At 46.9% G+C, this 57,671-nt stretch carries 54 protein-coding genes and 1 tRNA gene (1 of these 55 running past the window's edge); 51 read left to right on the plus strand and 4 right to left on the minus strand.

Annotated elements, in window-relative coordinates; translation table 11 throughout:
- Nucleotides 1-654 precede the first annotated feature (654 nt).
- From recA to ABIN22_RS17675, 6 genes are all read left to right on the plus strand, one after another.
- Nucleotides 655-1,797 (plus strand): recombinase RecA, encoded by a 1,143-nt coding sequence (gene recA, locus ABIN22_RS17650; RefSeq protein WP_346910263.1) that lies wholly within the window; start codon nucleotides 655-657, stop codon nucleotides 1,795-1,797.
- Between the two features lie 54 nt (nucleotides 1,798-1,851).
- Entirely contained in the window at nucleotides 1,852-2,466 is a 615-nt protein-coding gene (locus ABIN22_RS17655; protein ID WP_109729130.1) for a regulatory protein RecX, read from the plus strand.
- Between the two features lie 91 nt (nucleotides 2,467-2,557).
- A complete protein-coding gene (gene rny / locus ABIN22_RS17660) occupies nucleotides 2,558-4,102 on the plus strand; it encodes a ribonuclease Y (protein WP_346910435.1) in 1,545 nt (514 codons plus the stop codon).
- A 359-nt stretch (nucleotides 4,103-4,461) separates the two neighbouring features.
- Nucleotides 4,462-5,658: a pyridoxal phosphate-dependent aminotransferase gene (locus tag ABIN22_RS17665; protein ID WP_346910265.1), complete on the plus strand. Its 1,197-nt coding sequence runs from the start codon at nucleotides 4,462-4,464 to the stop codon at nucleotides 5,656-5,658.
- A gap of 20 nt (nucleotides 5,659-5,678) precedes the next feature.
- Nucleotides 5,679-6,221 carry an NUDIX hydrolase gene (locus ABIN22_RS17670; protein ID WP_109729133.1) on the plus strand — a complete coding sequence of 181 codons (543 nt, stop codon included), beginning with the start codon at nucleotides 5,679-5,681 and terminating at the stop codon, nucleotides 6,219-6,221.
- Nucleotides 6,222-6,319: 98 nt separating this feature from the next.
- A complete protein-coding gene (locus ABIN22_RS17675) occupies nucleotides 6,320-6,859 on the plus strand; it encodes a stage II sporulation protein M (protein WP_118621316.1) in 540 nt (179 codons plus the stop codon).
- Nucleotides 6,860-6,932: 73 nt separating this feature from the next.
- Here the strand turns inward: ABIN22_RS17675 and ABIN22_RS17680 are convergent, their stop codons facing one another.
- Nucleotides 6,933-8,258 carry a polysaccharide biosynthesis protein gene (locus tag ABIN22_RS17680; protein WP_346910267.1) on the minus strand — a complete coding sequence of 442 codons (1,326 nt, stop codon included), beginning with the start codon at nucleotides 8,256-8,258 and terminating at the stop codon, nucleotides 6,933-6,935.
- Between the two features lie 178 nt (nucleotides 8,259-8,436).
- Here ABIN22_RS17680 and ABIN22_RS17685 point away from each other — a divergent pair, with 178 nt between their 5' ends.
- From ABIN22_RS17685 to ABIN22_RS17750, 14 genes are all read left to right on the plus strand, one after another.
- Nucleotides 8,437-8,895: an RrF2 family transcriptional regulator gene (locus ABIN22_RS17685; RefSeq protein ID WP_109729136.1), complete on the plus strand. Its 459-nt coding sequence runs from the start codon at nucleotides 8,437-8,439 to the stop codon at nucleotides 8,893-8,895.
- 25 nt (nucleotides 8,896-8,920) lie between these two features.
- Nucleotides 8,921-10,120: a cysteine desulfurase NifS gene (nifS, locus tag ABIN22_RS17690; RefSeq protein ID WP_109729137.1), complete on the plus strand. Its 1,200-nt coding sequence runs from the start codon at nucleotides 8,921-8,923 to the stop codon at nucleotides 10,118-10,120.
- Nucleotides 10,121-10,564 (plus strand): Fe-S cluster assembly scaffold protein NifU, encoded by a 444-nt coding sequence (gene nifU / locus ABIN22_RS17695; RefSeq protein WP_109729138.1) that lies wholly within the window; start codon nucleotides 10,121-10,123, stop codon nucleotides 10,562-10,564. It abuts the gene before it with no gap.
- Entirely contained in the window at nucleotides 10,564-11,634 is a 1,071-nt protein-coding gene (gene mnmA / locus ABIN22_RS17700) for a tRNA 2-thiouridine(34) synthase MnmA (protein ID WP_346910269.1), read from the plus strand. The genes nifU and mnmA overlap by 1 nt, the downstream gene beginning before the upstream one ends.
- A complete protein-coding gene (locus ABIN22_RS17705) occupies nucleotides 11,631-12,449 on the plus strand; it encodes a histidinol-phosphatase HisJ family protein (RefSeq protein ID WP_346910271.1) in 819 nt (272 codons plus the stop codon). The genes mnmA and ABIN22_RS17705 overlap by 4 nt, the downstream gene beginning before the upstream one ends.
- Nucleotides 12,450-12,601: 152 nt before the next feature.
- Nucleotides 12,602-13,615, plus strand: a complete 1,014-nt coding sequence (gene gap / locus ABIN22_RS17710; RefSeq protein ID WP_109729141.1) for a type I glyceraldehyde-3-phosphate dehydrogenase — start codon at nucleotides 12,602-12,604, stop codon at nucleotides 13,613-13,615.
- A 169-nt stretch (nucleotides 13,616-13,784) separates the two neighbouring features.
- Complete coding sequence (locus ABIN22_RS17715) at nucleotides 13,785-14,978, plus strand: phosphoglycerate kinase (RefSeq protein WP_346910274.1); 1,194 nt, start codon at nucleotides 13,785-13,787, stop codon at nucleotides 14,976-14,978.
- A gap of 17 nt (nucleotides 14,979-14,995) precedes the next feature.
- On the plus strand, nucleotides 14,996-15,745 hold the full coding sequence (gene tpiA, locus ABIN22_RS17720) for a triose-phosphate isomerase (protein ID WP_109729143.1): 750 nt from the start codon (nucleotides 14,996-14,998) through the stop codon (nucleotides 15,743-15,745).
- A 164-nt stretch (nucleotides 15,746-15,909) separates the two neighbouring features.
- Complete coding sequence (locus tag ABIN22_RS17725) at nucleotides 15,910-16,791, plus strand: alpha/beta hydrolase (RefSeq protein WP_346910277.1); 882 nt, start codon at nucleotides 15,910-15,912, stop codon at nucleotides 16,789-16,791.
- Nucleotides 16,792-16,865: 74 nt separating this feature from the next.
- Nucleotides 16,866-18,404: a 2,3-bisphosphoglycerate-independent phosphoglycerate mutase gene (gpmI, locus tag ABIN22_RS17730; protein ID WP_118621309.1), complete on the plus strand. Its 1,539-nt coding sequence runs from the start codon at nucleotides 16,866-16,868 to the stop codon at nucleotides 18,402-18,404.
- A 167-nt stretch (nucleotides 18,405-18,571) separates the two neighbouring features.
- Nucleotides 18,572-19,075: a GreA/GreB family elongation factor gene (locus ABIN22_RS17735; RefSeq protein WP_109729146.1), complete on the plus strand. Its 504-nt coding sequence runs from the start codon at nucleotides 18,572-18,574 to the stop codon at nucleotides 19,073-19,075.
- Nucleotide 19,076: 1 nt separating this feature from the next.
- Complete coding sequence (locus ABIN22_RS17740; protein WP_118621308.1) at nucleotides 19,077-19,724, plus strand: HAD family hydrolase; 648 nt, start codon at nucleotides 19,077-19,079, stop codon at nucleotides 19,722-19,724.
- A gap of 115 nt (nucleotides 19,725-19,839) precedes the next feature.
- Entirely contained in the window at nucleotides 19,840-20,097 is a 258-nt protein-coding gene (locus tag ABIN22_RS17745; RefSeq protein ID WP_118621307.1) for a hypothetical protein, read from the plus strand.
- A gap of 16 nt (nucleotides 20,098-20,113) precedes the next feature.
- The gene (locus ABIN22_RS17750) at nucleotides 20,114-20,533 is read left to right on the plus strand and encodes a GtrA family protein (protein ID WP_109729149.1); all 420 of its coding nucleotides are present in this window, start codon (nucleotides 20,114-20,116) and stop codon (nucleotides 20,531-20,533) included.
- A gap of 57 nt (nucleotides 20,534-20,590) precedes the next feature.
- Here the strand turns inward: ABIN22_RS17750 and ABIN22_RS17755 are convergent, their stop codons facing one another.
- Nucleotides 20,591-24,910, minus strand: coding sequence for a 2-hydroxyacyl-CoA dehydratase (locus tag ABIN22_RS17755; protein ID WP_242995910.1), 4,320 nt, complete (start codon nucleotides 24,908-24,910; stop codon nucleotides 20,591-20,593).
- Between the two features lie 289 nt (nucleotides 24,911-25,199).
- Between ABIN22_RS17755 and ABIN22_RS17760 the strand changes: the two genes are divergently transcribed.
- The 15 genes from ABIN22_RS17760 to trpA all read left to right on the plus strand — a co-directional run bounded on the left by ABIN22_RS17760 (nucleotide 25,200) and on the right by trpA (nucleotide 38,559).
- On the plus strand, nucleotides 25,200-26,027 hold the full coding sequence (locus tag ABIN22_RS17760) for a DUF1751 domain-containing protein (RefSeq protein WP_109729150.1): 828 nt from the start codon (nucleotides 25,200-25,202) through the stop codon (nucleotides 26,025-26,027).
- A gap of 168 nt (nucleotides 26,028-26,195) precedes the next feature.
- Nucleotides 26,196-27,632, plus strand: a complete 1,437-nt coding sequence (gene pyk, locus ABIN22_RS17765; protein ID WP_346910281.1) for a pyruvate kinase — start codon at nucleotides 26,196-26,198, stop codon at nucleotides 27,630-27,632.
- Nucleotides 27,633-27,890: 258 nt separating this feature from the next.
- On the plus strand, nucleotides 27,891-28,604 hold the full coding sequence (locus tag ABIN22_RS17770; protein WP_346910283.1) for a TrmB family transcriptional regulator: 714 nt from the start codon (nucleotides 27,891-27,893) through the stop codon (nucleotides 28,602-28,604).
- On the plus strand, nucleotides 28,601-29,875 hold the full coding sequence (locus ABIN22_RS17775; protein ID WP_346910285.1) for a diaminopimelate decarboxylase family protein: 1,275 nt from the start codon (nucleotides 28,601-28,603) through the stop codon (nucleotides 29,873-29,875). Before ABIN22_RS17770 ends, ABIN22_RS17775 begins: the two co-directional genes overlap by 4 nt.
- Before the next feature lie 101 nt (nucleotides 29,876-29,976).
- Nucleotides 29,977-30,059, plus strand: a tRNA-Leu gene (locus ABIN22_RS17780).
- Between the two features lie 117 nt (nucleotides 30,060-30,176).
- Complete coding sequence (locus ABIN22_RS17785) at nucleotides 30,177-30,455, plus strand: DUF1905 domain-containing protein (RefSeq protein ID WP_109729154.1); 279 nt, start codon at nucleotides 30,177-30,179, stop codon at nucleotides 30,453-30,455.
- Between the two features lie 99 nt (nucleotides 30,456-30,554).
- A complete protein-coding gene (locus ABIN22_RS17790) occupies nucleotides 30,555-30,821 on the plus strand; it encodes an autorepressor SdpR family transcription factor (RefSeq protein WP_146203241.1) in 267 nt (88 codons plus the stop codon).
- Between the two features lies 1 nt (nucleotide 30,822).
- Nucleotides 30,823-31,452, plus strand: a complete 630-nt coding sequence (locus ABIN22_RS17795; RefSeq protein WP_109729156.1) for an SdpI family protein — start codon at nucleotides 30,823-30,825, stop codon at nucleotides 31,450-31,452.
- Nucleotides 31,453-32,024: 572 nt separating this feature from the next.
- Nucleotides 32,025-33,503: an anthranilate synthase component I gene (gene trpE, locus ABIN22_RS17800; RefSeq protein ID WP_346910287.1), complete on the plus strand. Its 1,479-nt coding sequence runs from the start codon at nucleotides 32,025-32,027 to the stop codon at nucleotides 33,501-33,503.
- The gene (locus ABIN22_RS17805) at nucleotides 33,500-34,102 is read left to right on the plus strand and encodes an anthranilate synthase component II (protein WP_109729158.1); all 603 of its coding nucleotides are present in this window, start codon (nucleotides 33,500-33,502) and stop codon (nucleotides 34,100-34,102) included. The genes trpE and ABIN22_RS17805 overlap by 4 nt, the downstream gene beginning before the upstream one ends.
- Complete coding sequence (gene trpD, locus ABIN22_RS17810; protein ID WP_109729812.1) at nucleotides 34,095-35,111, plus strand: anthranilate phosphoribosyltransferase; 1,017 nt, start codon at nucleotides 34,095-34,097, stop codon at nucleotides 35,109-35,111. Before ABIN22_RS17805 ends, trpD begins: the two co-directional genes overlap by 8 nt.
- An 11-nt stretch (nucleotides 35,112-35,122) precedes the next feature.
- Complete coding sequence (gene trpC, locus ABIN22_RS17815) at nucleotides 35,123-35,923, plus strand: indole-3-glycerol phosphate synthase TrpC (protein WP_346910289.1); 801 nt, start codon at nucleotides 35,123-35,125, stop codon at nucleotides 35,921-35,923.
- A gap of 78 nt (nucleotides 35,924-36,001) precedes the next feature.
- On the plus strand, nucleotides 36,002-36,625 hold the full coding sequence (locus tag ABIN22_RS17820) for a phosphoribosylanthranilate isomerase (RefSeq protein WP_109729159.1): 624 nt from the start codon (nucleotides 36,002-36,004) through the stop codon (nucleotides 36,623-36,625).
- Complete coding sequence (gene trpB / locus ABIN22_RS17825) at nucleotides 36,603-37,787, plus strand: tryptophan synthase subunit beta (RefSeq protein WP_346910291.1); 1,185 nt, start codon at nucleotides 36,603-36,605, stop codon at nucleotides 37,785-37,787. Before ABIN22_RS17820 ends, trpB begins: the two co-directional genes overlap by 23 nt.
- Entirely contained in the window at nucleotides 37,780-38,559 is a 780-nt protein-coding gene (gene trpA / locus ABIN22_RS17830) for a tryptophan synthase subunit alpha (RefSeq protein WP_346910293.1), read from the plus strand. The genes trpB and trpA overlap by 8 nt, the downstream gene beginning before the upstream one ends.
- Before the next feature lie 117 nt (nucleotides 38,560-38,676).
- On the opposite strand, the gene ABIN22_RS17835 is transcribed toward trpA, so the two are convergent.
- Nucleotides 38,677-39,294 carry an HAD family hydrolase gene (locus ABIN22_RS17835; protein WP_346910295.1) on the minus strand — a complete coding sequence of 206 codons (618 nt, stop codon included), beginning with the start codon at nucleotides 39,292-39,294 and terminating at the stop codon, nucleotides 38,677-38,679.
- A gap of 340 nt (nucleotides 39,295-39,634) precedes the next feature.
- Between ABIN22_RS17835 and polA the strand changes: the two genes are divergently transcribed.
- Genes polA through ABIN22_RS17865 form a run of 6 tightly spaced genes read left to right on the plus strand, consistent with a single transcriptional unit; the run spans nucleotide 39,635 to nucleotide 46,243 of the window.
- Nucleotides 39,635-42,250: a DNA polymerase I gene (gene polA, locus ABIN22_RS17840; protein WP_346910297.1), complete on the plus strand. Its 2,616-nt coding sequence runs from the start codon at nucleotides 39,635-39,637 to the stop codon at nucleotides 42,248-42,250.
- 39 nt (nucleotides 42,251-42,289) lie between these two features.
- A complete protein-coding gene (gene coaE / locus ABIN22_RS17845; RefSeq protein WP_346910299.1) occupies nucleotides 42,290-42,871 on the plus strand; it encodes a dephospho-CoA kinase in 582 nt (193 codons plus the stop codon).
- Nucleotides 42,868-43,665, plus strand: coding sequence for an MBL fold metallo-hydrolase (locus ABIN22_RS17850; RefSeq protein WP_109729165.1), 798 nt, complete (start codon nucleotides 42,868-42,870; stop codon nucleotides 43,663-43,665). Before coaE ends, ABIN22_RS17850 begins: the two co-directional genes overlap by 4 nt.
- A gap of 20 nt (nucleotides 43,666-43,685) precedes the next feature.
- The gene (locus tag ABIN22_RS17855; RefSeq protein ID WP_109729166.1) at nucleotides 43,686-43,958 is read left to right on the plus strand and encodes an ACT domain-containing protein; all 273 of its coding nucleotides are present in this window, start codon (nucleotides 43,686-43,688) and stop codon (nucleotides 43,956-43,958) included.
- A gap of 42 nt (nucleotides 43,959-44,000) precedes the next feature.
- Nucleotides 44,001-45,365, plus strand: coding sequence for a PFL family protein (locus ABIN22_RS17860; protein WP_109729167.1), 1,365 nt, complete (start codon nucleotides 44,001-44,003; stop codon nucleotides 45,363-45,365).
- A 20-nt stretch (nucleotides 45,366-45,385) separates the two neighbouring features.
- Nucleotides 45,386-46,243 carry a DegV family protein gene (locus ABIN22_RS17865; RefSeq protein ID WP_109729168.1) on the plus strand — a complete coding sequence of 286 codons (858 nt, stop codon included), beginning with the start codon at nucleotides 45,386-45,388 and terminating at the stop codon, nucleotides 46,241-46,243.
- A 138-nt stretch (nucleotides 46,244-46,381) separates the two neighbouring features.
- Here ABIN22_RS17865 and ABIN22_RS17870 read toward each other — a convergent pair whose 3' ends face one another.
- Complete coding sequence (locus ABIN22_RS17870; protein ID WP_118618549.1) at nucleotides 46,382-47,668, minus strand: nucleotidyltransferase; 1,287 nt, start codon at nucleotides 47,666-47,668, stop codon at nucleotides 46,382-46,384.
- A gap of 139 nt (nucleotides 47,669-47,807) precedes the next feature.
- On the opposite strand from ABIN22_RS17870, the gene mgtE reads away from it, so the two are divergent.
- The 10 genes from mgtE to ABIN22_RS17920 form a co-directional block, all read left to right on the plus strand.
- Entirely contained in the window at nucleotides 47,808-49,142 is a 1,335-nt protein-coding gene (mgtE, locus tag ABIN22_RS17875; RefSeq protein ID WP_109729170.1) for a magnesium transporter, read from the plus strand.
- A gap of 132 nt (nucleotides 49,143-49,274) precedes the next feature.
- A complete protein-coding gene (pta, locus tag ABIN22_RS17880; protein WP_109729171.1) occupies nucleotides 49,275-50,270 on the plus strand; it encodes a phosphate acetyltransferase in 996 nt (331 codons plus the stop codon).
- A gap of 107 nt (nucleotides 50,271-50,377) precedes the next feature.
- Entirely contained in the window at nucleotides 50,378-51,571 is a 1,194-nt protein-coding gene (locus ABIN22_RS17885) for an acetate/propionate family kinase (protein WP_109729172.1), read from the plus strand.
- A 203-nt stretch (nucleotides 51,572-51,774) separates the two neighbouring features.
- Nucleotides 51,775-52,302 carry a YceD family protein gene (locus tag ABIN22_RS17890; RefSeq protein WP_109729173.1) on the plus strand — a complete coding sequence of 176 codons (528 nt, stop codon included), beginning with the start codon at nucleotides 51,775-51,777 and terminating at the stop codon, nucleotides 52,300-52,302.
- Nucleotides 52,303-52,305: 3 nt separating this feature from the next.
- Complete coding sequence (rpmF, locus tag ABIN22_RS17895; protein WP_004068723.1) at nucleotides 52,306-52,485, plus strand: 50S ribosomal protein L32; 180 nt, start codon at nucleotides 52,306-52,308, stop codon at nucleotides 52,483-52,485.
- A gap of 320 nt (nucleotides 52,486-52,805) precedes the next feature.
- Entirely contained in the window at nucleotides 52,806-53,789 is a 984-nt protein-coding gene (locus tag ABIN22_RS17900) for a sugar ABC transporter substrate-binding protein (protein WP_109729174.1), read from the plus strand.
- Between the two features lie 236 nt (nucleotides 53,790-54,025).
- The gene (locus ABIN22_RS17905; RefSeq protein ID WP_346910305.1) at nucleotides 54,026-55,543 is read left to right on the plus strand and encodes a sugar ABC transporter ATP-binding protein; all 1,518 of its coding nucleotides are present in this window, start codon (nucleotides 54,026-54,028) and stop codon (nucleotides 55,541-55,543) included.
- A complete protein-coding gene (locus ABIN22_RS17910; protein WP_109729176.1) occupies nucleotides 55,533-56,489 on the plus strand; it encodes an ABC transporter permease in 957 nt (318 codons plus the stop codon). The genes ABIN22_RS17905 and ABIN22_RS17910 overlap by 11 nt, the downstream gene beginning before the upstream one ends.
- A 16-nt stretch (nucleotides 56,490-56,505) precedes the next feature.
- Nucleotides 56,506-56,880: a sensory rhodopsin transducer gene (locus ABIN22_RS17915; protein ID WP_109729177.1), complete on the plus strand. Its 375-nt coding sequence runs from the start codon at nucleotides 56,506-56,508 to the stop codon at nucleotides 56,878-56,880.
- An 81-nt stretch (nucleotides 56,881-56,961) separates the two neighbouring features.
- A protein-coding gene (locus ABIN22_RS17920) for an SDR family NAD(P)-dependent oxidoreductase (RefSeq protein WP_346910308.1) crosses the window boundary here: on the plus strand, nucleotides 56,962-57,671 show its 5' portion. The gene runs 85 nt beyond the window's last position; only the first 710 of its 795 coding nucleotides appear in the window; it begins with the start codon at nucleotides 56,962-56,964; the stop codon falls past the right edge of the window.

The raw sequence follows: 57,671 nt of genomic DNA on the forward strand, positions 1-57,671 counted from the left end.
CCCCCCCCCCCCCCCCCCCCCCCCCCCCCCCCCCCCCCCCCCCACCCCCCCCCCGCCCCCCCCCCCCCCCCCCCCCCCCCCCCCCCCCAAATGCGGGCCGTTTGCTTACGGATTCTAAGAACAGGAAGGCGGAAACGCACTTTCAGCACTTGCCCCCCGCATAAGGAACCCCCGCATCCCCGCGGCCGGTTTCAATTGACGCTGGGTGCATCCGCCGGAGGATATATGCCATACTTTTTAGGTGTACATAGTAATCAGTAATTAAAAAATATTTCTCTGGAAAATAGCGTGCTTATATGTTATACTACCTTCATCAACAAAGCAATTCAAAGAAATTCTGGTTTTCTGATGGTTCAGGCGTATCGCCGAGGGAATTCAAGTTGATTAATATGGATATGGAATGGATGTGATGCCTATGGGTGGAGTGTCTTTATAAGTTTGATTTTTGTGTTTGGCCGATGGCCGGGGATGAATGATTTGTTTTAAAATTATTTCTGGAAATAACTAAAAATAGAGATGAGTCCTGATTATTGGACATGTAATGTTGTATAATAAATTTATAAAATTGTTGTTGACAATTGACAACAAGTATAATAGTATATTAATAGAAAAGCGAACAATTGTTCGAGAGACGAGAAGGAGAAGTTTAAGACTATGGCGAATAATGGTAATGAAGATAAGAAGAAAGCGTTGGAAGCGGCGATTGCAAAGTTAGAGAAGGATTTTGGAAAAGGAACGGTTATGAAGCTCGGGGAACCGGGAGCGCATGTGGCTGTGGAGACTGTACCGACCGGCTGTCTGAGCCTGGATCTGGCGCTGGGACTTGGCGGTGTCCCGAAGGGACGTGTAATTGAGGTTTACGGGCCTGAGTCCAGTGGTAAGACGACGGTTGCCTTACATATGATCGCAGAGGTCCAGAAGAGGGGCGGGATTGCAGGGTTTGTCGATGCCGAGCATGCTCTGGACCCTGTATATGCGAAGAGCATCGGGGTTGATATTGATGAATTGTATATCTCACAGCCGGACAGTGGTGACCAGGCACTTGAGATTACAGAGACGATGGTGCGTTCGGGTGCGATCGATATTATTGTTATCGACTCTGTAGCAGCCCTGGTTCCGAGACAGGAGATTGAAGGGGATATGGGAGACAGCCATGTGGGCCTTCAGGCAAGGCTGATGTCCCAGGCATTGAGGAAGCTGACACCGGTTATCAGCAAGTCTAACTGTGTCGTTATCTTTATCAACCAGCTGCGTGAGAAGGTTGGTGTTATGTTCGGTAATCCGGAGACCACGACAGGAGGGCGTGCGCTGAAGTTCTATGCATCTGTCAGAATGGACGTCAGAAGAATTGAGACTCTCAAGCAGAGCGGGGAAATGGTCGGTAACCGGACACGTATTAAGATTGTAAAGAACAAGATTGCGCCTCCGTTCAAGGAAGCTGAATTCGATATCATGTTCGGGAAAGGTATTTCCAGAGAAGGGGATTTGCTAGATCTGGCGGCCGGTATAGACGTGATCAATAAGAGTGGTGCATGGTATGCATACAAAGGAGAAAAGATCGGACAGGGACGCGAGAATGCCAAAGCATATCTTTCGGAGCATCCAGAGCTGATGGAAGAACTGGACCATCAGGTGCGTTCTTATTATAAGCTCAACGGAGAAGACAGCGAAGCGGATGAAACAGACGAACTTAAGCTGACAAAGAAAGTAAAAGAGCCGGCAAAAGCAGAGGCTGCGGGGAAGGCAAAGGCGGCAGATAAGACTGCTCCTGCTGCTGAAGCGGCTAAGACAGAGTAGAAGAAGTCTTCGAGATAAAAGATAAGAATAGAGGAACAGGAGTGTGCACTTACTATGACAGTTACAAAGCTGGAACCTGTAACGAAGACAAAGTATAAAGTATTCCTGGATGAGGAGTTCGCCTTTGTATTATACAAAGGCGAACTCTCACGTTACGGCATCCGGGAAGGGGAACAAATTGACGATGAAGTGCGTCGGCGGGTGATGGACGAGGTGGTACTGAAGCGTGCGAAGCTCAGGGCCATGCACCTTCTGGAAGACATGGACAGGACCGAGGCGGGACTTTTAGAAAAACTGAGGCAGGGGCTGTATCCCGAAGAGGCGATAGAGGCAGCACTCAAATATGTGAAGACTTTTGGTTACATAGATGATTATCGATATGCAAAGCGGTTCATTGAAAGCAGGCAGCAGACAAAGAGCAGAAGGGAGATTTACGCCCAGCTGTTAAGCAAAGGAGTATCGTCCGGTCAGATTGACCTTGCCTTCGAAGAGTGCTCCGGCCCAGACTCTGAGCGGGATGCAATCCTCCAGATATTCCGTAAAAAAAGGGTCGATCCGGCTCATGCCACGGAGGAAGAATTACATAAAATTTATGGATATTTATCGCGAAAAGGCTTCCGTTATGACGACATCCGTCAAGTGATACAAAATTATAATGAGAATGCTTGACATAGTTGTGAAAACAGTATAAAATTTAACTGTTGTATTTAGAGCAATATGTACAATGAAAATTAAATAAGGAGGTGCTCCTGTGCCAACAATGATTAGTATTGTTATTGCCGTAGCCCTCGCGTTGATAGTTGGTATTATTACTCACTTTGTGACGGTTTCCAATCTGAAGAACAATGCAGCGTCCAAGATCGGGAATGCAGAAGCAAAGGCAAGAGAGATAATTGATGATGCCGTAAAGACTGCTGAGACAACGAAAAAAGAAGCTCTCTTAGAGGTGAAGGAAGAGTCTATCAAGACTAAGAATGAACTGGAAAAAGAGACAAAGGAAAGAAGAGCCGAGTTACAGCGCTATGAGAAAAGGGTGCTAAGTAAGGAAGAGGCCGTGGACAAACGGTCAGAGGCGATTGAACAGCGGGAAGTTAAATTTACAGCAAAAGAAGAACAACTAAAGCAGCGTGAAGCGAAAGTAGAAGATCTCAGTCAGAAGAGAGTACAGGAACTAGAAAGAATCTCAGGACTTACCTCCGAACAAGCAAAAGAATATCTGTTGAAAACTGTTGAAGAAGATGTGAAACATGACACAGCCAAGATGGTCAGAGAGCTGGAAGCACAGGCGAAAGGAGATGCGGATAAGAAGGCGAAGGAATATGTCGTCAACGCAATCCAGAGATGTGCGGCAGATCATGTGGCTGAAACTACGATTTCTGTAGTGCAGCTTCCAAGTGATGAAATGAAAGGAAGAATTATCGGACGAGAGGGACGTAATATCAGAACTCTTGAGACTTTGACCGGCGTCGAACTGATTATCGACGATACACCGGAAGCAGTCGTATTATCCGGGTTTGACCCGATCCGAAGAGAAGTTGCCAGAATTGCACTTGAAAGATTGATTGTGGATGGTCGTATCCATCCGGCGAGAATCGAGGAGATGGTAGAGAAGGCACAAAAAGAAGTGGACACAATGATCAGGGAAGAAGGAGAGGCAGCCGCGTTAGAAGTTGGCGTGCCGGGAATTCATCCGGAACTGATTCGTCTGTTGGGACGTATGAAGTTCAGAACAAGTTATGGTCAGAATGCATTAAAGCACTCTATTGAAGTTGCCCAGTTATCCGGGCTCCTTGCCGGCGAGATCGATCTGGACGTCAGGATGGCAAAGCGTGCAGGGCTGCTGCATGATATCGGCAAGTCGATTGACCACGACGTGGAAGGTTCACATATTCAGATTGGTTCTGACCTTTGCAGAAAGTATAAAGAGTCTGCGACAGTAATCAATGCAGTGGAATCTCATCATGGTGATGTAGAGCCCCAGACATTGATTGCATGTGTAGTACAGGCTGCCGATACGATTTCTGCGGCAAGACCAGGTGCAAGAAGAGAAACAATAGAAACATACACAAACAGATTGAAACAATTAGAAGAAATATCAAACCAGTTTAAAGGTGTTGAGAAGTCTTTTGCTATTCAGGCAGGTAGAGAGATTCGAGTTATGGTAGTTCCGGAACAAGTATCTGATGATGACATGGTACTTATGGCCAGAGAGATTGCAAAGCAGATTGAATTTGAATTGGAATATCCAGGCCAGATTAAAGTAAATGTAATCCGTGAATCACGAGTTACAGATTATGCGAAATAATCCATATCAGATAGGAATTGAAATTACAGCCCTTGTCATATGACGGGGGCTTTTTCTTTTGTCCTTAAATATGCATAGGCAATTATTAAACATGCTCCAGAGAGGTTCGTTCAGTTATCCTCAATAGAAAATTTCGAATGGAAAAAGGCATAGTTTTTAAGTGTGGGAATACAAATGCAGGAAATGACAATGTAAATTGCAGAAAAACATATAATACTGCTTAAAAAGTGTGATTATCCAGTAAATAAGAATAAAACAAAAATAGAACTTGCAATATATGGAAACGTATACTATAATATTAAATCAGAACGCATACTATATAATGAAACGAATACTGGTATGAAGTGGAGGATGGAAAAATGGGATTAACATTATCACGAAAAGCGGCGGGGGTAAAACCGTCATCAACGCTGGCAATTACAGCGAAGGCAAAGGCAATGAAGGCAGAAGGAATCGACGTTGTAGGGTTCGGCGCCGGGGAACCGGATTTTAATACACCGGATAATATCAATGAAGCGGCAATCAAAGCGATTAAAGAAGGATTTACAAAATATACGCCAGCCTCAGGAACGGCAGAATTGAAGAAAGCAGTCTGTGAAAAGTTTGAGAGCTTTAACGGCCTGCATTACGAGCCAAACCAGATTGTAATCAGTAACGGCGGAAAACATTCTCTCACAAATATTTTCGAGGCAATCTTAAATCCGGGAGACGAAGTCATCATACCTGCACCATACTGGCTGACCTATCCTGAGATTGTAAAACTCAGCGACGGAATACCGGTGTATGTCTACGGATCAAAGGAAAACGGCTATAAAGTAACGGCACAGCAGATCCGCAATGCGGTGTCAGAGAATACAAAGGCGCTGATTCTGAATACACCGTCTAATCCGACGGGAATGGTTTATTCCGAGGAAGAGCTTCGTGCAATTGCTGAAGTTGCAGTGGAAAAGGATTTCTACGTTGTAGCTGATGAGATGTATGAATATCTGATCTACGGAGAGAAGAAGCATGTGAGTATCGCCTCACTTGGGGATGAGATTTATAAAAGAACAATCACCTGCAGCGGTGTTTCAAAAAGCTATGCAATGACAGGATGGAGAATCGGTTATACCGGTTCCAGCGTGGAGATCGCTAAACTGATGGGAAGTGTACAGAGCCACCAGACATCCAATCCGAACTCGATTGCACAGAAGGCTGCTTTCGAGGCACTCTCAGGAGACCAGTCAGCGTTAGAGTCTATGAAGGTGGAATTCGATAAAAGAAGAAAGCACATGTATGAAAGGATTTCCAGGATGCCGCTTCTTAATCTGCTGGAGCCGGAAGGAGCTTTCTATGTGTTTATTGATTTCACGGATGTACTGGAAAAGTCCTATAAAGGGCAGAAGATCGGGACAACGGCAAGAGTGGCAGAGATCCTGCTTGAAGATTACAAGGTAGCCGTCGTGCCATGTGCAGATTTCGGATTTGACAATTTTATCCGTTTGTCATATGCTATTTCTTTAGAGGCGATTGATAAAGGTCTCGACAGAATAGAAAAATTTGTTTCCTCTCTGTAGGGAAACGAAAAGGAGCAGATATGAGCGGACAGATTAAAAGAATTAACCGGGAACTGAAGTTTAAAGGGAAGATTATCGATTTTTACCAGGATACGATGGAGATTGACGGTGACCATACCGTAGTGTGGGATTTCATCAGGCACAAAGGTGCTGCCGCGGTAGTGCCGGTTACGGACGATGGAAAGATATTGATGGTGAGACAGTACAGGAATGCACTGGACCGCTATACACTGGAGATTCCGGCAGGCGCCCTCGATGCGGAGGACGAACCCGGCATCTTATGTGCAGGCCGTGAACTGGAAGAAGAGACTGGCTACCGGAGTGAGGATCTGGAATGGCTGATAACCCTTCGCACAACAGTCGCATTCTGTAATGAAAGGATTGAAGTTTATGTTGCCCGGAACCTGATTCCGTCAAAGCAGCATCTGGATGAAGACGAATTCATCGATCTGAAGGCTTATACGATAGAAGAATTAAAGGAGAAGATTTTCTCCGGTGAAATAGAGGATGGAAAAACAATCTCCTCGCTTCTGGCATACGATGCAAAGTACGTCAGGAAATAAGTAAGAAACCCTTTCATATGCTCTGGCGGTGAAACGAACAGGCATAAATCATAAACCCCGGCATATAATGAAATATCTGAACAATAGGAGGAGAGCCTGTGAAGATACTTCATACGAGGAAGCAGCTGTTTGCTTTCTTTATGCCGGGATTTTTATTTGGAATTTTATATGTAAACTTAATCATGAAGAAATATACCGCCGAACCCGGAATCTTCAGTGATTACTTTCTGAACCAGTACCAGACCGCAGAAATTGCGGCACAGGAATACATCTGGTATCTGGTCCGGGTCCGTGCAGTCCCCTTTTTCGTATTACTGGGCCTGGCGTTCACGAAAATAAGAAAACCGGCTTCCATAGCATTTATTGTATGGACGGGCTTTTCAAGCGGGATGCTGTTATCTATGGGGGTCCTCGGGATGGGGATAAAGGGCAGCATCCTTTGTATTGTTGGTATCCTGCCCCAGTTTCTTCTGTATATACCTGCGTATATGGTAGTTATCTGGTACAGCTATACATACCCGCAGAATAAGTGGAATGCACAAAAGAGCATCTTTATCGGGCTGGCAATGGTTATGGGCATCATCCTTGAGGCCTATGTAAACCCGATCCTGATGCAGGCATTCCTGAAAACCCTGTAAAGAGAGCCGGGTGGAATAAAACAGAGCCGGATTTTACGGAACATTCGTAAAATCCGGCTCCTCTTTTTGGAACTTATCTTCCTGTTTTCAGACTCGGATAGAGAACGGCTGCCGCGCAAAGCGTTACAATGAGCTGGCTTAGCAGCATTCCCCAGAGGTACCCCTGAATTCCAAACAACGGGATTGCAATGAATACGCTGGCAATCCGGATCACGAGGCCGAAGGAATTTATGAGGAATGTACTTGTTGTCTTTCCAAGGCCGTTTATCACACTCAGCAGGGCAGAGTTGGTGTATAGGAAGGGGCAGATCCATGCCAGGGTTATGATGAACTTACCGGCGGAGGCGCTGCCGAACAGTACGTTTCCCATCCAGGAACCGAGGATGAGAAAGATGAAACAACAGCCGAGACCGAGTATGAAACAGGAGCCGGCAACTTTTTTTATAATATCCAGCATTTCATGACGGTTGTCTGTCGTTTGTATTTCTGCAACGGTGGGCATAAGCATGATGGAGATGGAACTGGTGATGGCGGACGGAAACAGGATGCAGGGAAGTGCCATCCCGGTCAGGACCCCATAAATACTGAGCGCCTCGGAGGTGCTGTGGTTGTGCATCTGCAGTCGGGCGGGAATGGAGATGGCTTCTATGCTCTGCAGCAGGTTGATTAGCATGCGGTTGGCGGTCAGGGGCAGGGAGAGCGGGACCAGTTCCTTGAAACGAGAACAGAATTCTTTATATGTAACATTCAGTCCGGATATAGTATGAGTGCTCCGTGTCAGTGATTTGGCGGCATAAAGTGCGGAAGTCACTTCTCCGACGACCAGCCCGAGTACTGCAATGGTGATCGGTGCATCGTCCCCCTTTTTTATTAAAATCATATAAAACACATAGACAGCAAGAATCCTTGTTACCTGTTCGACCAGCTGGGATACGGCCGGAATCTTCGTTTCCTTCATTCCGTAACAGTAGCCGCATATGCAGCTGTGGATCGCGGCAAACGGCAGTGCATAGGACAAAGGAATCAGCAGTGGTTCGCAGCGGGTGTCCCCCAGAAATTTTTCGGAAATGTATGCCGCATTTCCCTGAAGGACAAAAAGGCAGATTAAAGATAGCAGTATGGAAATAAAAAGCCCCAGCAGAAGGATTTCGCGGGCTTCTTTTTTTCTCCCGAGGGAGATTTTCTGGGCAACGGTTCTGGATATGGCGGTTTCGAGTCCTGCCGCGGTCAGCGCAAAGCAGAGTGAGTATACGGGGAAGATCAGCTGATACAGGCCGACACCTTCCTCCCCGAAAGTATGGCTTAAAAACATCCGGTAGAAAAAGCCCATGAACCTGCATAAAAAGCCGGTAGCTGTTAAGATAAAGGTCCCCCGTATGATGGTTTGTTTTCTGGACACTTGTTATGTATCTCCTAAAAAACATATTTTTACAACATATTCCTGCTTACGGCTTGACAGAACCAGAACCGAGTGGTATTCTACAAAAGAAAAGAAATCCTAGCAAATTGCTAGGGATTAAAACACTAGGATATGGAATACTAGGAATTGTTATACTAGGGATTAAGAAGGTGATAGATTGAAATTATCGACAAAAGGAAGATATGGCTTAAGGGCCCTGATTGATCTTGCGAAGTACAGTGGGCAGGAGCCGGTTTCAATTACAAGCATCTCTGACAGACAGGGAATTTCAGAACGGTATCTGGAGCAGCTGATGGCAATGCTGAAGAAGGCCGGGCTTGTGAAGAGCATCCGGGGTGCCGGCGGCGGTTATGTGCTGGCGAAGGAACTGGAGGAAATTTCCGTTGGCGATGTCCTGCGTGCCCTGGAAGGCAGTCTGGAGCCGGTAGAATGTTCGGGACTGAATCCGGAAGAAGGATGTAAGGCGGCGGACAGCTGTGTGACCAAGTATGTGTGGCAGCGGATTAATGAAAGCATCAACCATACGGTGGATGAGATGAAGCTGGACCAGCTGGTGGAAGAAAGCCGGAAGATGGGATGTCAGGATTTTCCCGGACAGACAGGCTGTAAGAATTAGAGAAACAATACAGGAGGAAATATAGATGAATAAACTAATTTATTTAGACAATGCGGCTACAACAAAAACAGCGCCGGAGGTTGTGGAGGCGATGCTTCCTTATTTTACAGAGAATTACGGGAATCCTTCCAGCGTATACTCATTTGCATCGGGCAACAAAGATGTGATTACCCGCCAGAGAGAGATTATCGCAGATACGCTGGGGGCGAATGGAAATGAGATTTATTTCACGGCAGGCGGCTCCGAATCGGATAACTGGGCCCTGAAAGCGACGGCCGAGGCTTATGGAAATAAAGGAAAACATATCATTACGACGAAGATTGAGCACCACGCAGTCCTGCATACATGCGAGTATCTGGAAAAGCAGGGATACGAGGTGACTTATCTGGACGTAGATGAGAATGGGATCGTGAAGCTCGATGATTTAAAGGCGGCCATCAGGCCGGATACGATTCTGATCTCGGTCATGTATGCGAATAATGAGATCGGTACGATACAGCCGATTCAGGAGATCGGAGAGATTGCCCATGAGAAGGGGATTCTTTTCCACACAGATGCGGTACAGGCTTTCTGCCAGGTGCCGATCGATGTAGATGCCTGTCATATCGATATGCTCAGCGCAAGCGCTCACAAGCTGAACGGGCCGAAAGGCATTGGTTTTCTGTATATCAGGAAGGGCGTGAAGATCCGTTCTTTCGTACATGGAGGTGCGCAGGAGAGGAAACGCCGCGCAGGGACTGAGAATGTTCCCGGTATCGTTGGTTTCGGAAAGGCTGTTGAGCGTGCGGCAGCGTCCCTGAAGGAGAGAACAGAGAAGGAAATCGAACTGCGGGATTATCTGATCGGGAGGATCGGGGCTGAGATTCCTTACAGCAGGCTGAACGGCGACCGGGTAAAGCGTCTTCCGAATAATGTGAACTTCAGTTTCCGGTTTATTGAAGGGGAATCTCTTCTGATTAAGCTGGACATGAAAGGAATCTGTGCATCCAGCGGTTCTGCCTGTACTTCAGGTTCCTTAGACCCGTCACATGTACTGCTTGCAATCGGCCTGCCCCATGAGATCGCCCACGGTTCACTGCGTATGACCCTGAGCGAGGAGACGACGAAGGAAGACCTTGATTTTGTTGTTGATTCCTTAAAAGAAATCGTGCAGCATTTGAGAAATATGTCACCTTTATACGAGGATTTTATAAAAAAACAAAGCAAACGACAGGAGGAAAAATAAATGTATACAGAAAAGGTAATGGATCACTTCGAACACCCTAGAAATGTAGGGGAAATAGAAAACGCCAGCGGCGTTGGAACGGTAGGAAATGCAAAGTGCGGAGATATCATGCGGATTTATCTGGATATTGATGAAAACCAGATTATCCGTGATGTGAAATTCAAGACATTTGGCTGCGGGGCTGCCGTGGCTACAAGCAGTATGGCAACAGAGCTGGTAAAGGGAAAGAATATCAATGAAGCGATGCAGATAACGAACAAGGCGGTAATGGAGGCTTTGGACGGACTTCCACCAGTCAAGGTGCACTGTTCCCTGTTAGCGGAGGAGGCCATTCATGCCGCGCTCTGGGATTATGCCGAAAAACATGACATTAAGATCGAAGGGCTCACGAAGCCAAAGTCAGATATCCATGAGGGCGAGGAAGAAGAGGAAGAGGAATATTAATGAGCAAAGTAGTAGTCGGAATGTCCGGGGGTGTAGATTCTTCCGTGGCGGCATATCTTTTGAAGGAGCAGGGATATGAGGTCATCGGGGTGACGATGCAGATCTGGCAGGATGAAGATCTGGCCGTACAGCAGGAAAACGGAGGCTGCTGCGGACTGAGCGCCGTAGATGACGCCAGAAGGGTCGCGGCAGACCTCGGGATTCCATATTATGTGATGAACTTTAAACAGGAATTTAAAGAACATGTCATCGACTATTTTATAGACGAGTATCTGCATGGGAGAACACCGAACCCATGCATTGCCTGCAACAGATATGTAAAATGGGAGTCTTTGCTTACAAGGAGCATGGCGATCGGTGCGGATTATATCGCGACCGGCCACTATGCGAGAGTCGTGGAACTTCCCAATGGGCGCCGCACGCTGCGCTGTTCTGCAACGATTGAGAAGGACCAGACCTATGCACTTTATAATCTGACACAGGAACAGCTGAAGCGGACGCTGATGCCGGTCGGGGAGTATTCGAAAGACGAGGTGCGCCGCATTGCGGAGAAGATCCATCTTCAGGTTGCGAATAAGCCGGACAGCCAGGACATCTGTTTTGTCCCGGACAAAGACTATGCTTCTTATATAGAAGAGAATACAGAAGTCAGGATCCCTGAGGGGAATTTCGTGACCAGTGACGGCACTGTTCTGGGAACTCATAAGGGAATTACACATTATACAGTCGGCCAGCGTAAAGGACTTGGACTTGCACTGGGATATCCGGCCTTTGTGCTGGAAATCCGTCCGGAGACGAACGAGGTGGTGATCGGGACCAAGGAAGAATCCATGACACATGTGCTGCGTGCAGACCGCCTGAATTTTATGTCCGTTGAAGATTTGACAGAACCTTTACGTGTTTTTACAAAGATACGCTATAACCATAAAGGTGCATGGTGTACAATAGAAAAAACGGGCACGGACGAAGTTACCTGTACATTTGAAGAACCTCAGAGGGCAGTCACTCCGGGACAGGCAGTGGTATTTTACGATGGGGAATATGTGCTCGGCGGAGGAACAATATTATGATAACAAGCGATTTTCACATGCACACAGATTTCTCATCGGACTGTGAGGCACCGGCGAGAGACATGATAGAGGGTGCGGTATCAAAAGGACTGAAGACAATCTGTATCACCGACCACAATGATAAAGATTATCCCTTTCACGAAGATATCGGACCCAAAGCGTTTGTTTTTGACATAGACCACTACTTTGAAGTGCTCAGAGGGCTGAAAGAAGAGTATGCGGATAAAATAGATGTCCGCATCGGTATAGAGATTGGGCTCCAGCCACATCTTGGTGCATATTATAAAGAATTGGTGAATAAATATCCATTCGATTTTGTCATAGGGTCGGTTCATGTCGTACATGGCAGCGATCCTTACTATCGGGAAATGTTTCAGGGCAGAAGCGATGAGGAGGCGTACAGGGAGACCTTTCAGGCGACACTGGAAGACCTCGATGCCGTGGATGATTTTGACGTTCTGGGGCATATTGATTATGTGGTCCGTTACGGGAACAATCAGGCGCAGGAGTATTCCTACCGGAAGTATGCGGACCAGCTTGATGAAATCCTGAAAAAGGTGATTGCCAAAGGCAAAGGGATCGAGATGAATATGGCCGGATTCAAATACGGGCTCGGTTTCTGCCATCCGCATCCGGACATCATCAGGCGTTACCGGGAGCTTGGCGGCGAGATTATTACGATCGGTGCCGACGGGCACAGACCCGAACACATCGCCTACGATTTTGAGAAGACAGCAGGCATTCTGAAAGACTGTGGATTTAAATACTACACAGAATTTTCAGGGAGAAAGCCGAAATTTGAACAACTTCCATAAAAATGCATTTTGCACTTGAATTTTTGTTCTTGATTTAGTACAATAAACCATAGTTGATGAATCTTTAACAAACAGGCTGTTTGGCTGGAGATTCCACAATATAGCGACTGTGTAACAGTTGACACTTTTTAAAACTTTAGGAGGAATTAATCATGGCAGTAAAAGTAGCGATTAATGGATTTGGACGTATTGGACGTCTTGCATTCAGACAGATGTTCGGAGCAGAGGGATATGAAGTAGTTGCAATTAACGACTTAACATCACCGACAATGCTGGCTCACTTATTAAAATATGACTCAACACAGGGAAGATATGCATTATGCGACAAAGTAGTAGCAGGTGAAGATTCCATCACAGTTGACGGAAAAGAAATTAAAATCTACGCAAAAGCTAACGCTGAAGAACTTCCTTGGGGAGAGATCGGTGTAGATGTTGTTCTGGAGTGTACAGGCTTCTATACATCCAAAGCAAAAGCAGAAGCTCATATCAAAGCAGGCGCTAAGAAAGTCGTTATTTCTGCACCGGCAGGAAATGACCTTCCTACAATCGTTTACAATGTAAACCACGAAGAGCTTACAAAAGAGGACAACATCATCTCAGCTGCTTCCTGTACAACTAACTGCTTAGCTCCAATGGCAAAAGCACTGAACGATTTAGCACCGATCAAATCAGGTATCATGTGCACAATCCACGCTTACACAGGCGATCAGATGACACTTGACGGACCACAGAGAAAAGGTGATTTAAGAAGATCACGTGCAGCTGCTGTAAATATCGTTCCTAACAGCACAGGTGCAGCGAAAGCAATCGGTCTTGTTATCCCGGAACTGAACGGAAAATTAATCGGATCTGCACAGAGAGTTCCAACCCCGACAGGTTCTACAACTATCTTAACAGCAGTTGTTGAAGGAACAGTAACAGTTGACCAGATCAACGAAGCAATGAAAGCAGCTTCCAACGAATCTTTCGGATACAACACAGATGAGATCGTATCCAGCGATATCGTAGGAATGAAATACGGTTCATTATTCGATGCTACACAGACAATGGTACTTCCACTTGACAACGGAACAACAGAAGTACAGGTAATTTCATGGTATGATAATGAGAATTCTTACACAAGCCAGATGGTAAGAACAATCAAATACTTCGGAACATTACTGTAAGATTTGGTAACTGTTCATGGTCCTGAACAGTTACAAGATTTGAATAAATAAATAGAATAGACTCAAAAAAGGGTCCGGTCTTTGTATAGGACCGGATTCTTTTTATGTAAAAATCAAGTATCTGCTCATGGTTTTGCGCAGGTAAAAATAAAAAACAGGAGGCAATACTATGCTCAACAAAAAGTCAGTAGATGATATTAATGTAAAGGGTAAAAAGGTCCTTGTAAGATGCGACTTCAATGTACCGCTGATCGATGGAAAGATTACAGATGAGAACCGCCTTGTGGCTGCCCTGCCTACTATTAAGAAGCTGGTTGCAGACGGAGGAAAGATCATCCTCTGCTCACATCTCGGAAAGCCGAAGGGACAGCCTGTTCCTGAGTTATCACTCGCACCTGTCGCTGTAAGATTATCTGAACTGCTTGGACAGGAAGTAAAATTTGCGGCTGATCCTGAAGTGGTAGGACCTAACGCAAAGGCAGCAGTAGAAGCAATGAATGATGGAGATATCATCCTTCTTGAGAATACCCGTTACAGGGCAGAAGAGACAAAGAACGGGGAAGCGTTCAGCAAAGACCTTGCATCCCTCTGCGATGTTTTCGTAAATGATGCGTTCGGGACAGCACATAGAGCGCACTGCTCCAATGTTGGTGTGACACAGTTTGTGGACACGGCAGTTGTAGGATACTTAATGCAGAAAGAAATCGACTTCCTTGGCAATGCAGTAGAAAATCCTGAGAGACCATTCGTAGCAATCCTTGGCGGAGCAAAAGTATCCAGCAAGATTTCCGTAATAGAGAACCTGCTGGACAAGGTTGACACCCTGATTATCGGAGGCGGAATGTCTTACACATTCAGCAAGGCCCAGGGCGGAAGCGTTGGTAATTCCCTTCTTGAAGAAGATTACTGCCAGTATGCCCTTGATATGATCAAAAAAGCAGAAGACAAGGGCGTAAAGCTGCTTCTTCCTGTAGACAACGTAATTGCAGATGACTTCTCCAACGATGCACACACAAAAGTTGTAGGACGCGGAGAAATCCCGGACGGCTGGGAAGGCCTGGATATCGGACCTGAGACAGCTAAGATATTCTCAGACGCAGTAAGATCAGCTAAGACAGTAGTATGGAACGGACCAATGGGATGCTTCGAGATGCCAAACTTTGCAGCAGGAACAGAAGCAGTCGCAAAAGCACTGTCCGAGACAGAAGCAGTAACAATCATCGGCGGTGGAGATTCAGCAGCAGCCGTTAACCAGTTAGGATACGGCGACAAAATGACCCACATCTCAACAGGCGGCGGAGCCTCCCTCGAATTCCTCGAAGGAAAAGAATTACCAGGCGTAGCAGCAGCAAACAATAAGTAAAAAAAGGAGACCATATCATGGCAAGAAGAAAAATTATCGCAGGAAACTGGAAGATGAATAAAACTCCAAGTGAGGCAGTAGCATTAGTAGAAGAGTTAAAACCATTAGTAGCGAACGAAGAAGTTGACGTTGTATTCTGTGTTCCGGCAATCGATATCGTACCTGTAGTGGAAGCTGCAAAGGGTTCAAACATCCAGGTTGGCGCTGAGAATATGTATTTTGAAGAGAGCGGAGCATACACAGGAGAGATTTCTCCGGCTATGCTTGTAGATGCAGGTGTAAAATATGTAGTTTTAGGGCACTCTGAGAGAAGAGAATACTTCGGAGAGACAAACGAAGATGTCAACAAAAAAGTCCTGAAAGCATTTGAACATAACATTACACCGATCATGTGCTGTGGAGAGACTTTGGAGCAGAGAGAGCAGGGAGTTACGATGGACTTCATCCGCCAGCAGGTGAAAGTTGGATTCCAGAACGTGACAGCAGACCAGGCTAAGACAGCTGTTATTGCTTACGAGCCTATCTGGGCTATCGGAACAGGAAAGACAGCTACAACAGAGCAGGCTCAGGAAGTTTGTGCAGGAATCCGTGCATGCATCGCTGAAGTTTATGATGAAGCAACAGCAGAAGCAATCCGTATCCAGTACGGCGGATCTGTAAATGCTGCAACAGCACCTGAATTATTTGCACAGGCAGACATTGACGGAGGACTTGTAGGCGGGGCTTCCCTGAAAGCTGATTTTGGAAAGATTGTAAATTACAAATAAGAATCACAGGAATACCGGTCCGGCGGGATATATCCCGCCGGAGTCTGTAAGGAAGGGAATCGTGGGGAGTAAGCGAAACAGCATATGCTCACTGCGATTTTTTCTTGTTATACGAGAAATCCGTAGGCATCAGGGGTAAAAATGCTTTTTGCCCCCAACATCATATGATATCAGAGAAGGAGAAAAATATGCAGTACGAGGTGATCTCTATCCATACAGAGCAGTCCGCACCGAATACGAAGTTTTATGCGTATATACTGGACAGCTCCAAAGAATTCCAGCCGGACCTGATACGCCCGATGATTATTCTCTGTCCGGGCGGCGGCTACGAAAAGACAAGTGACAGAGAGGCGGAACCGGTTGCAATGCGTCTGCTGGCAATGGGTTACCATGTAGGGATTTTAAGGTATTCCGTTGCACCGGCCAGATTCCCGACGGCACTCTTAGAACTGGCGGAGGTTATGAAGCTGGTGCATGAGAATCATGAAAAATGGCATGTGGACTGGAACCAGATTTATGTGCAGGGATCTTCTGCGGGCGGCCATCTGGCAGCAAGTCTGGGAGTTTTCTGGAATAAGCCGTTTCTGTATAAAGCAGCGGGAACGACGCCTGATATCTTAAAACCGGCAGGCCTGATCCTGAATTACCCGGTCATAACATCCAAGAAGAAGTATTCTCATGAGGGCAGCTTCAGAAATCTGCTGGGCAGCGAATATAAGGAAAAGAAAAAGGAAGTTTCACTGGAGAAGCTGGTCACTTCAGATATGCCTCCCTGTTTCATCTGGCATACCTTTACCGATACAACCGTTCCTGTGGAAAATTCACTGCTGCTTGCGGCGGCTTTAAGAGGGGCCGGGGTTTCTACAGAACTCCATGTCTATCCTACAGGGGAACACGGCCTTTCACTCGCTGATGAGTCTACATCGAGGGCGGACGGAAGTTCAGTCTGCCCGCCTGTCCAGTCATGGATTGACCTGCTGGAGGTGTGGCTTGCCACAAGGACTGAAAAAGATATTTGCAAAAAGCGGGAAAAACATGTACAATAAGTACCGGATGAGTAACTGTCCGAGTGTTCTGGACAGTTACCCGGATGAAATAAAAGGAGTAAAGGAGAATAGATATGAGTAAAAAACCAACCGTATTGATGATCTTAGATGGTTATGGATTAAATGACAGTACCACCGGGAATGCCGTTTATGAAGGCAGGACCCCGGTTATGGATAAATTGATGGCAGAATGCCCGTTCGTGAAGGGGAATGCCAGTGGAATGGCAGTAGGACTTCCTGACGGACAGATGGGGAACTCAGAGGTAGGGCACCTGAACATGGGCGCGGGCCGCATTGTTTATCAGGACCTTACAAAGATTACAAAAGCAATCAAAGACGGGGATTTCTTTGAAAACAAGGCACTTCTTGCGGCTTGTGAAAATGTAAAGAAAAATGATTCTGCACTGCATATGTTCGGACTCGTGTCTGATGGTGGTGTACACAGCCACATTGAACACATTTTCGGACTCCTTGAGCTGGCTAAGAGACAGGGGATTGAAAAAGTGTATATCCACTGTTTCCTTGACGGACGTGATACCCCTCCGGCATCAGGAAAAGAATATGTAGAGCAGCTGGAAGCTAAAATGAAAGAACTCGGCGTAGGACAGGTTGCAAGCGTAATGGGACGTTATTATGCAATGGACAGGGATAACCGCTGGGACCGCGTGGAAAAGGCTTACAATGCCCTTGTTAAGGGGATTGGAGAGACTGCAGAGTCAGGCCCGGCAGGGATTCAGGCATCTTATGATGCGGATGCAACAGATGAATTTGTTCTTCCGACCGTAGTTGTAAAGGATGGGGCACCGGTTGCCACGATCAAAGACAATGATTCCGTCATCTTCTTTAATTTCCGTCCTGACAGGGCAAGAGAAATCAGCAGGACATTCTGTGATGAACAATTTGAAGGCTTTGACAGGGGAGCACGTATTCAGACAACGTTTGTGTGCTTTACAGACTATGATGTGACAATCCCGAATAAGCTTGTTGCATTTACAAAGGATGAGATTACAAATACATTCGGAGAATTTCTGGCAGCTCATAATATGACGCAGGCACGTATCGCCGAGACAGAGAAGTATGCCCATGTAACATTCTTCTTCAACGGCGGTGTAGAAGAACCGAACAAGGGAGAGGACAGAATCCTCGTGAAGTCCCCGAAGGTGGCTACCTATGATCTGAAACCGGAGATGAGTGCATTTGAAGTATGTGATAAACTGGTAGATGCAATCAAATCTGATAAGTATGACGTCATCATCATTAATTTTGCAAATCCGGATATGGTAGGCCATACCGGGGTTGAAGAGGCTGCGGTCAAGGCGATCGAGGCAGTTGACGAGTGTGTCGGAAGAGCCGTAGATGCAGTGAAAGAAGTGAACGGACAGATGTTTATCTGTGCAGACCACGGAAATGCAGAACAGCTGATTGACCCGGAATCCGGGGAACCATTCACGGCCCATACAACGAATCCGGTACCATTTGTGCTTGTTAATGCAGACCCGGCGTATAAGCTGAGAGAAGGCGGATGCCTGGCAGATATTGCCCCGACCCTGATCGAGCTCATGGGAATGGAGCAGCCCAAAGAAATGACAGGAAAATCCCTGCTTGTAAAATAAAGCAGAGAATGCCCTGTGATGAGTTGAACGGCCTCACCCTGATGCGGGACCGCGCGGACGGCAGGATTATGCCCTGCAGACGGCACGGCCCGGTGAAGGGTGTTTTTTGGCATATGAAAGTTATGGCAGATCCGGCGCATAATACGAGATAAGGAATTGGTATATTTATGTATGATAAATTAACTAAAAGCGATGTGGAAAAGATACAGGAAGAGATTGAACACCGGAAAATCGTGGTTCGCAGGGAATTGATCGAGTCCGTAAAAGAGGCGCGTGCGCATGGGGACCTGAGTGAAAACTTTGAATACCATGCCGCAAAGAAAGAAAAAAACCGGAATGAGAGCCGGATACGCTATCTGGAGAGGATGCTGAAAACCGCAGTCATTGTGGATGATTCTTCTAAGGATGACGAAGTTGGGATCAATAATACGGTAGAGCTCTATTTTGAAGAGGATGCCGAGGTTGAGACCTACCGTCTTGTTACATCGGTAAGGGGCAGTTCAATTAATGGCCTGATCAGTATAGAATCTCCGATCGGAAAGGCTATTTTAGGGCACAAGGTGAATGACAGGGTATTTGTGAAGGTAAATGAGAACGTAGGATATTTTGTTGTTATCCGTAAAATTGTGAATACACACAATGATGAAGATGACAAGATCAGGAGTTTTTAAGATGAAGATAAAAACAGTTTTATTTGATTTGGACGGGACACTGACGGATTCAGGTCCGGGAATTATAAACGGGGTACAGTATGCACTGAAGAAGTACGGGATGGAGGTCGATGACCTTTCCAGGCTCAGATGCTTTATCGGGCCCCCTCTGCATAAGCAGTTTGAAGAATTCTGCGGTTTTTCAGAGGAAGAGGGGAAGCGTGCCGTTGCGTATTACCGTGAATATTATAGTGTAACAGGTCTTTTTGAAAATGAAGTGTATGAAGGGATCCCTGAACTTCTGCAGACATTGAGGGAGGCAGGGATTCAGACTGCTATGGCGACCTCAAAGCCGGAGAAGTATGCATTGATGATTGCCGATCATTTTAACCTTACAAAGTATTTTGATTTTATCGGCGGAAGCATGATGGACGGGAACCGGACCAAAAAGGCCGAAGTAATCGAATATGTTCTTGAGGCGTGTGGAGTGGAAGACAGAGATACCGTTCTGATGGTCGGGGACAGAGAACATGATATCATAGGTGCGAAAGAAGCAGGCGTGCATTCGGCAGGTGTGCTTTATGGCTATGGTACACTGGAAGAACTAGAGAAGGCAGATGCCGGATGTATCATAAAGACACCGGCTGAATTGCTGGATGTAATCGGGTAAATGGTAAAACGGGAGAAATTTAACAAAGCTTTATCTCAACCTTCCGTATAAAGTTTACACAGATTCCTTACAATAAATACAATAAAAATTGTATTTCAGATTGTGAGGGATGTTTATGTATCATACATTATGGAACTTGATAAATAAAATATCAGATAAGGAATCTGCAGCAGGCATCTATCTGGCGGTTAATATCGTATGCTGGACGGCACTGACAGTTCTGCTTGGAATAGCGGGCGCGGTACTGATACGCATCGATCTTGCAAAAGCGGTGTCAAATATCCTGTGTGCAGGAACCTATGCAGGAATCATTTTCGGGCTGGTCGGGGGAATACTCTACCTTCAGAGAAGGACCGGGGAGGATGACCTGTAATTAAAGGTGAACAAATATGAAATTGAAACTCATCGATAAAACTACGGTGAAGTTTATCATCGTAGGGATAATCAATACGATTGTAGGGACAGGCGTTATGTTCATTCTCTACAATGTATTTCGGGCAAGTTACTGGTTCTCGTCGGCAATGAATTATATTGTGGGCAGTATCGTCAGCTATTTTTTGAACAAGTATTATACATTCCAGTATAAAGAAAGTTCTTTTAAGCAGATATTGAAATTTATCCTCAATATCAGTATTTGTTACTTCATCGCTTATGGTACGGCGAAACCGCTTGTTTATAAGGTTTTGCAGGGCTTTGATGCAGTCATAAGAGATAATGTGGCTATGCTGGTGGGAATGGGGATTTTTGTTGTATTAAACTATATAGGGCAGAGATTTTTTGTCTTTAAGAAAAAAGAAGAAAAGGTATAGACAGCCGGATGAGAATAAAATCAGATGGCAGTCTGTACCTTTTCTCTATATGGTTTACTAAATGCTGCTTACAGCAGCTTCTGTGCGCTTTGCCGTGCTCTTTTCCTGTGTCGGATTTATGTGTCTGTCCTGCATCTCTGCTTCCAGATTTTTATTCGCGGTTGAAAGCATCAGTTTGATGCGGTTCAGCTGGTTTACCTCGCTTGCACCGGGGTCGAAATCGATTGCAACTACATTGGACTGCGGGTATCTGCGGCGGAGTTCTTTGATGACCCCTTTTCCGACAACATGGTTCGGCAGACATGCGAATGGCTGTGTGCAGACGATATTGCCGGCACCGCTGTGGATTAATTCCAGCATTTCCCCGGTTAGGAACCAGCCTTCCCCAGTCTGGTTGCCGATGGAAACGATCTCGGATGCCATTTTAGCAAGATCCTCGATGTGTGCCGGAGGATCAAAATGTTCACTTCTCTTAAACTCGTTGGTTGCCGGTGAACGGAACCATTCCAGTGCCTTGATTCCGAGGTTGCCCATCGTGGCCTTGGATTTCTTAAACCCTAAGTGTGATACTTTGAAGTTCTGGTTATAGAAGCAGTAGAGCAGGAAGTCCAGCAGGTCGGGTACAACTGCCTCGGCTCCTTCGCTCTCCAGGAGTTCCACCAGATGGTTGTTGGCTGCCGGGAGGAATTTTACAAGGATCTCCCCGACAACGCCGACACGCGGTTTTCTGACGTTCAATGTTTCTATTGTATCAAAATCGTGTATGATATCCCGGCACAGTTTTTTGAACCTCCGTCTGGACGGATATCCGCTGGAAACGAATTCCTTGCAGACTTCCACCCATTTCCTGTGGATGGCATCCGTCGTGCCCGGTACTTTTTCATATGGGCGCATCCGGTAGACACACTTCATGAAAATATCACCGATCGCTGCCGCATAGACCCCACGCAGTGCCAGTGCAGGTGTAATCTTGAATCCCGGGTTGCCCTCCAGACCGCTTAAGTTGATGGAGATAACCGGGATATGGGAGTATCCGGCCTTTTTCAGCGCACGGCGGATGAATCCGATATAATTGGAAGCACGGCAACCGCCCCCGGTCTGGCTGATGATCACGGCCAGTTTATCGGTATCATATTTCCCGGATAAGATAGCCTCCATGATCTGCCCGACCACCATCAGGGACGGATAGCAGGCATCGTTGTTGACATACTTCAGACCAACATCTACGGCCTGCTTGTTGTCATTCGGAAGCACCTCCACTTTGTAGCCGGACGCCTGGAATGCGGGTTCCAGAAGTTCGAAATGCATCGGGGACATCTGCGGGCAGAGGATCGTATAAGTACTGCGCATCTCTTTTGTAAACGGCACTTTTTCGATAGAAGACGGATGGATTTCCCTCTTTGTCTGCCGCTGCTCCCTGACACGGATTGCTGCAAGCAGGGAACGGACACGGATACGGGCTGCCCCTAAATTGTTTACTTCGTCTATTTTCAGGGAAGTATATATTTTATCTGAGCGGGTCAGTATTTCTGCAACCTGGTCGGTGGTTACGGCATCCAGGCCGCAGCCGAAGGAGTTGAGCTGGATCAGGTCCAGATTCTCCTTTGTTTTCACATAATTAGCCGCTGCATAGAGTCTGGAATGGTACATCCACTGGTCCATGACATTCAGCGGGCGTTCTACTTCGTGCAGATGGGACACAGAGTCCTCTGTCAGCACGGCAATGTTATAAGAATTAATCAGCTCCGGCAGTCCATGATTGACTTCCGGGTCGATATGGTACGGGCGTCCTGCCAGTACGATACCGCGGTTTCCTGTTTCATCCAGAAACTTGATGGTTTCCTCACCCTTGCGGCGCATATCCTCACGGCAGGCGATAAGCTCGGTCCACGCCTCATGGACGGCGGCACTGATGTCACCGGCAGGGATAGAGAACTTTGCGGAAAGCTCTTCTGTCAGCCTGCTGGAAAGTGTTTCCTCGTTTTTGAAGGAAAGGAACGGGTGGATAAAATCTACATCCCCGTTTACGATCGGGTCCATATTATTCTTTATGTTTTCAGGATAAGACGTTACGATCGGGCAGTTGTAGTGGTTGTTGGCATCCTCAAATTCATTCCGCTCATAAGGGACGGACGGATAGAAGATATGCCCGACACCCTGGTTAATCAGCCACTGTACGTGTCCGTGGGCAAGTTTTGCCGGATAACACTCGGACTCACTCGGGATGGATTCGATGCCCAGCTCATAAATCTTCCTTGTTGAAGCCGGTGACAGTACGACGCGGAATCCTAATTTGTTGAAAAATGTGAACCAGAACGGATAATTCTCGTACATGTTCAGTACACGCGGGATTCCGATTGTGCCACGGGCAGCCTCGGCTTCCTCAAGAGGCTTATAACCGAAGTAACGTTCTTCCTTATACTCGAACAGGTTCGGCAGCTTGTTGAGTGATTTTTCCTTGCCAAGTCCGCGTTCGCATCGGTTTCCGGTAATGAATCTGCGGCCTCCGCTGAAATGGTTAATCGTCAGTCGGCAGTTGTTTGTACAGCCTTTACATTTTGTCATGGTCGTGCTGTATTCCAGAGCTTCGATTTCGTCTATCGGAAGCATCGTAGTTCCTTCACACTCCACATAACGTTCCCTGGCGATCAGGGCTGCGCCAAAGGCACCCATGATCCCGGCAATATCCGGGCGGATGGCCTCGCAGTCTGCGATTTTCTCGAAACTGCGCAGAACGGCATTGTTGTAGAAGGTTCCTCCCTGTACAACAATATGGTTTCCAAGTTCAGATGCATCGGATACTTTGATTACCTTAAACAATGCGTTTTTAATGACAGAATAAGCAAGGCCGGCAGAGATGTCGGCAACTTCAGCGCCTTCTTTCTGTGCCTGCTTTACTTTTGAATTCATAAATACGGTACAGCGGGTGCCCAGATCGATCGGGTTCTTTGCATACAGGGCCTCCTGCGCAAAGTCTTCCACAGAATAGTTCAGCGACTTGGCAAAGGTCTCGATGAAGGAACCACAGCCTGAGGAGCAGGCCTCATTGAGCTGTACACTGTCTACGGTGTGATTTTTAATCTTGATACACTTCATGTCCTGTCCGCCGATATCCAGAATGCAGTCTACATCCGGTTCGAAGAAGGATGCCGCGTAGTAGTGGGAGACGGTCTCAACCTCGCCTTCGTCGAGAAGGAGGGCGGACTTGATCAGTGCCTCACCGTAACCGGTTGAGCAGGAATGGACGATATCCACCTCTTCGGGAAGCTGGCTGTAGATGTCTTTGATTGCACGGATCGTCGTGCCGAGAGGGTCCCCCTCATTGTTATTGTAAAAGGAGTATAGAAGGGTTCCGTCCTCACCGACCAGTGCTGCTTTTGTCGTAGTGGAACCGGCGTCGATCCCGAGGAATGCTTTCCCGCGGTAAGTAGCCAGATCCTTGACCGGCACCTGGTGCTTTGCATGGCGGCTGATAAAGGACTCGTATTCCGCAGTAGTCGCAAACAGCGGATCCATACGGTCTACTTCGAATTCCATCTTAATCTTGCCGGCCAGACGCTCCTGAATCTCCTGCAGTGCGACATTTACGTCTTTTTTTGAATTCAGTGCGGAACCGATTGCTGCAAACAGGTGGGAATGGTGCGGGGCGATGATATGCTCATCGTCCAGGTTTAAAGTACGGATAAATGCTGTGCGCAGTTCAGAGAGGAAATGGAGCGGCCCTCCTAAAAACGCTACATGCCCGCGGATTGGTTTCCCGCATGCCAGACCACTGATGGTCTGATTGACAACCGCCTGAAAAATAGAGGCAGCCAGGTCTTCTTTAGCAGCACCCTCGTTGATCAGGGGCTGGATGTCAGATTTCGCAAATACACCACATCGTGCGGCGATTGAATAGAGTGCTTTATAATTTTTTGCATAATCATTCAGACCGGCTGCATCTGTCTGTAAAAGAGATGCCATCTGGTCAATAAAGGAACCGGTGCCTCCGGCACAAACGCCGTTCATACGCTGTTCGACACTGCCTCCTTCAAAGTAAATGATCTTGGCATCTTCTCCGCCAAGCTCGATGGCAACGTCTGTCTGCGGTGCATAGTCCTGCAGCGCGGTTGATACGGCGATTACTTCCTGTACAAACGGCACTCCTAAATGTTTTGCCAGAGTCAGCCCGCCGGACCCTGTGATAACCGGTGAGACACGGATCGGTCCCAGTTTGTAGATCGCTCTTCCAAGCAGGTCGGACAATGTTTCCTGTATATTGGCAAAATGCCGTTCATAGTCGGAAAAAAGTACTTCGTTATCACCGTTGAGAATTGCAATTTTGACAGTGGTAGAGCCAATGTCAATTCCTAAGGTATGTAATTCATGTAAGCTCATAATATTTTCCTCATCCTCCAGAGCATGCGTGATGCAGGCTCTTTACTAGTATATGTCTGTTACTTCTTATTAAATGTAGTTCATGTTTTTACAACAATTTACATTATACGACATGAAAGGGAAAAACACAATTGGCATTATTATGCAGGATGGCAGTTTATTTCGACAAAGTTTATAAAATTTAACAAAATGATAACAGAAAAAAGCCAACATATATTTGACAAACAAAGAGGCGGACTGTACAATTACTTCATGAATGAGAAAATAAATTATAAGGAGAACGATGTCATTGAACTGGTTGAATAAGTTAGAAAAAAAATTCGGACGCCATGCGATTCATAATCTGACGATGTACCTGATTGGCGGCTATGTGATCGGGTATGGAATCTATTTAATGATGCCAAGTCTATTGAACTGGCTCACACTGGAACCGGCTTTTATTTTACGGGGACAGGTATGGCGGATTGTGTCATGGGTGCTGATGCCGCCAAGCGGCAACCTTTTTACGATCATAATTATGATGATGCTTTATTACTCATTAGGGAATGCCCTGGAACGTACATGGGGGGCGTTCAGGTATAATGTATATATTTTTTCAGGCATTTTGTTTACGGTCATCGGTGCATTCATTCTGTATTTTGTGTCAGGAGGCGGCATAGGTGTGGGAGGGTTTTTCAGCACATATTATATCAATATGTCTATTTTCCTTGCATTCGCGGCCAGCTATCCGGATATGGAACTTATGCTGTATTTTATACTGCCGATCAAGATCAAATGGATGGCGCTTGTCTATGCAGTCATGATCCTGTATTCGATGGTGAGGGGAAATGCAGCCGTCCGGGTTGCGATACTGGCATCTCTGCTGAACTTTGTAATTTTCTTTTTCTCAAGCAGGAATATGAAGCCGTATTCTCCAAAGGAACAGGCTAGGAAGAAGCAGTTTAAGCAGCAGTCAAGGCCCCACATGACCTATCCGGGAGGAGCACGACACAGGTGTGCGGTATGCGGGCGTACGGAACTGGATGACCCGACTCTGGAATTCCGATTCTGTTCCAAATGTAAAGGAAACTATGAGTACTGTCAGGACCATCTGTTTACGCATCAGCATGTGAAGTAGTCCGGGCAGATATTATGATACGCCGCGGCGTATTAGAAAGTCAAAGACCTCGCAGCAGTCTGCGGGGAATTTGATCTTCGTGGCAGCCAGGCAAGGCTAACTTGGCTTTGGTTCGCTGTTCGCGGTAATTAAGAAAAAAGCAGCAGGGTAAGAAGGAGACATGAAAGAATGAAGAAAACAAAAGTAGTTTGTACAATGGGACCGAATACAAATGACAGGGAACTGATGAGAAAACTGATTCAGAACGGCATGGATGTGGCCCGTTTTAATTTTTCACATGGTGACCACGAGGAGCATAAAGGCAGAATGGATATGCTGAAGCAGTTGAGGGAGGAGGAACATGCCAACACTGCAATACTTCTGGATACAAAGGGACCGGAGATTCGTACAGGACTCCTGAAAGAGGGGAAAAAGGTGACACTTAACACAGGTGCTGCTTTTACACTGACGATCGATGAGATAGACGGAGACGATAAGAAGGTTTCCATCACATATGACGGACTGGTGGACGATGTTGATAAAGGCAAGACAATCCTGATTGATGACGGGCTGATCGGGCTGGAAGTGGTGAGCAAGACAGACAGAGAGATCAACTGTATCGTAGTCAACGGCGGTGAGTTAGGTGAGCGCAAGGGCGTCAATGTACCGAACGTACCGGTCAGGCTTCCGGCGATCACAGATAAAGACAAGGAAGATATCAAGTTTGGCGTAGAGCAGGATGTGGACTTTATTGCGGCCTCCTTTGTAAGAAATGCAGAGTGTGTACTGGAGATTAAAGCTTATTTAAAGGAACTGAAGGCACCTTATATCCCGATTATCGCAAAGATCGAGAATGCAGAGGGAATCCAGAATATTGATGAGATCATCCGTGCAGCGGACGGTATCATGGTAGCCCGTGGAGACCTGGGCGTAGAGATACCGGCCGAGGAGGTTCCGTATCTGCAGAAAATGATGATCCAGAAGGCAAACAATAACTTTAAGACCGTAATCACGGCAACCCAGATGCTGGATTCCATGATCCGCAACCCGCGCCCGACAAGGGCCGAGGTGACGGATGTTGCCAATGCGGTTTATGACGGGACAGACGCAGTAATGCTTTCCGGTGAGACTGCACAGGGAAAATATCCGGTTGAGGCACTCCAGATGATGGTTCATATTATCGAGAACACAGAGCAGCATCTTGACTATGATATTATCCTCGAAAAGGCAGGGGCACATTTAAAAACTGGCGTATCCAGCGCAATCGGATATTCCTCCGTCCTCGCGGCAGCTAATCTGAACGCGAAGTGTATTATCACTCCATCCGTGTCAGGTGCCACTGCAAGAGTTGTTTCCAATCTGAAGCCGAAACAGGAAGTGCTTGGAGTGACCCCGAATGAGAGGACACTGCGCAGGATGTCCATTTACTGGGGAGTCAGACCGCTGAAGTCATTGGAATTTAATACGACTGAAGACATCTGCAGCGGTGCGATTGAACTTGCACTTGTGAAGCAGTATATCGAGGTTGGCGATGTTGTAGTACTGACTGCGGGAATTCCTTCACCGAGCGTCAGAAAGGAAAAAAGCGGGGTCAGCAATATGATGAGAATTGCAACAATCGAGTAAGAACTCGTGATAATCAAGGACAGCCACAGGGTTGTCCTTTTTCATTCCATCGGGGGACGTCCCATGAAATAAAAAAGGCCTCCCGGCGGGATGCGCACTACGGCGTATACGGCAGATGTCGCGATGTGGCCGTCGAAGGCGCTAGTTACGCAAGCGAGACTCTTTTCTTGTATTGACATCACAGACACAATCGTGTATAGTGTTCCTATACAGTACTACTAGAAAATGCAAAGATAAGTGTTGACTGGAGGGGATGAAATGGATGAGCAGTTGTTTGCCGGGTATTTGCTTCATTTCGGACTGACCAGACAGGAGGCACTGGTTTACCAGAAGCTTTTGCTTAAGGGAAAGCAGACGGGATATGAGGTGGCTAAGGAGGCCGGAATCTCCCGGTCTAATGCTTACAGTTCTCTGGCCGGGCTCGTGGAAAAGGGTGCGGCGTATCTGGTGGAGGAATCCGCGAAGAGATACATACCTGTCAGGCTGGAGGAGTTTTGTGAGAACTGCATCAGACGGATGAAGGCTGAGGAAGAATGGATGGTCCGCAATCTTCCAGAAGGTCAGGTAGATGAGGAAGGGTATATTACGATTGAGGGAGAGGCAAATATCAGGGATAAGGTTAAGAATCTGATCGTCTCCGCGAAGGAACGGGTGTATCTGTCCTGTGCCGTGCAGGTTCTGGGAGAGTTTCAGAACGAATTAAAGCAGCTGGCCAGTGAGGAAAAGAAGGTCGTAATCATTACAGACGGCCCCTTTGGGATGGATGGTGCAAGGGTCTACCTGACAGAGGATAAGGGAAAGCAGATCGGACTGATTACGGATTCGAAGTATGTGCTGTCGGGAGAATACGGAAAGGGAAGTATGAACACATGCCTGTATTCGGGACAGAATAATTTTGTGCTGGTATTCAAAACGGCTTTGGCCAATGAGATTAAATTAATAGAAATATGCAGAGGAGAAGAAGGAAGATGAAAAAAGAGCCATTTGTAACAAAAGAGCAGCTTGAAGAGATTGTGAAAGAGTTTCCGACGCCTTTTCATCTCTATGATGAGAAAGGAATCCGGGAAAATGTAAAAGCTTTGAAGGAAGCGTTCTCCTGGAACCCGGGATATAAAGAGTATTTTGCGGTAAAAGCGACGCCCAACCCGTTTTTGATTGACATTTTAAAGGAATATGGCTGCGGCTGTGACTGTTCTTCTTATACGGAACTGATGCTTTCCGATGCCATAGGGGTGCGCGGGGAGGATATCATGTTTTCATCTAATGATACGCCTGCGGAGGAATTCGCTATGGCTGACAGGCTTGGAGCAATCATTAATCTGGATGATATCACGCATATTGATTTTCTTGAGGAGACGATCGGGCATATTCCTGAGACGATCAGCTGCCGTTACAATCCGGGCGGATTGTTTAAGATCAGCAATGATATCATGGATAATCCGGGGGATTCCAAGTATGGTATGACGACAGAGCAGATTGTAGAGGCATTTAAGATTCTGAAGAGTAAAGGTGCGAAGGAATTTGGGATTCATGCTTTCCTGGCAAGCAATACTGTAACGAATGATTATTACCCGATGCTTGCAAAGGTGTTGTTTGAACAGGCGGTGCGCCTCCAGAAAGAGACAGGGGTGCATATTAAGTTTATCAATCTCTCTGGCGGAATTGGTATTCCGTACACACCGGATCAGGAACCGAACGATATCCGTATCATCGGAGACGGTGTGCGCAGAGTCTATGAGGAAGTCCTCGTGCCGGCAGGAATGGGGGATGTGGCGATATATACTGAACTTGGACGCTATATGATGGGACCGTACGGGTGCCTTGTAACAAAAGCGATCCATGAAAAGCATACACATAAGGATTATATTGGTGTTGACGCCTGCGCTGTGAACCTGATGCGCCCTGCAATGTATGGTGCCTATCACCACATTACGGTGATGGGGAAGGAAGAATGCCCGTATGACCACAAGTATGATGTGACCGGATCACTGTGTGAGAATAACGATAAGTTTGCAATAGACAGGATGCTTCCGGAGATCGAGATGGGAGACTATCTGGTGATTCATGACACGGGGGCCCACGGATTTTCTATGGGATATAATTATAATGGCAAGTTAAGGTCGGCAGAGGTGCTGTTAAAGGAAGACGGGACAGCAGAGCTGATCCGCCGTGCGGAGACGCCGGCTGATTATTTTGCTACTTTTGACTGTTTTAAAATCGGGGAAAAACTAATTGAGAAATAGGAAAGAGTAATAAAAAAGGTATTGCAAAAAATTGTCGGATATGATAAGATAAAATTCGGTTTGAAGAGCAGAAGGATTTCTGCTTCTTACAGACCGGGTAAGCGGCTGTGGCGGAATGGCAGACGCACAAGACTCAAAATCTTGCGGGGGTGACTTCGTGTGGGTTCAAGTCCCACCAGCCGCATAAGAGCGTGAAACTGAGTGAATCAGGTTTCACGCTTTTTGTGATTTTATACAGTTTATATTTTGAAGCGGATGGGGAAGATAAGATATCATGGCAGCAGAATAGGAGAGACGGATGATGAATGAAAAAGTATATGAATTCGATGCAATATTAAAGAAAGTGCCTGATATCGACGGCGCATATATTGATTTTCCTTATGATGTCAAAGAAGAATTCGGCAGGGGCAGGGTTAAGGTCCGGGCTACTTTTGACGGAGTGCCATATGATGGAAGTTTAGTCAGAATGAAGACGCCGAACCACATCATAGGTGTAAGGAAAGATATTAGACAAAAAATAGGGAAACAGCCGGGAGATATGGTACATGTAACGATATGTGAACGGATAACAAGTATTTAGAAAAACATCTAAATACTTGTTGATTTTTTGTGCCTGTTATGATATAAAGTAATTAGAAAGATTTCTAAATAGATTTTCTGAGAAAAAGGAGGGATGCAGATGAGCTTTGCGGAAACATTTAAGGCACTCTCTGATCCTGTCCGGCGGGAGATTCTGGTACTGCTTAAGGACGGAACCATGCCGGCAGGAGAGATCGCAAGTCATTTTGAGATGACGGGAGCAACAATTTCTTACCACCTCAGTGTGCTGAAAAAGGCGGATCTTGTAAGTGAGACAAAGATAAAGAACTATATTTATTATGAATTAAATACGTCTGTTGTGGAGGAAATTATGCTTTGGCTGTCGGAACTGAAAGGAGAGAATTGACATGAAGGAATACAAAAAACAAATCATAATAACAAGCGTGATTACGATTCTCCCGATGCTGGCCGGGATACTGCTCTGGGGCAGGATGCCTGATAAGGTTGCTGTCCACTGGGGGATGGATAATGTGGCGAATGGATGGGCAGGCAAGGCAACGGCGGTATTTGGAATGCCGGTGTTCCTGCTGGCTGTACAGCTGATCTGCGTTTTTGTGACATTAAACGATCCAAAGAAACAGAATGTCGGCCCTAAATTACTGAAATTGATCTTTTGGTTTATACCGATTATATCCTGGGTATGCTGCGGAACAATTTACATGACCGCTGTCGGTATAAAAGTGAATGTAGGATTGTGGGCGAATCTGCTCATCGGAATCTTTTTTGCTGCACTCGGAAATTATATGCCAAAAGGAAAACAGAGCTACACGGTGGGGATGAAACTTCCCTGGACACTTAACAGTGCTGAAAACTGGAACCGTACATCCAGATTCACTGGTAAGCTCTGGATAGCAGGTGGCATCTGTTTCCTGCTGAATGCCTTCTTACAGATAGGAAAACTAATTTTCCCCCTGCTTATACTTCTGGTGCTGATTCCTGCCATTTATTCCTATACACTTTATAAAAAAGGAATATAGAAAAAATTAAAAAATTTGGTTGACATTTTCAAATAACCTGTATATAATAAAGCATAATTTAATAAGCTAAACCGTTGAAGCGGAGATAAAAACATATCGTGCATTCACAGAGAGCCTGAGGTGGTGGGATTCAGGTAAACGCAGTTTGTTAAATGGACCGCTGAGGGCATGGGGGAAAGGCATAACTGCCGAGTATAGCATGACGTATGGGCGTACGTAAGTCGCCGGAGATATGATAGTATCTTGCTAAGTGCACAGAATTAGTCTGTGAATCAAGGTGGCACCGCGAATTGATGATTCAATCCGTCCTTGACATTACACGAATTGCGTAATGTCATGGGCGGATTTTTTGTTATTAAAAAAATACTCTTAAAATTCTACTATGTTCAAAAAACAGAGGGCCTTAAACACTGAATGACGATACGATAAGATTGCTTATTAAATAAAAAGGAATCTCTGACAAGTGTAAGATACGTTTAGGTACAGGGCAATCTTCACTTAGGTACAGGGCAAAACTTAATTAGGGACGTAGTAAACCTAAGAAATATTACGTCCCCAGAAAGGAGAACTATATGACTTATCCAGATTTGAAACAGGCAATTGAGTTAGCGGCAGCAGGGGATTTTCGCACGATGCCGGTCAGTATGGAGATGTTTTCTGATATGTATACTCCCATCAGTGTTTTGAGGAAGTTGAAGAATGTCAGTGAACACTGTTATATGCTGGAGAGCGCGGAGGATGCGAAGCGATGGGGGCGTTATAGTTTTCTGGGCTTTGAACCAAGGCTGGAAATCAGCTGCCGGAACGGGAGGCTCTGTATTAAGAATGGCGATGTTACAGAGGTTGAGACCGCCAGGCCGGGAGAATATATCCGAAAGGTGATCCGGGACCACAGGGCGCCGAAGGTGGAAGGGCTTCCTTCTTTTACAGGAGGTCTTGTAGGATATTTTTCTTATGATTATATCAAGTATGTGGAACCAACACTGAAGCTGGATGCGAAGGATGAGGCGCATTTCAGGGATGTGGATCTGATGCTGTTTGATCAGGTAATTGCGTTTGACCACCTTAGGCAGAAAATTGTTTTTGTTGTGAATATGCCTTTGAATGGAAATCTTGAAAACGAGTATGAGAAAGCATGCGAAAGACTGGAGAGACTGAAAGAAATCGTGCAGGCTGGGGAAATGAAAGAGCATGTTCCGCTGCATCTGAAAAGTGGTTTTCAGCCGCATTTTACGAAAGAAAAATACTGCGGTATGGTTGAAACTGCGAAGCAGTATATCTATGAGGGGGATATTTTTCAGGTTGTTCTGTCGAACCGGCTGGAGGCGGAGATGGAAGGCAGTATTCTGGATGTCTACAGAGTGTTAAGAAGCACGAATCCGTCCCCGTATATGTTCTATTTTTCCAGTAATGATATTGAAATTGCAGGTGCATCGCCGGAGACGCTTGTGAAATTGGAGGATAAAACGCTCCATACGTTTCCTCTGGCTGGGACACGAAAGAGAGGAGAGACGATTTTGGAGGACATCAGGCTGGAAAAAGAACTGCTGGCGGATGAAAAGGAACTGGCGGAGCACAATATGCTGGTGGATTTAGGGAGAAACGACATCGGGAAGATCAGCAGGATTGGCACGGTGCAGCTTGAAAAATACCAGAGCATTGAACGCTTTTCCCATGTGATGCACATCGGCTCTACGGTCAGCGGAGAAATCAGGGATGATAAAGATTTCATGGATACGGTCGATGCAATTCTCCCGGCCGGGACTTTGTCGGGCGCTCCAAAAATCAGGGCATGTGAGATTATTAATGAGTTGGAGGATCTGAAACGTGGAATTTACGGAGGTGCAGTCGGGTACATTGACTTCACCGGAAATCTGGATACCTGTATAGCGATCCGCATGGCCTATGCAAAGGGCAGCAAGGTATATGTGTGTTCCGGCGCCGGAATCGTGGCAGACAGTGAGCCGGAGATGGAATATCAGGAGTGCATCAATAAGGCAAAAGCGGTGACAAACGCGATCGAAAGAGCGGGAGAGGGGATGGAAGAATGATATTACTGATAGATAACTATGACAGTTTTTCTTTTAACCTGTACCAGCTTCTTGGGGCGGAATGCAAAGATATACAGGTGATCCGTAACGATGAAAAGACGGTAGGGGAAATACGGGAGATGAACCCGGATTATATCGTGCTTTCCCCGGGGCCGGGAAGACCGGAAGACGCAGGAGTCTGTGTGGAAGTGGTGAAGCAGTTATACAGGGAAATCCCTGTTTTGGGTGTATGTCTTGGACACCAGTCCATCTGCCAGGCATTCGGGGCAGAAGTGACATACGCGAAGGAACTGATGCACGGAAAGACATCAAAGGTATGTTTAAACAGAGAGAGCAGATTGTTCAGAGGAATGAAGGAGCAGATTCCTGTTGCCAGATACCATTCCCTTGCAGTCAGTGAAGAAGGGTTTCCATGCATGCTGAAAGTGACTGCAAGGACAACGGACGGGGAAATTATGGCAGTTGAACATAAAGAATATCCGGTATACGGACTCCAGTTCCACCCAGAGTCCATTCTGACGCCGGACGGTTCTGAAATCATACACAACTTTTTAAATATAGAAAAGAAAAGCGGAAAGGAAGTAAGACATGATGATTAAAGAGGCAATTTTAAAGCTGGCAAAAAGAGAAAACCTGACCTATGGGGAGGCATATCAGGTGATGGATGAGATCATGAGCGGGGAGGCGAGCGATGTACAGATGAGTTCCTACCTGACAGCCATGAGCTTAAAGGGGGAGACAATTGATGAAATCACAGCATCCGCCGCTGATATGCGTGAACACTGTGTGAAACTGCTCCATAACGTGGATGCACTGGAAATCGTCGGCACCGGGGGAGACGGAGCCAATTCCTTTAACATTTCCACGACATCCGCACTTGTCATTGCAGCGGCAGGTGTGCCTGTAGCAAAACACGGAAACAGGGCGGCATCCAGTAAATGTGGTGCGGCAGATGTTCTGGAAGAGTTAGGGGTAAAGATCAACATTCCACCGGAAAAGAGTGCGAAGCTTCTGGAAAAAATCGGAATTTGCTTCTTGTTTGCCCAGAATTATCATATAGCAATGAAATATGTGGCCCCTGTCAGAAAGGAACTGGGAATCAGAACCATTTTTAATATCCTCGGACCACTTGCCAATCCGGCAGGCGCTAATATGGAAGTCATGGGTGTATATGAAGAGGCACTTGTAGAGCCGCTGGCAAGGGTATTATCCAAACTGGGGGTAAAAAATGCGATGGTTGTATACGGTCAGGACCAGCTGGATGAAATCTCCATGAGTGCCCCCACAACCGTTTGCGAGATCAAGGACGGGGAGTTCCATTCATACACCATCACCCCGGAAGAGTTTGGCTTCCGTCGCAGTGATAAAAACGAACTGTTGGGTGGAACACCAAAGATGAATGCAGAAATCACAAGGGCGATTCTGAATGGAAAAGAAACCGGTGCAAAACGAAGCGCCGTGTTGCTGAATGCCGGAGCGGCCCTGTATGTGGCCGGAAAGGCAGATACGCTCAAAGATGGCGTCAGACTTGCCGGAGAAACTATCGACAGCGGGAAGGCACTTCAGAAACTGGAAGAGTTCATTCGCTGTTCCAATGAAGAAGACTAGAGGTGGCTGATATGATACTGGACGAAATAGCAGAAAAAACGAGGGAAAGAATCCAAAAAAAGAGGCAGCAGGTTTCCGAAGAAGAATTGAAGGAAAAGGCATACCTGCTGGCCGGGACAGAGAAGGAAAGAAACGGGGGGATATTTCCCTTCCCGTTCGAGAAGGCACTGGCCCGGGAAGGTATCTCTTTTATATGCGAAGTAAAAAAGGCGTCACCCTCCAAAGGTGTAATTGCAGAAGAATTTCCTTACAGGGAGATAGCGAGAGAATACGAGCAGGCAGGCGCATCTGCACTCTCCGTGCTGACAGAACCGTTTTATTTCCAGGGAAGCGACGATTATCTGAAAGAGATAGAGCGTGTGGTTAATATTCCAATCCTGAGAAAAGATTTTACAGTAGATGCGTATATGCTGTATGAGGCAAAGTGTATCGGGGCATCCGCAGTCCTGCTGATCTGCGCCATATTAGATGACAGGCAGCTTATGACATATATGGAAATAGCACAGGAACTGGGACTGTCCGCTCTGGTAGAGGCGCATACAGAGGAAGAAGTAAGAAGGGCACTGGCATGCGGGGCCAGAATTATCGGTGTCAACAACCGGGACCTGAAGACATTCCAGGTTGATATCCATACGAGTGAGCGTCTCAGAAGACTGGTGCCCAAAGACGTACTGTATGTATCCGAAAGCGGAATCAAATCGCCGGAAGATGTCAGACGCCTGAAGGAAAACGGAACAGATGCCGTGCTGATCGGAGAAACACTGATGCGGTCAGACAATAAGAAAAAAATGCTGGGTGAATTTCGTGGATAATGGAAGAACCGCAAAGGGGTCAGACCCCTTTGCGGTCCATATTCAGAATATTCTGATTTTAGTAGTCAGGGAGGCTTTATGAAGATTAAGATTTGCGGCTTGAGCCGCCCGGAAGATATTGATGCGGTGAATGGAAACCGCCCGGATATGATTGGATTTGTTTTTGCCCCGAAAAGCCGGAGGTATGTCTCTCCCCAGACGGCCCTTGAGTTAAAAAATCGGCTGGATCAGGGTATTCGCGCGGCGGGCGTGTTTGTGGATGAGACACTGGAGAATATTGTGGATCTGGTGCAGAAGCAGGTGATCGATCTTGTACAGCTCCACGGCTCAGAGAGTGTGGCGTTCATGGAGAAGTTAAAGTACCGCTGTGATGTCCCTGTGGTGAAGGCAGTTTCTATGACAGGGGACCGCTTTTCGCAGGAACTCCGTATGTGGGATGCAAGCCGGGTTGATTTTCTGCTATTGGACAGCGGGGCAGGAGGGACTGGGCAGCAGTTTGATTACGGCAGGATTACACGGGTTGAAAAGCCTTTCTTCCTTGCAGGAGGGCTGACCCCGGAAAACGTGGCCGAAGCGGCTCTCAAGGTGCATCCTTATGGTGTGGATATGAGCAGCGGGGTAGAGACAGATGGGAAAAAGGATAGGAAAAAAATAGAAGAAGCAGTCAGGAGGATTCGAAATGTCGAAAGGAAGATACGGTGAATTCGGAGGGCAGTACATCTCCGAAACATTAATGAATGAATTGATTCATCTGGAGGAACAGTACGAGTATTACAAAAAGGACCCACAGTTCAAACAAGAACTGAAAAAATTACTGAATGAGTATGCAGGACGCCCGTCTCTCTTGTATTATGCGGAGAAGATGACGAAGGATCTGGGCGGGGCGAAAATCTACCTGAAACGGGAGGATTTAAACCACACTGGCTCCCATAAAATCAATAATGTGCTCGGTCAGGTGCTTCTCGCGAAAAAGATGGGTAAGACCCGCGTGATTGCTGAGACCGGTGCAGGACAGCACGGGGTAGCCACGGCGACGGCTGCAGCGCTTCTTGGGATGGAATGTGAAGTGTTCATGGGAAAAGAGGATACAGACCGTCAGGCGCTGAATGTATACAGGATGGAACTCTTAGGGGCAAAAGTCCATGCAGTGACCAGCGGCACCCAGACACTGAAAGATGCAGTCAATGAGACGATGCGTGAGTGGACGAACCGGGTATCCGATACACATTATGTGTTAGGTTCCGTTATGGGGCCGCACCCTTTCCCAATGATCGTCAGAGACTTACAGAGCGTCATCAGTCAGGAGGCAAGGGCCCAGATTTTATCTGCGGAAGGAAAACTCCCGGCGGCAGTGCTTGCCTGTGTTGGAGGCGGCAGTAATGCGATGGGAATGTTCTATAACTTTATCAGGGATGAGAGTGTGAGGCTGATCGGCTGTGAGGCGGCCGGAAAGGGAATCGACACAGACCAGCATGCGGCTACGATGGCAAAAGGAACACTGGGTGTATTCCACGGGATGAAATCTTATTTCTGTCAGGATGAGTACGGGCAGATTGCCCCGGTATACTCCATTTCCGCTGGTCTGGACTATCCGGGGATCGGACCGGAACATGCCTACTTAAGAGATTCCGGCCGTGCCGAGTATGTGCCGGTGACGGATGACGAGGCAGTCGAATCATTCGAGTATCTGGCAAGAACAGAGGGCATCATCTGTGCGATTGAGAGTGCACATGCAATCGCACATGCAAGAAAAATCGCACCGCTGATGGGGAAAGATGAGTCTATGATCATCTGTCTGTCAGGACGCGGAGACAAAGATGTTGCGGCAATCGCAAGATATAAGGGGGTAGATATTCATGAGTAAGATAAAAAATGCATTTGCCGGCGGAAAAGCATTCATAGCATTCCTGACAGCGGGCGACCCATCAGCCGAAAAAACAGCAGACTACATTCTGGCAATGGAAGAAGCCGGTGCAGATCTGATTGAAATCGGAATCCCGTTTTCCGATCCTACGGCAGAGGGGCCAGTCATACAGGAAGCGAACATCCGCGCATTAAGCAAGGGAATGACAACGGACGGCGTCTTCGGTATTGTGGAGGAAGTGCGCAGGAAAAGCCAGATCCCGCTTGTCTTTTTGACCTACTTAAACCCGGTTTTCCATTACGGGTACGAGGCGTTTTTCGAAAAATGTGAGGAACTGGGAGTGGACGGCATCATCATCCCGGACCTCCCCTACGAGGAAAAGGGAGATCTTGCTGAAATCGCTAAAACCCACGGGGTAGATGTGATTTCCATGATTGCACCGACATCCAGACAGCGGATACAGATGATTGCAAAAGAAGCAAAGGGCTTTCTGTATATCGTATCATCGATGGGCGTGACCGGCGTGAGAAACAATATCGAGACCGATATCCCGGCCATCGTTTCTTCTATTAGAGAAGTGACCGATATTCCGGCAGCAGTCGGGTTCGGCATCAGCACGCCCGATCAGGCAGAAACAATGGCTGCTGCCTCCGACGGGGCAATCGTCGGCAGCGCGATCGTGAAATTAATAGAGAAACATAAAGACCATGCCGAAGAAGCACTGCGGGAATATGTAAAAACAATGAAAGCGGCCGTAAAAAGCGCAGAGTAATGAAATGCGGAATCCATTCCCGGCAGATTAGGATGAAACAAAAAGGGATTGCCTGAAAGTCATGACAAACATTTCAGCAATCCCTGACTGCTCTATAAGAGAGAGAATAAAAAGGTTTTAAAAACGTGACAGCAGTTCCGCAATCCTGCTTATTCTGTCAGCTGCCTGAGGAACCTCACCGAAGCCATATTCCGCGAAGATAAAAGGAATCCCGGCCTCCTGGCATGCCTGGTAATCCCCCAGGGTATCCCCCACATAAACAACATCCTTCAGCCCGTGGCGGCCCATCAGTGTCAGGATTGTCTGGCCTTTGGAAGTAAGTGTGTCACCGAAACAGAGATGGTCCTTAATTACATCCTCAAGGCCGGAAGTCTTCATAAACACTTCAATATAACCGCACTGACAGTTGCTGACGATATAAAGATCCGTTTTTTCAGAAAGAGCCCGCAGCGTTTCAGCAACGCCTTCGTACAGAATCCCGGGCTTTGTCTCCAGAAGCTTATTTTCATACTCAAAACAGAGATCTCCGAGTTTCTGCTGCTCTTCTTCGGAGAGCTCGGGGAAAACGGCATCGTATATTTCATCCATTGGTTTTCCAAACAAATTTTTCAGCATATCACCGTCAATCCTGACATCCAGATTGGAGTGCGCGGCAATAGCCTGATTCCATGATTCGGCCACAGTATCCGTGGAATTCCACAGTGTGCCGTCTACATCAAAAATAATTCCGTCCATATAGATTCGATTCCTTTCTGTCATTAAAAAATCTACTTTTCATCATAACATAAAAATGGCCTTTTAAAAAGAAAGATTTTAGTGTATACTCTAATATGATAATGTCAGGGTCAAAAGGTCATACAATGCATGCTCGCATGCAATTGGATGATTTTGGGACCCGTAAAACATGAGAAAGTAGCCCGATTAGGGCGGATTTCGAATGTTTTTAGGATTTTGGGAGCACGAAGTGCGGAGAAATCCGTAGACATCAGGGGTCAAAAGGATTTTGCCCCAACATCATATGATTAATGAAGATTTCCGGTAAAGCACAGGTACCGGATAATGGAGAATAAAGAAGATGAGAGAAAAGATAGTATTGATAGATGGCCACAGTATTTTAAACAGAGCGTTCTATGGGGTACCGGACCTGACGAATTCGGAAGGACTCCATACGAACGCTATTTATGGTTTTTTAAATATCCTGTTCAAGATTCTGGACGAGGAGAAACCGGAGTATCTCACGGTGACATTTGACGTACATGCCCCCACATTCCGCCATGAGATGTATGCGGAATATAAGGGGACGAGGAAGCCGATGGCGGAGGAACTCAGACAGCAGGTTCCCGTGATTAAGGAAGTGCTCAGGGCAATGGATGTCGAGATCATCGAGAAAGCAGGTCTGGAGGCAGACGACCTTCTCGGAACGATCTCCAGAATCTGCGAGGAAAAAGGGATGGACGTTGCGATTATATCAGGTGACAGGGATACCCTGCAGCTGGCAACAGAGCATGTCAAGATCCGCATTCCGAGGACAAAGCAGGGCAGGACAGAGGTTGAAGATTACTATGCTTCGGATGTAAAAGAAAAATACGGGGTGACCCCGGTTGAGTTTATTGATGTTAAAGCACTGATGGGAGATGCATCCGACAATATCCCGGGTGTTCCGGGAGTCGGGGAAAAGACGGCGACAAAGATCATCATGGAGTACGGGAACATCGAGAATGCATATGCCCACGCCTCGGAGTTAAAACCGCCCAGAGCCAGCAAGAACCTGCAGGAATACTGGGACCAGGCGTGCATGAGCAAGACACTGGCTACGATCAATACCCATGCGGACATCGAGTTCCATCTGGAAGCCGCAAAACACGGCGACCCGTATACAAAAGAGGCGCACGATTATTTTCAGAAATTACAGTTTAAAAATCTCCTGAGCCGTTTTGATGTCGAGGCATCCTCCAATAAAATCGAGTCCCATTTTAAAGAGATTACCGAAAAAGACAGGGCAGAGAAAGTCTTTAAGGAGGCAGAAAAGGCCAGTACAGTGGGAGCGGCACTGACAGAAGATAACGGGAATGTACTTCCGCTGTTTGCGCACGCATCCGGCTATGGGAGGCTGACTATTGCATATGGAAAGGACAAGATCTATTCCATCGTCTGCGGCCCTGATATGGAGATGGATTATCTCTTTGAAAGGCTGGTGCATATTGCAGAAAACGTACAGACATTTTCTATGTTTGATTTGAAAAAATATCTTCCGGTTGTTAAAATAACAAAGCAGGAGAACTGTTTTGATGCGACTGTGGCCGCCTATCTTTTAAATCCTCTGAAGAACGATTACACATATGAGGATGTGGCCAGAGAACAGTTAAACCTGATGATAGATGAGAAGGCTGACCCGATGACAAAAGCCTGCTACGAGGCTTATACGGCATATGCCGCTGCAGGCTCCCTGACGGAGAAAATGCAGGCAGAGGGGATGTACCATCTCTTTACAGATATTGAAATGCCGCTTGTATTTACCTTATTCGATATGGAACAGGCGGGAATACAGGTTGAGGCAGAGGCGCTGAAGTTCTACGGGGAACAGCTTGGCGCACGCATTGTAGAACTGGAAAAAGAGATTTATGAAATGGCGGGGGAAACATTTAACATTAACTCGCCAAAGCAGCTTGGTGTCGTTTTGTTTGACCATATGCAGCTTCCGAACGGGAAGAAGACAAAGACCGGATACTCCACGGCCGCTGATGTGCTTGACAAACTGGCACCGGATTATCCTGTTGTGGAAAAGGTGCTGGAGTACCGGCAGCTATCCAAACTGAAGTCAACCTATGCGGACGGACTGGCGGTATATATATCCTCCGATGGCAGAATCCACGGAAAATTCAACCAGACAATCACGGCTACGGGACGGATCAGCAGCACGGAACCCAATCTGCAGAACATTCCGGTGAGAATGGAACTGGGGCGCCTGATCAGAAAGGTATTCGTACCGAAGGAGGGCTGTGTCTTTATTGATGCCGATTATTCCCAGATCGAACTGCGTATACTGGCCCACTGTTCCGGGGACGAGCAGTTGATCCAGGCATACAAAGAGGCAAGGGATATTCACCGGATGACGGCATCACAGGTATTCCACACACCATTTGATGAGGTGACCGACCTGCAGCGCAGGAATGCGAAGGCAGTAAATTTTGGGATCGTATATGGGATCAGCTCCTTCGGACTGAGCCAGGATTTGAGTATCACGAGGAAAGAGGCTGCCCAGTATATCGAGAATTACTTTGAAACCTATCCGGGCATCAAACGTTTTCTGGATGATACCGTGGCCCACGCCAAAGAAGAGGGCTATGTAGTAACGCTTTTCGGCAGGAGAAGACCCGTGCCGGAGCTGAAATCAAGTAATTTTATGCAGCGCAACTTTGGAGAGCGTGTTGCCATGAACGCCCCGATTCAGGGATCTGCGGCGGATATCATGAAAATTGCCATGATCGGGGTAAACAAGGAGCTGAAAGAAAAGGGCCTGAAGTCAAAACTGATCCTGCAGGTACACGATGAGCTTTTAATCGAGGCTGACAAGGAAGAGCTTGAGACTGTACAGGAGATTCTGAAACGGCAGATGGAACAGGCCGCAGATCTGGATGTGCCCCTGATCGTGGACATGCACACAGGTGAGAACTGGTATGAAGCAAAATAAACATCATTTTGCGGCCGCAGGCAGTGCAGGAGAACGCATATGAAAGTCTTAGGAATCACAGGAGGTGTAGGCTCGGGAAAGAGTGAGGTCCTGCACTATTTAGAGAAAGAATACAAGGCGGTTGTCTGCCAGCTGGACGAGGTAGCCAAAGAACTCCAGAAGCAGGGCGGCATATGTTATCAAAAGATTATAGAAGCGTTTGGAACCGGAATTCTGGGTGAGGACCGGGAACTGGACAGGCAGAAGCTGGCCTCCATTATTTTCCGGGATGAGGAAAAACGGAAGATTTTAAACGAGATCGTCCATCCTGAGGTAAAACGCTGGGTGGAACGGGATATGATAGAAAAAGAAGAGAGGAAGGTGCCGCTTTACGTGATTGAGGCGGCCCTTCTGCCGGAAGCAGGTTATGAAGACATCTGTCCGGAGTTATGGTATATTTATGCACGGGAAGACGTCAGGAGGAAAAGATTAAAAGATTCCAGGGGGTATTCCGATGAAAAAATCAGCCGTATGATGGCGGCCCAGTCCAGTGAGGATGTGTTCCGCCAAGCCTGCAGGACGGTGATTGACAACAGCGGGACATTTGAAGATACAAAGAAACAAATAGGAGAAAGAATATGAGATTATGCAGCATTGCGAGCGGCAGCAGCGGGAACTGTATTTACGTGGGAAGTGACCAGACACACCTGCTCGTAGATACGGGGATCAGTAAAAAAAAGATTGATGCAGGCCTGAAAGAACTGGATATTAAAGGAGATGAACTGAAAGGGATTCTCATTACCCATGAGCATTCGGACCATATACAGGGACTGGGCGTTTTCAGCCGGAAATATGAGATTCCGATCTATGCAACACCGGGAACAATCGCGGGAATCCGGTCCTACGGCCCGCTGGGGAAGATGCCGGAAGGACTTCTCAACCCGATCCATACGGATGAAAGTTTCACACTGGGGGATATTACCATAGATCCGTTCCGCATTTCGCATGATGCAAACGAGCCGTCCGGCTACAGGATGAACTGTGGGGGCAAATCGGTTGCAGTGGCGACGGACCTGGGAATTTATGATGAATACACGGTAGAAAAGCTCCAGAATCTGGATGCAGTGCTTCTGGAGGCAAACCATGACATACATATGCTGGAAGTCGGTTCCTACCCATATTACCTGAAACGGAGGGTAATGGGAGATAAAGGACATTTATCGAATGAATTGTCAGGACGGCTTCTTTGTGATATACTACATGATAATTTGAAGCACATCGTGCTTGGACATCTCAGCAAGGAGAACAATTATGCGAAGCTTGCCTATGAGACAGTGAAACTGGAAGTAACTCTCGGCGACAATGATTACCGTGGTGAAGACCTCGATATGGCGGTTGCCAACAGAGATATGATTTCGGAGATTATTACCGTTTAAATGCTTAGGAGGAAGAGAAAATGAAGAAGTGTATTGTAACAGTTTTAGGAAAAGATACGGTGGGAATTACTGCAAAGGTATGCACATATCTGGCAGAACATAAGATCAACATTCTGGATATCTCCCAGACGATCATCCAGGGATATTTTAATATGATGATGATCGTGGACGTGACCAGCCTCGAGAAAGATTTCAAACTGGTCTGCGATGAGATGGAAGCACTCGGTGAGGAGATCGGTGTAAATATCCGCTGTCAGAGAGAAGAGATATTTGAGAAGATGCACAGACTGTAAGAGGAAACTGATAAGAAGTGTAGAATGCGAGGATAAAGTACTATGATTAACATGTATGAAGTGTCAGAAACCAATAAAATGATTGAGCAGGAGAATCTGGATGTCCGTACCATCACTCTGGGGATCAGCCTGCTTGACTGTATCGACTCTGATCTTAACGAACTGAACCGTAAGATATATGAAAAGGTTACCGGGCTGGCGAAGAACCTGGTATCTACAGGAAATGACATTGAAAGGGAGTTTGGCATCCCGATTGTAAATAAAAGAATCTCCATCACCCCGATCTCGCTGATAGGTGCCGCGGCATGCAAGAGCCCGGAAGACTTTGTGACGATTGCAAAGACACTGGACCGCGCGGCAAAAGAGGTTGATGTCAATTTTATCGGCGGATATTCCGCACTTGTTTCCAAAGGAATGACAAAAAGTGATGAGAACCTGATCCGTTCAATCCCTCAGGCACTGGCAGTGACAGAGAGAATCTGCAGTTCTGTCAATGTAGGCTCCACAAAAACAGGAATCAACATGGATGCAGTGCGCCTGTGCGGGCAGATTGTGAAGGATACGGCCGAGGCAACGAAAGAAAATGATTCTTTAGGCTGCGCAAAGCTCGTGATTTTCTGTAATGCACCGGATGATAACCCGTTCATGGCTGGTGCGTTCTTAGGTGTTACAGAGGCGGATGCGGTTATTAATGTTGGTGTCAGCGGTCCCGGAGTTGTCAAAAAGGCTCTGGAAAAAGTACGTGGAAAGGGGTTCAAAGAACTCTGTGAGACGATCAAAAAGACTGCCTTCAAGGTAACCCGCGTCGGCCAGCTTGTTGCAGGGGAAGCGTCCAAGAGACTGGGTGTCCCATTCGGAATCGTAGACTTGTCCCTGGCCCCGACTCCGTCAGTGGGAGACAGTGTGGCAGAGATTCTTGAGGAGATCGGTCTGGAGAGAGTTGGTGCACCCGGAACAACAGCGGCGCTGGCCATGCTCAATGACCAGGTGAAAAAGGGCGGCGTTATGGCGTCTTCCTACGTGGGCGGCTTAAGCGGTGCATTTATCCCGGTCAGTGAAGACCAGGGCATGATTGACGCGGTTAATGTAGGCGCCCTGACGCTTGAAAAGCTGGAGGCCATGACATGCGTATGCTCTGTCGGATTAGATATGATAGCAATTCCGGGGAAAACAACAGCAGGTACCATTTCCGGCATCATTGCGGATGAGATGGCGATCGGTATGGTGAACCAGAAGACGACGGCAGTACGCCTGATCCCGGTAATCGGAAAAGATGTGGGAGAGACAGCAGAGTTCGGCGGCCTCCTCGGTTATGCTCCGATCATGCCGGTAAACGAATTCAGTTGTGAGGAGTTTATAGGCAGGGCAGGCAGAATCCCTGCACCAATACACAGTTTCAAAAACTAAAACAGGGGAAATAATTATTTATGAAGAAAATTGCCATTGTAACAGACAGTAATAGTGGAATTACACAAAAACAGGGAAAAGAGATGGGAATCTATGTCCTGCCGATGCCATTTTTCATTGACGGCGAACTGTTTTTAGAAGATATCACTCTTTCTCAGGAAGAGTTTTATCAAAAGCTTGGCGACGATTCCGATATCTCCACATCGCAGCCGGCTCCGGGGGACCTTCTGGATCTTTGGGATAAACTGCTCAAGGAACATGATGAGGTGGTGCATATCCCGATGTCCAGCGGTTTAAGCGGAAGCTGTGAAAACGCAGTTATACTTTCAGCAGATTATGAAGGCCGGGTACAGGTCGTTGACAACCAGAGGATTTCTGTCACACAGGTACAGTCGGTTCTTGACGCACTCAAACTGAGGGAGGAAGGAAAATCTGCCCTTGAGATCAAACAGATTTTGGAAAAGGAAAAACTGGAAGCCAGCATCTATATTACAGTGGATACTTTGAAATATCTGAAGAAGGGCGGAAGGATCACACCTGCCGCTGCGGCACTCGGTACAGTGCTGAACCTGAAGCCGGTCCTGCAGATCCAGGGAGAAAAACTGGACGCCTTCGCGAAGGTGAGAGGATGGAAGGCGGCAAAGCGCACCATGCTCAAAGCGATCGAAACAGATTTGAAGGAACGTTTTGCAGGAAAGGAAGACCAGATGGTTCTGGGAATGGCTTATACCTGTGGCAAAGAAGAGGCACAGGCATGGAAGCAGGAAATCCATGAGAGGTTTCCACAGTATGAGATTATTGAGGGACCGCTATCCTTAAGCGTAGCCTGCCATATCGGGGCAGGGGCAATGGCGGTGACCTGTATGAAGCGGTTATAAAGACAGTACTGATTCAAAAAGAAAAAGGTGCCGGGGCCTGGATCATTCTTGCCCCGGCACCTTTTTTGCACGGCCGGACTGCCAGATGTAAAACAGGAGCCGGATGCAGGAACAGGCAGACCCACGTCTGTTCCCGGGTCAAACTTTCAGGATCGGCTGACTGTATTCGTTCTGGAAGGCAGTCTTATATTTATCGGTTATGACGGATTTATACAAGTTTGAAGCAAGAATGTCGTGATGAAGCATTTTCCTGCCGGCTTCCGGAAGCTCCTCCGTATCATAGAGATTGGTGAGAAGGGGCAGGGTCCCATTCTTAACGACGCTGCCCAGAACCCTTTCCCGGTCTTTCCGTACGCCCAAAAGCCGGGCATAATAGTGGTAACCGCCGTCTATATATTCCTCCACGTTACTTTTCTTGAGCCCGAGCATAATGTGCAGCAGTGCGCGGTTGATGCGTGTCTGTGTAACCTCTTTCGTCTTAAGCAGCTCGCAGAACTGTTTGTAATTGAAGAAGTTGTTCAGCTGGTTGCTGATCCGGTTTGCCAGTTCTTCGGATACATCCATATAACGGTCCAGGTCCCGGGCAGTTTTATTTAAAAGTTTATACTTCATGATCAGGGAAAAATCGTTCTGATACACGGGATACATAACATGGTGGTAATCCTTCAGGATTTCCAGACAGCAGGCCGGCACCTGATCCTCCAGTTCGTTCAGGATATTTGAAAAGTGTGTGTTCTCAAACGTGCCCCCGCCCGAACGCGTGCTCAGCGCGGAACCGGAATAGGCGAGCAGGGAACGGATTGCGGACGCAGAACTGTAATTGGACTGGAGCTGCGTATCATGGTAACCGGACTCCTGACGTCTGATAGTGTAAGGCTTTATAGAACTGCCCAGCTTTTTCAACGCCTTTAAATATTCGATGCCGAGAATGTTGTTCGGATCGTCCAGCAGGTGCGAATATGCGGTGTTTCTCATATAGGCGGAAAATGCCTCCTGTCTTGCGGCGGGAAAGGAAAGGCCGGCTTTCAGATTTGTCTGTAGAAAATTTTTGTATTCGGCCGGTTCCTCGCAGAGCACACCGGCGACGGTCTGTAATCCTTCCAGGTCGTTGCATTCACTGCCGAAGCAGATGGAATCTACAATTCCGAGGCTGTCTAAGAAGGATACGGCGCCCATCGCGAAAAGTTCGGCGCTCCCGGTAGCATAGCAGACCGGGAGTTCGAACACCGCGCCTGCACCACACTCCAGCGCCATTTCCGCCCGGATATATTTAGGCATGATGGCCGGAGTCCCCCGCTGCACATAATCTCCGCTCATAATCACGAGTACCGTGTCGGCGCCTGTGACCTCTTTTGACTTCTCGATATGATATTGATGACCATTGTGAAATGGATTATATTCAGTAATTAAGCCGACAATTTTCATAAGAATCTCCTTGTATATCAATTTATTAACCATTATACTATAAAAAGACGGGATGTTATAGAGTGAGTTTTTTGTTTATAAAAGACGGTTTATGTGAAAGATAAAGAAGAGCAGAGAAAAACAAAAGAGGGTGTATGGCATGGAAAAAGAAATGATACTTGAACTGCTGGAACAGCGGAAATTTAAAGAACTAAAAGAAGAATTGGAATCCATGCATCCGGTCGATATCGTGGAGATGCTGGAGGACTTTGACCAGAAGCAGCAGATGCTGGTATTCCGTCTGCTTGCCAAGGAAGAGGCGGCAGAAGTATTCACGGATATGAACAGTGATATGCGTGAGGACCTGATCAATGCCCTGACTGATTCCGAGTTGGAAGAGGTCATGGATGAGATGTATGTCGATGATACCGTTGACGTGCTCGAGGAAATGCCGGCGAACGTTGTCGATCGTCTGCTGATGGTGACGGACGAGGAGACGCGGCAGAAGATCAATATACTTCTGCAGTATCCGGATGACAGCGCCGGAAGTATTATGAATGTGGATTACATCAGCCTTAGGAAAGAAATGACGGTTGCCGATGCAATCCTTAAGATCAGGCAGGTCGGGATCAACAAAGAGACTATCTACACCTGTTATGTCACGGAAAAGAAAAAACTCATCGGTGCCGTCGATGTCAAAGATCTTCTGACAGCAGGTGAATCCAGACTGATAGAAGAGATCATGGATGAAAATGTGCTTTGTGCAAAGACGCTGGATGATAAGGAAGATGTCGCGATTACGATTAAAAAGTACGGCCTTGTTGCGATTCCGATCATCGATCATGAGAACTGCCTTGTCGGTCTGGTAACGGTTGATGACGCGATGTTTGTCCTGCAGGATGAGACCACGGAAGATATCAGTATCATGGCCGGTGTCAGCCCGAATGAAGACTCCTATTTCGGGACTTCCGTATTCAAACATGCAAAGAACAGGACTCTCTGGCTGATGCTGCTGATGCTTTCCGCGACGGTAACCGGGGAGATTCTCGGACATTATGAGGCCGCGATGGCGGTCATGCCCGTGCTGATCACATTTATCCCCATGCTCATGGGAACCGGCGGTAACTGTGGGTCACAGAGCTCGACGCTGATCATACGCGGGCTTGCGGTCGGCGAGATTCAATTCAAAGATATATTCAGGGTCATTTTTAAAGAGATACGTGTGGCCTTTGTTGTAAGCTGCCTTCTGGCTGTTGTAAACGGAATCCGTATCTATATTATGTATGATCAGAACCTGACGCTTGCGTTTGCGCTGGGACTGACGATGATGGCAGTTGTTGTCATGGCAAAATGCATCGGCTGCACCCTGCCCCTCCTGGCAAAGAAACTGGGGCTGGACCCGGCCATCATGGCGGCCCCGCTTATCACGACGATATTGGACACCTGTACGATTCTTGTTTATTTTAACATTGTAACGGCGGTTTTCCACCTGTAGGGGAAGAATCCCGCTGAGATATAACAGAAATTGGAGATTGTACTTAAAAATGCACATGCAATCTACTTGTATACAAAATTTCTTTGCGTTATAATGAAAGAAGTGAGAAAAAATGAAAGGTGGCTTTAAATCATGGGATTTATTGATGAAATCAAGGCAAGAGCAAAGGCTGATAAGAAGACGATTGTACTTCCGGAAACAGAAGACGCAAGAACTTACAAGGCTGCAGAAGCAGTTTTGAAGGAGGGGACCGCTGACCTGATCCTCGTGGGAAGTAAGGAAGAGATCGAGAAGAACGGCGCAGGATATGATATTTCCGGCGCAACGGTTGTAGACCCTGCCACAAGCGACAAGACAGATGCTTATATCGCGAAACTGGTAGAACTCAGACAGAAAAAGGGAATGACAGAGGAGCAGGCAAGAGAAATCCTTCTGACAAATTACCTGTACTATGGTGTTATGATGGTGAAGATGGGGGATGCAGACGGAATGGTATCCGGTGCGTGCCACTCCACGGCAGATACGCTCCGCCCATGCCTTCAGATCCTGAAGACAAAACCCGGAACTAAACTGGTTTCCGCATTCTTCGTAATGGTAGTGCCAGATTGTGATATGGGGGCAGACGGAACATTTATCTTCGGAGATTCCGGTCTGGAGCAGAACCCGGATCCGGAGAAGCTTGCAAATATCGCAGTTTCTTCCGCTGAGTCTTTCAGAACACTGACAGGAAAAGAACCTATCGTAGCAATGCTTTCACACTCTACAAAAGGAAGTGCAAAGCATGCGGATGTGGATAAAGTAGTTGAGGCAACCCAGATTGCAAAAGAACTGGCACCGGAATTAAAGCTTGACGGAGAACTGCAGCTGGATGCAGCGATCGTACCTTCTGTTGGGGAATCCAAGGCTCCGGGAAGCCCGGTTGCAGGACATGCCAACGTATTGATCTTCCCGGATCTGGATGCCGGAAATATTGGGTACAAGCTGGTTCAGAGACTGGCAAAAGCAGAAGCGTACGGACCTCTTACACAGGGAATCGCAGCTCCTGTTAATGATTTATCACGCGGCTGCAGCGCTGAAGACATCGAAGGCGTTGTCGCAATCACAGCAGTGCAGGCACAGGCACAGTAAATCATCAGGTTATGTTTAAGAGAGGCAGATGCCGCTGCGGACGCCCGAAGCGTGCAGGCAGTATCAACGATGCCCCTTATATATACAATTTCAGGAGGGTAAAGAAAATGAATGTATTAGTAATCAACTGTGGAAGTTCTTCTTTAAAATTCCAGTTAATCAACTCTGAATCAGAAGAAGTACTTGCAAAAGGTCTCTGCGAAAGAATCGGAATTGATGGCAGCCTTACTTATCAGCCTGCCGGCGGAGAGAAAGTAAAAACTGCAAAGGACATGCCTACCCATACAGAGGCAATCCAGTTTGTAATCGATGCGCTGACAGATGAAGCGACAGGCGTGGTAAAGAGTCTGGACGAGATCGGCGCTGTCGGGCACCGTCTGGTACACGGCGGAGAGAAGTTTGCATCTTCCGTTATCATCACAGAAGAAGTTAAGAAAGCAGTAGAAGAGTGTAATGACCTTGCACCTCTGCACAATCCTGCCAACTTAATCGGTGTAAACGCATGTGAGAAGCTGATGCCGAACACACCTATGGTTGCAGTATTTGACACCGCATTTCATCAGACCATGCCGGAGAAAGCATACATGTACGGACTTCCGTATGCTTACTATGAGAAATATAAAGTTAGACGTTACGGCTTCCACGGAACAAGCCACAGCTATGTTTCCAAAAGAGCTGCAGAGATTCTTGGCAAGCCATACGATGCTACGAAGACAATTGTCTGCCACCTTGGAAACGGTGCAAGCGTATGTGCAGTCCTGAACGGGAAATCTGTCGATACATCAATGGGATTAACACCACTTGAAGGTCTTGTAATGGGAACACGTTCCGGAGATATCGACCCGGCCATTCTGGAATTTATCGCAAAGAAGGAGGATCTGGATATCGAAGGACTGATGAAGGTCCTGAATAAAGAGTCCGGCGTATACGGACTTTCAAACGGACTCTCCAGTGATTTCCGTGACCTCTGCGCTGCAGAAGAAGACGGCAACCAGCAGGCAAAAGTAGCTCTTGAAGTATTTGCCTACAGAGTTGCAAAATACGTAGGAAGCTATGTGGCAGCCATGAACGGTGTAGACAACATCGTCTTCACAGCCGGAATCGGTGAGAACGACGGCGCAATCCGTGCAGAAGTATGCAAATATCTCCAGTTCCTTGGAATAGAGATCAATAAAGAAGCAAACGCAGCAAGAGGAGAGGAAGTCATCATCTCCACTCCGGATTCAAAAGTAAATGTACTCGTAATCCCTACAAACGAAGAACTGGCAATCGCAAGAGAGACAGTAGCACTCGTAAAATAAGTCTGTCAGGGAAATCAAAGAGTTCCATAAAAGTGAGCGGGTCATAAATCCGCTCACTTGCTTTGTCAGAATATTCTGAATATGGACCGCAAAGGGGTCAGACCCCTTTGAAAGATGATATTTATGCCAGAATCTGTATTTTTCTTGTTGACAAACTATTTTTACATGATATAATAATTTAGGTATGAATAGGAGTTATGAAGATGTTAATTAACCTATCAGACGTTCTGTCAGAACAGCACAAGACAGTTGAAGAGACAGTGCCGCTCAATCTGGAGTCGATGGATTTAAAGTCCGGGTCATATCCGATTGTCAGTAAGGAACCTGTACACGTTGTCGTTTCACATGTGAAGGACAAGGAATTACAGATCAAGGCCGAGAGCAAGGTGTGTGTAATCATTCCATGTGACCGCTGCCTGGAGGATGTAAAGCAGGAGATTGTACTGGATTTTACCAAGCATGTGGATCTCAACATTCCAGACGCTGATCTGCCGGAAGGATTAGATGAATCAAATTTCATTGACGGATATCATCTTGACGTGGACAAATTGCTCTTTAATGAGATATTGATAGGATGGCCGACGAAAGTTCTATGCAGGGAAGACTGTAAAGGCATTTGCAACGTTTGTGGTCAGAACCTAAATCTGGGGACCTGTAACTGTGAAGACACAGGACTTGACCCGAGAATGTCAGTTGTCCGTGATTTGTTTAAGAATTTTAAGGAGGTGTAACCTATGTCTATCTGTCCAAAGAATAAATCTTCTAAAGCTAGAAGAGATAAGAGAAGAGCTAACTGGAAGATGAGTGCTCCGAACCTTGTGAAATGCAGCAAGTGTGGAGAACTTATGATGCCTCACAGAGTATGCAAAGCTTGTGGCTCTTACAACAAAAAAGAAATCATTTCTGTTGACTAATGAAGACAGGACAAGGCTTTCCGGGAGACCGGGAAGCCTTTTTTCATGGGCTGACACCAATTTTACACCAAATTACCGAGGATCAGGTACTGCCGGATAAGAATAGCCTGTTTTGTCTATATTGTATAAAAATGTAACATAGTCTTTGTGTTTATTGTAGAAAATACAAATACCCCTTGCATTCTTAAATCAGGCATGGTAGTATTTAGACATAAAATGAATCGATTCATATTTAAAGAAACCCAGTAAATTAAAGGAATAAATCACATATTTGTGAATTGATTTTATTCCATCATTTCCAAAACGAAGGAGGAAAAGGAATGAAAAAATTTGTGGTGTTAATTTTAACGGTATGTATGGTATTTTCACTTGCTGCCTGCGGAGGAAGTAACAGCAGTGACAGTAAAACCGACAGTGGGGACAGTAAGACGGAAGATACTGTTGATAAGAAGACAATTGCACTTGTACCTCCGGCAATGATTTCTCCTTATTATAAGTCCGTAATTTCAGGCGCTCAGGAGGCTTGTGACGATCTGGGATATGAATTGAAAACACTGGCCCCGGAATCTGAATCAGATTATGCGGCACAGGTTCAGATAGTTGAAGATATGATTACACAGAAGGTTGACGGTATCATTCTCTGTGCGATTAACAGTGATGCGATTGTGGCAGCAGTAAAGAAGGCAAACGAGGCTGACATCCCGGTGATTATGTTTAATACACAGAATGAACTGGCTGGCGGAGAAGTTGCATGCTATGTAAGATATGACCAGTATGAAGCGGGCGGAAAAGTATGTGATTTCGTGGCAGAACAGTTTGGGGACAAGTTAAAGGTTGCGATTGTAGAAGGACTTCCATCTGACCATACAACAGAGAGAATGGGCGGGTTTGTAGATAAGGCAAAGGAGAAATACCCTGACATTGAAGTCGTTGCAAGCCAGGCCGGCGACTGGGAACGTGAAAAAGGAATGAATGCCGCAGCAAATATGCTTCAGGCAAATAAGGATATTAATGTAATCTTCGCTTTATGCGACGAGATGGGCCTTGGAGCAGTACAGGCAGTCAAAGAGGCCGGATCTGACGCAAAAGTAGTAAGTTTTGACGGTAACCCGAATGCAGTGGCAAGTATTCAGGCGGGTGAGCTTGTATCAACAGTATCCATCGGAGGACCCGGAACAGGCACGGAGTGCGTGGAAGCACTGCATAAGATCTTTGAAGGAGAGACGGTGGATAAGATTGTAAATGTAGACACTGAGATTGTCTGGAAGGAGAATGCAGACCAGTTCCCGTCAGATGCTGATTAGAACTGCCGGCCGGCAGAGTGCACAGCACGGTCTGAACGGTAACTAAATATCAGCCACAGTAAAGGGACAATAGGTTTTAAGGGGCTGCCGGTACGCAATCAGATATGTTCAATTTGCGCTGCGGTGTATATCCGGAAGGAATACAGTATCAGCCGCCCCTTCCCTGAGCGTGTATGATAAATCATCGGTATACATGATTTATCATACATGCTCTAAGACAAGTCAGGAGGAAGCAAATGGCAGATCAATATATTTTGAAAATGTCAGACATTACAAAACGTTTCCCCGGAGTACTGGCACTGGACCATGTGAGCCTTCGTGTAAAGAAAGGGGAGGTACACGCTCTGCTGGGTGAAAACGGAGCGGGGAAATCTACACTGATGAAGATCCTTTCAGGTGCATACGTGAAGGATGAAGGTGAGATAGAAGTATTCTCACAGAAGTCGGAGCTGGGGAATCCGAAGGCGGCCGAAGATTTAGGAATCAGTATTATTTATCAGGAACTGAATCTAATCCCTACGCTGACCGTAGCGGAAAATATATTTCTCGGATGCTATAAGATGAGTAATCCGGTGAAAGTGAACTGGAAAGCGGTTTATCAGGAAGCGGACAGATTACTGGAAGATCTGGGGGTAGATGTAAAGAGCACGGATTACATAAGGGATCTGGGCATTGCAAAGCAGCAGATGGTAGAAGTTGCAAAAGCACTTTCTAAAGATGCGAAAATCATCATCATGGACGAACCTACGGCTCCTTTGACAGAGCGGGAAACGAAAAATCTGTTCCGCATCGTGAAAAAGCTGAAGGAAGAACAGGTCTCTATCATTTATATATCCCACAGGCTGGAAGAAGTAATGGAAATCTGCGACCGGGCTACAGTTATGCGGGACGGGTGTACGATAAAAGAACTGGATATTGCAAACGTCACGATGGATGAGATTATCCGTCTGATGGTAGGCCGGGAACTGAAAGAGAAATTTCCAAGGATTGAGAAACAAATCGGAGATGAAGTCATACGGGTGGAAAATCTGTGTGCAGGTTCCAGAGTGCAGAATGTCAGTTTCTCTGTAAGGGCGGGAGAGGTGCTCTGTGTGGGAGGGCTGGTCGGCGCGGGACGGACAGAAACAGTCCGGGCGGTTTTTGGTCTGGATGCCAGGACAGACGGGCGTATATATATTGACGGCAAGGAATGCAATATCCGGAATCCGAAGGATGCGATCAGCGCGGGGATCGGGTACGTGACAGAAGACAGGAAAGGCGAAGGACTGATCCTGAAACTGGGGGTAGGCAAGAACGTGACGCTGGCCGCACTGGATGCATTCAAAACGGGGATACATCTGAATTTAAGCAAAGAGAAGAACACCGTAAAAGAGTATGTCAGTAAACTAAATATCAAAACTCCGTCCGTTTATCAGAAAGTGGAGAACCTTTCAGGAGGTAACCAGCAGAAAGTTGTTCTGGCAAAGTGGCTCCTTTCCAAGTGCCGGGTGCTGATACTGGATGAACCGACCCGCGGAATAGACGTAGGTGCGAAAATAGAAGTTTACAGTCTCATTAATGAGCTGGCAAAGGAAGGAAAGGCGATTCTTGTTATTACATCCGAGATTCCGGAACTGCTTGGTATCTGTGACCGTGTCGTTGTCATGGCAAGAGGAAAGGTGAGTGGTTCCCTGAGCAGAGAAGAGGCAGACCAGGAATCCGTTATGACACTGGCGGTCGGAGCAGAGGAAAGGGGAAAACAGCATGAAGCTTAAAGGAAAAGAAAGAAAAGGGACAAGTTATCTGGGGATTTTGATTGCACTGGTGGCACTATGCGTAGTACTTACGTTTGCCAGCGACAGCTTTCTTACGGCGTCCAACCTTCTGAATGTCTCACAGCAGATATCCACAAACTTCCTGATTGCCATCGGGATGACGTTCATCATTCTGCTTGGCGGGATTGACCTTTCGGTAGGCTCCATCATAGCAGTTACAGGACTTATGATGGGACTGATGATGAAGAACTGGAATATGCCTGTGATCTTAAGTCTTCTGCTTGGCGTCGCATTTGCCTCGGCAGTCGGACTCGTGACAGGACTATTGATCACCGGGTTTGAGCTGCCTCCGTTCATTGCAACCCTGGGCATGATGTCAATCGCCAGAGGGGCGGCATACACCATTACAGAGGGACAGCCGATTTATACCTTCCCGAAGGGATTTCTGGCTATTACAGGACGGTACGGCGGGATACCGGTTTTTACCATTCTGATTATGGTGGTTATGTTCGCAGTCGCGGCATATGTGCTGAAATATACAAAGTACGGCCGCTACATTTATGCAATCGGCGGCAATGAAAACTGTGCAAAGCTTTCCGGCATAAATGTGAAAAAAATCAAATGCATCGCCTATGTAATCAGCGGCTTCTGCTGTGGTGTTGCGGCAATCGTACTGACCTCCAGGCTGGATTCGGCGGTACCGACCAATGCAGACGGTGCGGAGCTGGATGCCATCGCGGCAGTCGTAATCGGCGGGACATCCATGACAGGCGGGGAAGGGACACTCGTAGGCACAATCATTGGCACCATGATCATCGGCGTGGTTGCCAACGGGCTGAACCTTTTGAATGTACCGCAGGGAGCACAGAGAATGGTGAAAGGCGGCATTATTGTGCTGGCCGTTATTGTAGACGTAATAAGAAGAAAGCGGAGCCAGAAGGCCTGATACAGGAGGAGATAATATGGGCAGAGGTATGGGGCATAAGAAATGGTGCATCCCCGACTTATATATGAAAGAAAAAGGGGACAGGCCGACCCCCTCACATGAAAGCATTACACTGCTGAACACGGGAGACGGGCCATGTGAGGTATGTATAGACTTATTATTTGACAATGGAAGAGAGCCCGCAAGGCTGGACGGGATTCTGGTAGCACCCATGTCGGCGCGTCATATCCGTATGGACCAGTTGGAAGAGTGGAATCTGACAGTGCCTGTATCGACCTGCTACAGTGCGGTTCTGACAAGCAGTGACAATATTGTTGCGGAATATGCAAGATTTAACTGGATTGACGGTGCTGCCCAGTCATTTGCGGTGATTCCGTATTTTGAAGATTAAGATTCCTGTGCACGCCCGCAGGGCAGGGGGGGAACAGGAATACATAAAGAGAAACGGCGGCATGAAAAGGAGGGCGAGACGATGGAAGAAAAAAGAGTAGCAGTTGTAACCGGGGGAACCCGCGGAATGGGGCAGGCGATCAGTATTGAGCTTGCAAGGCGGGGGAATATTGTATGTGCAGTATACAGGTCCCATGAAGAGAGCGCGCAAAAGACACTGGAAAGCCTCAAAGCATTTGAACCGGAAAGCGGTATTTACAAGGCGGATGTTTCAAAGGAAGAAGAAGTAAAACAGCTGATAAAAAAGATCGGGGAGAAGTTTGGACGGATTGATATTCTGGTGAACAATGCGGGGATCTTTGATTTCTGCTTTATAGATGAAATGGATTCTGCTTATCTGGACAGGGTGCTGGATACGAATTTTAAAAGCCAGTTTTATATGCTTCAGAGTGTATCGGAATATATGAAGAAAAATAACTACGGGAGAGTTGCCAATGCGTCCTCAATCTCAGGACATTTTGCAGACTGCGGGCTTGTGGCATATGCGGCAAGCAAGGCAGGGGTGGACATGCTTACGAAAATAAGCGCGGCAGAGCTTGGACCGTACCATATCAGCGTCAATGCATATGCTCCCGGGATTATCCACACAGACATGACAGACGCCATGATACAGGAACGGGGGGAAGAACAGGTGAAGGACCTGTGTCTTAACCGTTTCGGGACAGGCGAAGATGTAGCTGCGCTGGTCGGTTTTTTAACTTCACCGGAGGGTGGATATGTGACAGGCGAGAT

Origin of the sequence: Faecalicatena orotica, from assembly GCF_905197545.1 — a bacterium.
GTDB lineage: Bacteria > Bacillota > Clostridia > Lachnospirales > Lachnospiraceae > Faecalicatena_A > Faecalicatena_A orotica.

Excerpts from the sequence above, each read along its gene's own strand:
- recA (WP_346910263.1), top strand. The coding sequence starts at position 655 with ATGGCGAATAATGGTAATGAAGATAAGAAGAAAGCGTTGGAAGCGGCG.
- ABIN22_RS17655 (WP_109729130.1), top strand. The coding sequence starts at position 1,852 with ATGACAGTTACAAAGCTGGAACCTGTAACGAAGACAAAGTATAAAGTA.
- rny (WP_346910435.1), top strand. The coding sequence starts at position 2,558 with ATGATTAGTATTGTTATTGCCGTAGCCCTCGCGTTGATAGTTGGTATT.
- ABIN22_RS17665 (WP_346910265.1), top strand. The coding sequence starts at position 4,462 with ATGGGATTAACATTATCACGAAAAGCGGCGGGGGTAAAACCGTCATCA.
- ABIN22_RS17670 (WP_109729133.1), top strand. The coding sequence starts at position 5,679 with ATGAGCGGACAGATTAAAAGAATTAACCGGGAACTGAAGTTTAAAGGG.
- nifS (WP_109729137.1), top strand. The coding sequence starts at position 8,921 with ATGAATAAACTAATTTATTTAGACAATGCGGCTACAACAAAAACAGCG.
- nifU (WP_109729138.1), top strand. The coding sequence starts at position 10,121 with ATGTATACAGAAAAGGTAATGGATCACTTCGAACACCCTAGAAATGTA.
- mnmA (WP_346910269.1), top strand. The coding sequence starts at position 10,564 with ATGAGCAAAGTAGTAGTCGGAATGTCCGGGGGTGTAGATTCTTCCGTG.
- ABIN22_RS17705 (WP_346910271.1), top strand. The coding sequence starts at position 11,631 with ATGATAACAAGCGATTTTCACATGCACACAGATTTCTCATCGGACTGT.
- gap (WP_109729141.1), top strand. The coding sequence starts at position 12,602 with ATGGCAGTAAAAGTAGCGATTAATGGATTTGGACGTATTGGACGTCTT.
- ABIN22_RS17715 (WP_346910274.1), top strand. The coding sequence starts at position 13,785 with ATGCTCAACAAAAAGTCAGTAGATGATATTAATGTAAAGGGTAAAAAG.
- tpiA (WP_109729143.1), top strand. The coding sequence starts at position 14,996 with ATGGCAAGAAGAAAAATTATCGCAGGAAACTGGAAGATGAATAAAACT.
- ABIN22_RS17725 (WP_346910277.1), top strand. The coding sequence starts at position 15,910 with ATGATATCAGAGAAGGAGAAAAATATGCAGTACGAGGTGATCTCTATC.
- gpmI (WP_118621309.1), top strand. The coding sequence starts at position 16,866 with ATGAGTAAAAAACCAACCGTATTGATGATCTTAGATGGTTATGGATTA.
- ABIN22_RS17735 (WP_109729146.1), top strand. The coding sequence starts at position 18,572 with ATGTATGATAAATTAACTAAAAGCGATGTGGAAAAGATACAGGAAGAG.
- ABIN22_RS17740 (WP_118621308.1), top strand. The coding sequence starts at position 19,077 with ATGAAGATAAAAACAGTTTTATTTGATTTGGACGGGACACTGACGGAT.
- ABIN22_RS17745 (WP_118621307.1), top strand. The coding sequence starts at position 19,840 with ATGTATCATACATTATGGAACTTGATAAATAAAATATCAGATAAGGAA.
- ABIN22_RS17750 (WP_109729149.1), top strand. The coding sequence starts at position 20,114 with ATGAAATTGAAACTCATCGATAAAACTACGGTGAAGTTTATCATCGTA.
- ABIN22_RS17755 (WP_242995910.1), bottom strand. The coding sequence starts at position 24,910 with ATGAGCTTACATGAATTACATACCTTAGGAATTGACATTGGCTCTACC.
- pyk (WP_346910281.1), top strand. The coding sequence starts at position 26,196 with ATGAAGAAAACAAAAGTAGTTTGTACAATGGGACCGAATACAAATGAC.
- ABIN22_RS17770 (WP_346910283.1), top strand. The coding sequence starts at position 27,891 with ATGGATGAGCAGTTGTTTGCCGGGTATTTGCTTCATTTCGGACTGACC.
- ABIN22_RS17775 (WP_346910285.1), top strand. The coding sequence starts at position 28,601 with ATGAAAAAAGAGCCATTTGTAACAAAAGAGCAGCTTGAAGAGATTGTG.
- ABIN22_RS17785 (WP_109729154.1), top strand. The coding sequence starts at position 30,177 with ATGAATGAAAAAGTATATGAATTCGATGCAATATTAAAGAAAGTGCCT.
- ABIN22_RS17790 (WP_146203241.1), top strand. The coding sequence starts at position 30,555 with ATGAGCTTTGCGGAAACATTTAAGGCACTCTCTGATCCTGTCCGGCGG.
- ABIN22_RS17795 (WP_109729156.1), top strand. The coding sequence starts at position 30,823 with ATGAAGGAATACAAAAAACAAATCATAATAACAAGCGTGATTACGATT.
- trpE (WP_346910287.1), top strand. The coding sequence starts at position 32,025 with ATGACTTATCCAGATTTGAAACAGGCAATTGAGTTAGCGGCAGCAGGG.
- ABIN22_RS17805 (WP_109729158.1), top strand. The coding sequence starts at position 33,500 with ATGATATTACTGATAGATAACTATGACAGTTTTTCTTTTAACCTGTAC.
- trpD (WP_109729812.1), top strand. The coding sequence starts at position 34,095 with ATGATTAAAGAGGCAATTTTAAAGCTGGCAAAAAGAGAAAACCTGACC.
- trpC (WP_346910289.1), top strand. The coding sequence starts at position 35,123 with ATGATACTGGACGAAATAGCAGAAAAAACGAGGGAAAGAATCCAAAAA.
- ABIN22_RS17820 (WP_109729159.1), top strand. The coding sequence starts at position 36,002 with ATGAAGATTAAGATTTGCGGCTTGAGCCGCCCGGAAGATATTGATGCG.
- trpB (WP_346910291.1), top strand. The coding sequence starts at position 36,603 with ATGTCGAAAGGAAGATACGGTGAATTCGGAGGGCAGTACATCTCCGAA.
- trpA (WP_346910293.1), top strand. The coding sequence starts at position 37,780 with ATGAGTAAGATAAAAAATGCATTTGCCGGCGGAAAAGCATTCATAGCA.
- ABIN22_RS17835 (WP_346910295.1), bottom strand. The coding sequence starts at position 39,294 with ATGGACGGAATTATTTTTGATGTAGACGGCACACTGTGGAATTCCACG.
- polA (WP_346910297.1), top strand. The coding sequence starts at position 39,635 with ATGAGAGAAAAGATAGTATTGATAGATGGCCACAGTATTTTAAACAGA.
- coaE (WP_346910299.1), top strand. The coding sequence starts at position 42,290 with ATGAAAGTCTTAGGAATCACAGGAGGTGTAGGCTCGGGAAAGAGTGAG.
- ABIN22_RS17850 (WP_109729165.1), top strand. The coding sequence starts at position 42,868 with ATGAGATTATGCAGCATTGCGAGCGGCAGCAGCGGGAACTGTATTTAC.
- ABIN22_RS17855 (WP_109729166.1), top strand. The coding sequence starts at position 43,686 with ATGAAGAAGTGTATTGTAACAGTTTTAGGAAAAGATACGGTGGGAATT.
- ABIN22_RS17860 (WP_109729167.1), top strand. The coding sequence starts at position 44,001 with ATGATTAACATGTATGAAGTGTCAGAAACCAATAAAATGATTGAGCAG.
- ABIN22_RS17865 (WP_109729168.1), top strand. The coding sequence starts at position 45,386 with ATGAAGAAAATTGCCATTGTAACAGACAGTAATAGTGGAATTACACAA.
- ABIN22_RS17870 (WP_118618549.1), bottom strand. The coding sequence starts at position 47,668 with ATGAAAATTGTCGGCTTAATTACTGAATATAATCCATTTCACAATGGT.
- mgtE (WP_109729170.1), top strand. The coding sequence starts at position 47,808 with ATGGAAAAAGAAATGATACTTGAACTGCTGGAACAGCGGAAATTTAAA.
- pta (WP_109729171.1), top strand. The coding sequence starts at position 49,275 with ATGGGATTTATTGATGAAATCAAGGCAAGAGCAAAGGCTGATAAGAAG.
- ABIN22_RS17885 (WP_109729172.1), top strand. The coding sequence starts at position 50,378 with ATGAATGTATTAGTAATCAACTGTGGAAGTTCTTCTTTAAAATTCCAG.
- ABIN22_RS17890 (WP_109729173.1), top strand. The coding sequence starts at position 51,775 with ATGTTAATTAACCTATCAGACGTTCTGTCAGAACAGCACAAGACAGTT.
- rpmF (WP_004068723.1), top strand. The coding sequence starts at position 52,306 with ATGTCTATCTGTCCAAAGAATAAATCTTCTAAAGCTAGAAGAGATAAG.
- ABIN22_RS17900 (WP_109729174.1), top strand. The coding sequence starts at position 52,806 with ATGAAAAAATTTGTGGTGTTAATTTTAACGGTATGTATGGTATTTTCA.
- ABIN22_RS17905 (WP_346910305.1), top strand. The coding sequence starts at position 54,026 with ATGGCAGATCAATATATTTTGAAAATGTCAGACATTACAAAACGTTTC.
- ABIN22_RS17910 (WP_109729176.1), top strand. The coding sequence starts at position 55,533 with ATGAAGCTTAAAGGAAAAGAAAGAAAAGGGACAAGTTATCTGGGGATT.
- ABIN22_RS17915 (WP_109729177.1), top strand. The coding sequence starts at position 56,506 with ATGGGCAGAGGTATGGGGCATAAGAAATGGTGCATCCCCGACTTATAT.